The 44291-nt window shown below is 41.1% G+C and carries 39 protein-coding genes (1 of these 39 only partly in view); 34 read left to right on the top strand and 5 right to left on the bottom strand.

The genetic code is table 11. The features are described from left to right. The first annotated feature begins 292 nt into the window (after positions 1-292). The 6 genes from ERX29_RS05930 to ERX29_RS05905 all read left to right on the top strand — a co-directional run bounded on the left by ERX29_RS05930 (position 293) and on the right by ERX29_RS05905 (position 5485). Positions 293-685 (top strand): HIT family protein, encoded by a 393-nt coding sequence (locus tag ERX29_RS05930; protein ID WP_133443777.1) that lies wholly within the window; start codon positions 293-295, stop codon positions 683-685. Then, positions 678-1595: a phosphotransferase family protein gene (locus tag ERX29_RS05925; protein ID WP_133443776.1), complete on the top strand. Its 918-nt coding sequence runs from the start codon at positions 678-680 to the stop codon at positions 1593-1595. Before ERX29_RS05930 ends, ERX29_RS05925 begins: the two co-directional genes overlap by 8 nt. A gap of 100 nt (positions 1596-1695) precedes the next feature. Then, the gene (locus ERX29_RS05920; RefSeq protein WP_133443775.1) at positions 1696-2745 is read left to right on the top strand and encodes an LLM class flavin-dependent oxidoreductase; all 1050 of its coding nucleotides are present in this window, start codon (positions 1696-1698) and stop codon (positions 2743-2745) included. 234 nt (positions 2746-2979) lie between these two features. After that, a complete protein-coding gene (abc-f, locus tag ERX29_RS05915) occupies positions 2980-4563 on the top strand; it encodes a ribosomal protection-like ABC-F family protein (protein ID WP_133443774.1) in 1584 nt (527 codons plus the stop codon). A 50-nt stretch (positions 4564-4613) separates the two neighbouring features. Then, the gene (locus tag ERX29_RS05910) at positions 4614-4982 is read left to right on the top strand and encodes a YbaN family protein (RefSeq protein WP_133443773.1); all 369 of its coding nucleotides are present in this window, start codon (positions 4614-4616) and stop codon (positions 4980-4982) included. Positions 4983-5062: 80 nt separating this feature from the next. Continuing rightward, positions 5063-5485, top strand: coding sequence for a cupin domain-containing protein (locus ERX29_RS05905; protein ID WP_133443772.1), 423 nt, complete (start codon positions 5063-5065; stop codon positions 5483-5485). 116 nt (positions 5486-5601) lie between these two features. Here the strand turns inward: ERX29_RS05905 and ERX29_RS05900 are convergent, their stop codons facing one another. Next, a complete protein-coding gene (locus ERX29_RS05900) occupies positions 5602-6486 on the bottom strand; it encodes an alpha/beta hydrolase (protein WP_133443771.1) in 885 nt (294 codons plus the stop codon). A 289-nt stretch (positions 6487-6775) separates the two neighbouring features. On the opposite strand from ERX29_RS05900, the gene rpsP reads away from it, so the two are divergent. The 7 genes from rpsP to ERX29_RS05865 all read left to right on the top strand — a co-directional run bounded on the left by rpsP (position 6776) and on the right by ERX29_RS05865 (position 13181). Next, positions 6776-7051 carry a 30S ribosomal protein S16 gene (gene rpsP / locus ERX29_RS05895; RefSeq protein WP_133443770.1) on the top strand — a complete coding sequence of 92 codons (276 nt, stop codon included), beginning with the start codon at positions 6776-6778 and terminating at the stop codon, positions 7049-7051. A gap of 2 nt (positions 7052-7053) precedes the next feature. Then, positions 7054-7281 carry a KH domain-containing protein gene (locus ERX29_RS05890; RefSeq protein WP_133443769.1) on the top strand — a complete coding sequence of 76 codons (228 nt, stop codon included), beginning with the start codon at positions 7054-7056 and terminating at the stop codon, positions 7279-7281. A gap of 42 nt (positions 7282-7323) precedes the next feature. Then, positions 7324-7824: a ribosome maturation factor RimM gene (gene rimM / locus ERX29_RS05885; RefSeq protein WP_133443768.1), complete on the top strand. Its 501-nt coding sequence runs from the start codon at positions 7324-7326 to the stop codon at positions 7822-7824. Next, positions 7821-8546, top strand: coding sequence for a tRNA (guanosine(37)-N1)-methyltransferase TrmD (trmD, locus tag ERX29_RS05880; RefSeq protein WP_133443767.1), 726 nt, complete (start codon positions 7821-7823; stop codon positions 8544-8546). The genes rimM and trmD overlap by 4 nt, the downstream gene beginning before the upstream one ends. A gap of 132 nt (positions 8547-8678) precedes the next feature. Then, positions 8679-9026, top strand: a complete 348-nt coding sequence (gene rplS, locus ERX29_RS05875) for a 50S ribosomal protein L19 (RefSeq protein WP_133443766.1) — start codon at positions 8679-8681, stop codon at positions 9024-9026. Between the two features lie 163 nt (positions 9027-9189). Continuing rightward, complete coding sequence (locus tag ERX29_RS05870) at positions 9190-11367, top strand: ABC transporter ATP-binding protein (protein ID WP_207999169.1); 2178 nt, start codon at positions 9190-9192, stop codon at positions 11365-11367. Then, positions 11364-13181, top strand: a complete 1818-nt coding sequence (locus tag ERX29_RS05865) for an ABC transporter ATP-binding protein (protein WP_133443764.1) — start codon at positions 11364-11366, stop codon at positions 13179-13181. Before ERX29_RS05870 ends, ERX29_RS05865 begins: the two co-directional genes overlap by 4 nt. A gap of 82 nt (positions 13182-13263) precedes the next feature. Here the strand turns inward: ERX29_RS05865 and ERX29_RS05860 are convergent, their stop codons facing one another. From ERX29_RS05860 to ERX29_RS05845, 4 genes are read right to left on the bottom strand one after another with little or no spacing between them, the layout of a single operon-like run. Continuing rightward, on the bottom strand, positions 13264-15870 hold the full coding sequence (locus ERX29_RS05860; protein ID WP_133443763.1) for a YfhO family protein: 2607 nt from the start codon (positions 15868-15870) through the stop codon (positions 13264-13266). Beyond that, positions 15867-18467, bottom strand: coding sequence for a YfhO family protein (locus tag ERX29_RS05855; protein WP_243719993.1), 2601 nt, complete (start codon positions 18465-18467; stop codon positions 15867-15869). Before ERX29_RS05855 ends, ERX29_RS05860 begins: the two co-directional genes overlap by 4 nt. Continuing rightward, positions 18464-18847: a GtrA family protein gene (locus ERX29_RS05850; RefSeq protein WP_133443762.1), complete on the bottom strand. Its 384-nt coding sequence runs from the start codon at positions 18845-18847 to the stop codon at positions 18464-18466. Before ERX29_RS05850 ends, ERX29_RS05855 begins: the two co-directional genes overlap by 4 nt. Then, positions 18844-19782: a glycosyltransferase family 2 protein gene (locus ERX29_RS05845; protein ID WP_133443761.1), complete on the bottom strand. Its 939-nt coding sequence runs from the start codon at positions 19780-19782 to the stop codon at positions 18844-18846. The genes ERX29_RS05850 and ERX29_RS05845 overlap by 4 nt, the downstream gene beginning before the upstream one ends. 106 nt (positions 19783-19888) lie before the next feature. Here ERX29_RS05845 and ylqF point away from each other — a divergent pair, with 106 nt between their 5' ends. From ylqF to ERX29_RS05740, 21 genes are all read left to right on the top strand, one after another. Continuing rightward, positions 19889-20776, top strand: a complete 888-nt coding sequence (gene ylqF / locus ERX29_RS05840) for a ribosome biogenesis GTPase YlqF (protein ID WP_133443760.1) — start codon at positions 19889-19891, stop codon at positions 20774-20776. After that, positions 20763-21518: a ribonuclease HII gene (locus ERX29_RS05835; protein ID WP_133443759.1), complete on the top strand. Its 756-nt coding sequence runs from the start codon at positions 20763-20765 to the stop codon at positions 21516-21518. The genes ylqF and ERX29_RS05835 overlap by 14 nt, the downstream gene beginning before the upstream one ends. 97 nt (positions 21519-21615) lie before the next feature. After that, positions 21616-22785, top strand: coding sequence for an ADP-forming succinate--CoA ligase subunit beta (gene sucC / locus ERX29_RS05830; RefSeq protein ID WP_133443758.1), 1170 nt, complete (start codon positions 21616-21618; stop codon positions 22783-22785). Positions 22786-22802: 17 nt separating this feature from the next. Continuing rightward, complete coding sequence (sucD, locus tag ERX29_RS05825; RefSeq protein ID WP_133443757.1) at positions 22803-23711, top strand: succinate--CoA ligase subunit alpha; 909 nt, start codon at positions 22803-22805, stop codon at positions 23709-23711. Between the two features lie 158 nt (positions 23712-23869). Beyond that, a complete protein-coding gene (gene dprA, locus ERX29_RS05820) occupies positions 23870-24724 on the top strand; it encodes a DNA-processing protein DprA (protein ID WP_133443756.1) in 855 nt (284 codons plus the stop codon). A gap of 91 nt (positions 24725-24815) precedes the next feature. Beyond that, positions 24816-26891, top strand: a complete 2076-nt coding sequence (topA, locus tag ERX29_RS05815; RefSeq protein ID WP_207999171.1) for a type I DNA topoisomerase — start codon at positions 24816-24818, stop codon at positions 26889-26891. A gap of 180 nt (positions 26892-27071) precedes the next feature. Beyond that, positions 27072-28373 carry an FADH(2)-oxidizing methylenetetrahydrofolate--tRNA-(uracil(54)-C(5))-methyltransferase TrmFO gene (trmFO, locus tag ERX29_RS05810; protein ID WP_133443754.1) on the top strand — a complete coding sequence of 434 codons (1302 nt, stop codon included), beginning with the start codon at positions 27072-27074 and terminating at the stop codon, positions 28371-28373. 58 nt (positions 28374-28431) lie between these two features. Next, a complete protein-coding gene (xerA, locus tag ERX29_RS05805; protein WP_243719991.1) occupies positions 28432-29304 on the top strand; it encodes a site-specific tyrosine recombinase/integron integrase in 873 nt (290 codons plus the stop codon). Positions 29305-29324: 20 nt separating this feature from the next. After that, positions 29325-29855, top strand: coding sequence for an ATP-dependent protease subunit HslV (gene hslV / locus ERX29_RS05800; protein WP_133443784.1), 531 nt, complete (start codon positions 29325-29327; stop codon positions 29853-29855). Positions 29856-29879: 24 nt separating this feature from the next. Then, positions 29880-31253 (top strand): ATP-dependent protease ATPase subunit HslU, encoded by a 1374-nt coding sequence (hslU, locus tag ERX29_RS05795; protein ID WP_133443783.1) that lies wholly within the window; start codon positions 29880-29882, stop codon positions 31251-31253. Between the two features lie 14 nt (positions 31254-31267). Then, on the top strand, positions 31268-32041 hold the full coding sequence (gene codY / locus ERX29_RS05790) for a GTP-sensing pleiotropic transcriptional regulator CodY (RefSeq protein WP_133443752.1): 774 nt from the start codon (positions 31268-31270) through the stop codon (positions 32039-32041). 151 nt (positions 32042-32192) lie between these two features. After that, positions 32193-32981 carry a 30S ribosomal protein S2 gene (gene rpsB, locus ERX29_RS05785; RefSeq protein WP_133443751.1) on the top strand — a complete coding sequence of 263 codons (789 nt, stop codon included), beginning with the start codon at positions 32193-32195 and terminating at the stop codon, positions 32979-32981. A 133-nt stretch (positions 32982-33114) separates the two neighbouring features. Continuing rightward, positions 33115-33999 (top strand): translation elongation factor Ts, encoded by an 885-nt coding sequence (gene tsf, locus ERX29_RS05780; RefSeq protein ID WP_133443750.1) that lies wholly within the window; start codon positions 33115-33117, stop codon positions 33997-33999. A gap of 167 nt (positions 34000-34166) precedes the next feature. Beyond that, positions 34167-34889 carry a UMP kinase gene (gene pyrH, locus ERX29_RS05775; RefSeq protein WP_133443749.1) on the top strand — a complete coding sequence of 241 codons (723 nt, stop codon included), beginning with the start codon at positions 34167-34169 and terminating at the stop codon, positions 34887-34889. A gap of 16 nt (positions 34890-34905) precedes the next feature. Further along, positions 34906-35463, top strand: coding sequence for a ribosome recycling factor (frr, locus tag ERX29_RS05770; RefSeq protein ID WP_133443748.1), 558 nt, complete (start codon positions 34906-34908; stop codon positions 35461-35463). Between the two features lie 164 nt (positions 35464-35627). Beyond that, the gene (locus tag ERX29_RS05765; RefSeq protein ID WP_133443747.1) at positions 35628-36374 is read left to right on the top strand and encodes an isoprenyl transferase; all 747 of its coding nucleotides are present in this window, start codon (positions 35628-35630) and stop codon (positions 36372-36374) included. Positions 36375-36376: 2 nt separating this feature from the next. Continuing rightward, positions 36377-37168, top strand: coding sequence for a phosphatidate cytidylyltransferase (locus tag ERX29_RS05760; protein ID WP_133443746.1), 792 nt, complete (start codon positions 36377-36379; stop codon positions 37166-37168). 8 nt (positions 37169-37176) lie between these two features. Then, on the top strand, positions 37177-38307 hold the full coding sequence (gene dxr / locus ERX29_RS05755) for a 1-deoxy-D-xylulose-5-phosphate reductoisomerase (protein ID WP_133443745.1): 1131 nt from the start codon (positions 37177-37179) through the stop codon (positions 38305-38307). Positions 38308-38310: 3 nt separating this feature from the next. Then, the gene (gene rseP, locus ERX29_RS05750; protein WP_133443744.1) at positions 38311-39594 is read left to right on the top strand and encodes an RIP metalloprotease RseP; all 1284 of its coding nucleotides are present in this window, start codon (positions 38311-38313) and stop codon (positions 39592-39594) included. 18 nt (positions 39595-39612) lie between these two features. Next, on the top strand, positions 39613-41316 hold the full coding sequence (locus ERX29_RS05745) for a proline--tRNA ligase (protein ID WP_133443743.1): 1704 nt from the start codon (positions 39613-39615) through the stop codon (positions 41314-41316). 78 nt (positions 41317-41394) lie between these two features. Then, a protein-coding gene (locus ERX29_RS05740; protein WP_279433911.1) for a PolC-type DNA polymerase III crosses the window boundary here: on the top strand, positions 41395-44291 show its 5' portion. It continues 1408 nt past the right edge of the window; 2897 of the gene's 4305 nt are visible here — the first part of the coding sequence; the start codon lies at positions 41395-41397; its stop codon lies beyond the right edge, outside the window.

The raw sequence follows: 44291 nt of genomic DNA, 5'->3' as shown, positions 1-44291 counted from the left end.
TTGGATCACGTCTTTTCTTAGCCATCTATAGACCTCCTTAAAAAGTTAATTCGATTTTATCACTAAAAAAATAAACTGCGTAGCAGAGTCGTACGCCCTCTACTTACACAGTTTATTTTACAATCCCGTTTCAGTAGTGAAAGTTATAATGATACCAAGTATCATTAATAACGGCGCGTATATTTTATAGGTTGATTTATTCATAGTGATCTCCTTATAATGATTAATACTATTATATAATGATTTACAAAAATGTCATAATTGTCTACTAATTGATTATGTGGGGTGTAGGATGAATCATTGTATTTTCTGTCAGGATATCACAGACCAGCAAGTGCTGACACAAACAGAGTTTTTTAAAGTTGTTTATGATATAGATCCGATTCAAATGGGTCATCTTCTGATCATTTCGAACCATCACTATATGAATATCAGTGAACTGCCTAAAAATGCATTGGTTGACCTTGTTATGCTGGAACAGCAGCTCACAGCTCTCTTAGAAAGTCATTGTGCTTATGGTGTGACGATAGTGAGCAACAATGGACGGGTCATGGATGATGGCACTCACTTTCATGTGCATCTCATTCCAAGGTATCAGAATGACGGTTTCTGGGACCATGTAGTAGTTGAAGAATGGCCAATGGATTTGAACCATCTAACGGAGGAACTTAAATTATATGGATAATGATGATATTCAGTTAATTAACAATTTCATTAAATCAATTGATATAAAATCAATAGAAGCGTTTAATAAAGGGTGGTCTGTTGACCAGAAATATATCATTAAAGACCAGCAGCATGATACATATTTATTAAGAGTATCCACTATAGATAGAATCAATCAGATGCAGAAACAAATTAATCTTGTTGAACAGTGTACTGCTCTAGGTTTACCGGTTCAAAGGCTGATTGAACATGGAGTATTCAATGATACTTGTTTTATATTATATGAGTGGATTGACGGCCAGGAAGCGGCAGACTATATAGGTGACACTGAGCCTGAAGAACAGTATCGACTTGGACATGATGCAGGTCGTATATTAAAAGAGATTCACTCCATACCCTATCATTCTGATTCAAGCTGGGCAGACTATTATAACGACAAGATTGATTGTAAGATAAAAATGTATAATGAATGTCCACTTAAGTATGACGATGAAGGATTAGCACTTCGTACTATTGAAGAAAATAGAAGGTACGTAACAAATTCAAAGTTTGTATATCATCATGGTGATTACCATATCGGTAATATGGTAGTTGATAATGAGAAACGACTTTTTATTATAGACTTTGATCGTGCAGATTTTGGAGAAGGTTATGAAGAATTTAACAGGATTACATGGTGTGTCAGTGTCAGCCCCTTATTTGCAAGCGGGATGATTAACGGGTACTTCAATAATGAAGTGCCTGATATATTCTGGAGGCTGCTAAAACTTTATATAGTGACTAATGCGCTTTCGTCCTTACCATGGGCAATGCCTTATGGTGAACAGCAGATCGATGTGATGAGAAACGAGTATGCGGTTCAACGAAAATATTATAAAGATTTTCAGTTGACTATACCAACTTGGTACACTTTGAATAAAGTGTCGTAAGTTTAGAATCAAACTCAAACAACCAACTATACACTTTCCTTCGTTTGTAGTATAATAAATATATCAAATATAAATAATATACTAGAAAGAGTGATAATTAATGAAAGTTGAATTAGGGATTACATCATTCGGCGACAATAATGCGATTCATACACCTGATGGCATACAGGATAAAATTTCTGCTGATGAGCGAATCAGAAATATTGTTGAGGAGATCAAGCTTGCTGATAAGCTGGGTTTAGATATTTACGGGCTTGGCGAGCATCATCGGGAAGATTATGCAGTGTCTGATCCGGTGACGGTACTTGCCGCTGCGGCAACTCAGACGAGTCATATTCGTCTGTCGTCTGCTGTGACTGTGCTGTCGTCTGATGATCCGATACGCGTCTATCAGCGCTTTGCAACGCTCGATGCATTATCTAACGGGCGTGCTGAAATTATGGCAGGGCGTGGGTCATTCATCGAATCGTTCCCCCTGTTTGGTTTTGACTTAAATGACTATGAGGTCCTGTATGAGGAGAAACTAGATTTACTGATGCAGGTGAATAAAAACGAGAAGGTTTCGTGGTCAGGGTCAACGCGTCGTCCGGTTGACAATAAAGGTGTCTATCCGAGAGCTGTGCAAAGTGAAATTCCGATTTTTCTTGCGACTGGTGGCACCCCTCAGTCGTCCTACAGAGCAGGGGCACTCGGTCTGCCAATCACGTATGCAATAATTGGAGGCAGTCCGCTGCGATTCCGTCAGAATATCGCAGTGTATCATGCAGCCGCTGAAAGTGCGGGAATTGATAAAAACAAGCTGAAGATTGCAACACATTCATGGGGATATATTGCTGAGACTGACGAAGAGGCGTTCCGAGACTACTATCCACCGACAGCAGCGAGTCATAATGTACTCGCAAAAGAGCGCGGCTGGCCACGTTATTCAGAGCAGTCTTATATGCATGAGATTGAACACGGCGCGTTATATGTCGGCAGCCCGGAACGCGTCGCACAGAAGATCATCGAGACGGTCGAAGGGCTGGGTATTGACCGCTTCATGATTCACTTGCCGATGGGTTCTATGCCGCACGAGAAAACGATGCAGGCCATTCAGTTATATGGCGAAAAGGTTAAGCCGATTGTCGATGACTATTTTAAAGATAAATAGATTGATGTAAATTTGCTTTTTAATCTGAATTTTGTTACTTTAGAAGTAACTTACAAAAGGAGGCATCACTTAAGGGATGATTATTCGATAACATGGTAATGATGCGAACAGCATATTATGTGAAATGTTATCGGGATAACTCTGTCTATTGATGTCTTTACGTTCAGTAAAGCTTATTTAGTCTCGATTTCTCTCACATGATATGTGGGAGATTTTTTATTGGGAGGAATCAGCATGAAGACAATCAATCAGAAATTAATGGTAGACGACAAAATGTTAATCGATCATGTGCACTTTACGATTGATGACGGCGAGCATATTGCAATCATCGGCGATAATGGAATCGGCAAGTCCGTGCTAATGCGTCAGCTTGCAGAGCAGTTTAATACCGGTATTCTCGAACAATCCATTGAAGAAGACAGCTCAGTGCTGGATTTTATCATTGCGGTAAATCCACAGCTATATCAGCTCAAGCAGCAAAAGAATCTGGATATTAATTTAATCAGTGATTATATTGAACAAGGCGGTTATGAGCTTGAGAATGAAATCATCCAGATGATGAAACGCTTTAATTTAAATGAAGAAATGGCAGAACAGAATGTGTCTTTGTTATCCGGTGGTGAGCAGACAAAAGTCGGACTGATTAAGTTATTAAGCAGTCAACCGGATATATTTTTATTTGATGAACCAACGAACCATATTGATGGTGAAACGAAAGAGTGGCTGAAAAACTGGATGAAACAATCGAAGGAAACGATCATCTTTGTTTCTCATGACCGAGATTTCATCAATGACACTGCTTCAAAAATAGTGGAGCTTAACGTAGATGGGTCAAAAACTTATCATTTGAATTATGACTGCTACTTGCAAGAAAAAGAACGGATGAGAAAAGAAAACGCGGCGCTGATTGATAAAGAAAGAAAAGAAAAACAGAAGATGAAACGAATGATTCAGGAAATGAAGGAATGGCATCATGAAGCGGCGGGAAAAGCGGGTGTCAGAGATCCTGGTGAACAGAAGAAAGTCGCTAAAATTGCGAAGCGTTATAAATCTAAAGAACATCAACTGCAGCAGAAAATCGATCATTTTGAAGGAAAGAGTAAAAAAGAGTTTCGGACAGATTTATCTATACATTCCACCACATTTAATGCCAGGCAGTTTGCGCGATTTGAGCATGTAGGCATATCTTTTGATAATAGAAAGATAATATCCGATGTGACGTTCACGATAGAAAAAGGTGACAAAATTGCAGTTGAAGGGCGTAACGGGAGCGGGAAATCCACTCTGCTCAAATTACTGATCGGTGAACTGTCGCCTAACGAAGGGAAGATTGCAGTCAATCCTGAGACACATATCGGCTATTTCTCACAGCAATTGCAGCAGTTGAATTTGAATAATACGGTATTAGAAGAAATACTTGAAAATGAAATCGACGTCAGCTTTGCTCGAACGATCCTTGCATCATTTCGTTTTACAGCAGAACGCATGGATGACATCGTTGAACATCTGTCAATGGGTGAGAAGTGCAGGCTCGCGTTCGTTAAGCTTTATTTTTCAGAAGCGAATCTACTCGTTCTAGATGAACCGACCAATTACTTTGATATCACGATGCAGCAGATCGTTGAGAATATGCTCGTCAATTATCAAGGTGCGATTATTTTTGTCAGTCACGACCGCTATTTCAACCAGGCAGTCGCCAATCGACATTTTGTTATTGAACAGGGAAAGCTGGTAGATAAAGAAACAGTGATAGAAGATGAAATAGATGCGAGACATTTAAAAGGGCTGCTCAATGACCTTTCTGAATTCGATCAATGAGCACCGATAGCAGAGTAGTGTTAAAATAAGAAAAACAAGGAGGGAAGCAGATGAGGATTTTATTAATGATAATCGGCACGATTTGTACGATTCTTGGCTTCATTGGTGTTGTGCTGCCTCTTCTGCCGACGACTCCTTTTCTGCTGCTCGCTGCACTTTGCTTTGCAAGAAGCTCTGATAGATTTCATCAATGGTTGATACAGACTAAGCCCTACCAGTCATATGTTGAGGATTTCCGGCAGCACCGTGGCTATACGCTGAAGAAAAAGATACAGCTGCTAATCAGCGTTTATATCGTTGTCGGATTTTCTATTTATATGATTGATCACTTATATATTAGAATAGCTTTAAGTATGATGCTCCTGGTGCAAACCATCGTGCTAGTATTTTTTGTCAGAACACTGCCTGAAAAGTCATGATAATCTTAAGCTCTTTGAGATTGAAGGGTGATAGAACAGGGTATAACTCTATGCAATTAAAATTTTCAGGAGGTATTATAATGGCTTATAACTTTGAAGATCAAGGTAAGAAACCGTTTGTAGACAACATTGAAGGAATGACACTTGAAAATGAGAATTTCCGTACGACGATTTGGACTGGGAAAAAGCTGCAAGTGACATTGATGACAATCCAGCCGGGCGATGATATCGGTCTTGAAAAACATGAAGGAATTGACCAGTTTTTAAGAGTTGAACAGGGCGAAGGCTTATGTCAGATGGGATCCACTAAGAAAAACTTGGATTTTGAGAAAAAAGTTAAGGCTGATGATGCGATTATTGTTCCTGCGGATACATGGCACAACGTTACTAATAATGGAAAAAAACCGCTGAAGATTTATTCAATCTACGCAGGACCAGATCATAAAAAAGGTACTGTTCACGAAACGCATGAAGATGCAGAAAATGATCCGAACGAAGAATAACTAAAATTAAAACAAGCTCGGGATAATAGTCCAGTGATTTGAATCATCAATTTAGATGCTATGAATGTAGCAGACTGATATGATTCGAACGACAACTATTAGCATCCCGAGCTTGTTTATTTCAGGTAATCTCTGATGGCTTTTACGTAACGTTCCTTCTCATCATAGTAAAGCATGGCATGCGAGACATTGTGGAACTTTACTATTCGGCTGTCTTCATTGCTTGATGCTTCAAAGAGTGCTTCAGCCATGAAAGGTGGCGTTACTTTATCACTATTCGACGACAAGATGAGAACAGGTTTTTCAGTATTTTTCAGCCACTTATCTGCTTGCATGGAATCGATAGAAAAACCGTAGCGGATAGTCGTATAAAGTTCACTTGAATATTTAATAAGTTTTGGCGGTACATTTTCTGAGTGTTTGATAAAGTTTAGTCCTTGGACGATCATAACCTCTGGATCACTTAAAGGGGAATCGAGAATAATATTATCTATTTTTGAATCATCTCTCCCCGCAGCTATTGCGGCAGCACCGGCGCCATATGACATACCCCATAAAATCATCGGCTTATCGTTATTGTCTTTAGCGATATAATTGATAGCATCCAGTACATCATAACTTTCGCGTATACCAAATGTATTAAGTGTGCTCGTACTTGATCCTGCATTCGGAAGATCAATCGCAAAAACAGAATAACCTAAACTGAGGAATATATCTGCTACTGGGTAGATGGACTGTCTTGATCCGCCGAGTCCATGAGCCATAATAACTGTTCCTTTAGATGCTACTTGCGGAGAAATCAACTGTCCTTCAAATGTATGATTATACTTTGAAGAGTTTAATTTAATGGTTTTGTTGTGATATTGATTGAGAAACTGTTCTTTATTAAAGTTAATGCTGTTTAAATAAGTACGGTCAGCCCGCAAAGTATTGTCTGGAGTTGTCAAATGTGTATAGATATTACTGACGCGATAGCCGACAACAAATATGATAGAAATCATAAGAATAATAATTAAGGAAAAGAAGGAGATCAACCACCATTTCCATTTTAGTTGTTTGTTCAAACCTTTTACACTTCCTGTCTTGTTTTCATCATGTTCATGGATGAATGTAGTTAAAAGATATCAGGAATTTCATTTGATTTCTAATGTAATGCCCTGTTTTTAATCATAAAAGTTAATATGAATGACCTAAGTTTTAAATATGTAAAGAAAAAACACTTTACAGGAATATGATTTACTGTTATAGTATGTACTTGAGATTAAGAAATGAAATGGAGAGAATTATATTATGGCAGTTAAAATTCGTTTAACACGTATGGGTTCAAAAAGAAACCCGTTCTACCGTATCGTTGTAGCTGACGCTCGTGCGCCACGTGACGGTCGTATCATCGAAGCAATCGGAACTTACAATCCAGTTGCGAAACCAGCAGCAGAAATCAAAGTTGATGAAGAATTAGCTTTAAAATGGTTAGCTGATGGTGCTAAACCAACAGATACAGTACGTAACATTTTATCTACGCAAGGAATTATGGAGAAATTCCATAACTCTAAACTTGCTAAGTAATAATGGAACAATTATTACAAACCATCATTGAACCGCTCGTCGATCATCCGGAAGAAATTAAATTTTCCATGGAAGAACATACGAATAGTGTGACGTATCATTTGAGTGTACACCCTGATGATACGGGCAAAGTGATTGGAAAGCAGGGACGGATTGCGAAAGCCATCCGTACGCTGGTTTCCAGCAGTCGTCACGAGTCCGGCAAAAAAGTGTTTGTAGAAATTGATTAAGGGTGCCCGTGTGGTGCTCTTTTTTTATTAGGAGGCGATAATATGAAAGTAAACGTCGGTAAAATTGTCAATATGCATGGTATTAAAGGAGAAGTAAGAGTGTTATCAGCATCTGATTTCACTACAGAACGGTTTAAGCCAGGTAATGAACTGATCATTCAGTCAGGCAAGGAAGAAAAAATCGTAAAAATTAAAAGTTACCGGACTCATAAAAACTTTCATCTGCTGACGTTCGACGGATTGGACAACATCAATTTCGTAGAAAAATATAAAGGAGCTGATTTGTTTCAGGATGTGGAAGAAGCCGAAATTGAACTGGATGAACATGAATTCTACTATCATGATATTATCGGCTGCACAGTATTTAATGAAGGAATGCCAATCGGCCGTGTAACCGATATCTTTGAAACCGGTGCAAATGATGTCTGGGTTGTTAAAGGCGAGAAGGAACATCTCATCCCTTATATTGAAGACGTCGTGAAGAAAGTTGATATCGATAATAAGACGATTGAAATTGAGGCAATGGACGGGCTGTTATCTTGAGAATCGATTATTTGACATTGTTTCCAGAAATGTTTGAAACACTGAATCATTCAATTATGAAACGGTCGCAGGCTAAAGGAATTGTCGCGTTGAATACCGTGAACTTCCGGGATTACGCGAATAACAAGCACTCGCAAGTGGATGATTATCCATATGGTGGGGGTCAAGGCATGGTACTTAAGCCGGAACCTATATTCAATGCGATGTCGGCGCTTCATACAACCGAAGAGACACGTGTCATACTCATGTGTCCGCAAGGATCGCCCTTTAACCAGCAGAAGGCAGAAGAACTCGCGCATGCTGCACATCTAGTGTTTATATGCGGCCATTACGAAGGGTACGATGAACGCATCCGGACGGAACTTGTCACTGATGAAATTTCTCTTGGTGACTTCGTGCTGACGGGCGGCGAACTGGCAGCCATGACGATGACAGACGCCATTGTGAGACTTATTCCAGATGTGCTCGGCAATCAAGTGTCGCATGAAGACGATTCGTTTTCATCAGGATTACTTGAACATCCGCAGTATACGAGACCAGCAGATTATAACGGCATAACAGTCCCTGACGTGCTGATGAGCGGTAATCACAAACTGATTGACCAGTGGCGGCACGAGCAGTCGCTGAAGCGTACCTACGAACGCCGTCCGGATCTACTTGACACTTACCCGCTGACTAAATCAGATATCAAATATTTGAAGACACTAGGATTTGAAGAATAAATAAATGCTGTCAAGATTTTTTCTTGTCAGAGTGAGAGCAATGTGATATGATTTTAAGAGTGTGAAAACACAACAATCACTATGGTCCGCTGAAATTAAGTTTTAAGAACATAGGCAGAAGGAGAAGAAAACATGAATAATATTTTAATCGATGCAATTACTAAAGACCAATTGCGTACAGACTTACCATCATTTCGTCCTGGTGACACAGTAAGAGTACATGTGCGTATCGTAGAGGGAACTCGCGAACGTGTTCAGTTGTATGAAGGTGTTGTTATCAAACGTCGTGGCGGCGGTATCTCTGAAACTTTCACGGTTCGTAAGATCTCTTACGGTGTGGGTGTAGAACGTACTTTCCCAGTACACACTCCGAAAATCGAGAAGTTAGAAGTATTACGTCGTGGTAAAGTACGTCGTGCGAAACTTTACTACCTACGCAGCCTTCGTGGTAAAGCGGCTCGTATTAAAGAAATTCGCTAATAGAAGCGAGAAGCATCCTGAGCAGTCAGGGTGCTTTTTTTGTTATACGACACTACCATAAGTTTTGTTTATTGACGGAAAACATACTAACACTTATGATTTATCAGATGACGAAAAATATTGTGTAAGAAGGAGTGAGAATGTGTTATACATATTTAAATATTTGAAAGCTTTTATTGTGCCTTTAATCCTAGCGATTGTCTTCTTATTTGTTCAGGCTTTCAGCGACTTAAGTCTGCCGAACTATATGTCAGATATCGTCGATGTCGGTATTCAGCAGAATGGCGTCACGGATGCTGCGCCTGAAGCAATCAGTGTGGATGGTATGAAATTGATGCAGACGTTTATGACGACTGATCAGATGAAACAGGTCAATCAGTACTACAAGTTAGTAGATGCTTCTAACTACAAAGAGACGTACAAAAAAGCGAAAGGTCAGTTTTATAAGAGAGAAGCCGTTTCTGGTGAAGAACAGAAATCGTTGAATCAGACGTTTAACAAGTCCAGTCTTGGTCTGTTCAATGCTCTGAATGATTTCTCAAAATCACAAAAGAAATCGGACACTAAACAGCCGACCGAGCAGAAGATGGATGTGACAAAGCTTTATGCATTACAGCCGATGCTCGATCAGCTGCCAGCTGCTAAAAAAGTGGAATATCGTAATCAAAAAGCTGATAATGATATTTTGACGAAACAGATTGGAGTCAGTCTGACGAAATCATTCTATGGCGAGTTAGGACTTAATATTACGAAGACTCAGACGAAATACATCACCAAGATAGGATTACTCATGCTTGGTATTGCTTTGATCGGGGGTATCGCGACGATTCTCGTGAGTTTACTGTCATCACGTATCGCTGCGGGGTTGACGCGTAACTTGCGTCGTGATGTCTTCAGGAAGATCGAGAGCTTCTCATTTAAAGAGATTGATGGTTTTTCTACTGCTTCTCTTATTACTCGTTCAACAAATGATATGACACAGATTCAGCAGTTCTTTATGGTGGGTATTCGCATGATCTGCTATGCACCGATCATGGGCGCCGGCGGTATCATTATGGCGATGAATAAATCGAACTCCATGAGCTGGATTATTGCTGCTGCAGTTATCATTCTTCTTGTCTTTATCGCAATCATCATGGCGCTCGCGATTCCTAAGTTCAAAAGAATCCAGAAGTTAGTCGACCGTGTCAATCTCGTGTCACGCGAATTTTTAAGCGGTCTCATGGTCGTCCGAGCTTTTGGGACTTCTGATCACGAGAAAGTCCGTTTTAACGTCGCGAATAAAGATCTGACAGATACAAATCTATTTATTGGTCGTGTAATGTCACTGATGATGCCGGTCATGACGTTGATTATGAACGGCGTGTCACTGGTCATTGTCTGGGTTGGCGCACACCGCATTGCGGATGCATCGATGCAGGTCGGTGATATGATGGCATTCATTCAATATACGATGCAGATTATTATGGCATTCCTCATGTTGTCATTCACGTTTATTCTGATTCCACGGGCTGCCGTGTCAGCCGGACGAATTAAAGAAGTGCTGCTGACAGATCTATCTATCGAGAACAAGAAAGATCCGGTTTTATTCAGTGATCATTTCGGACTCGTTGAGTTTAAAAATGTCAGCTACAAACATGAAGGTGCGACGGAATATGCCTTAAAAAACATCCATTTAACCGCACGTCCAGGAGAAATGACAGCAATCATCGGCTCGACTGGAGCGGGGAAATCTACTCTTATTAATCTGCTGCTTCGATTCTATGACGCGACAGCTGGTAATGTACTGTTAGATGGTATTAATGTAAAGGATGTCCGACTGGAAGATTTAAGAGACCGAGTAGCACTTGTGCCGCAGAAAGCGTCTTTACTTAAAGGGACCATTCGTTCTAATATGCAGCTTGGCAAAGAAGACGCGACAGATGAAGAAATGCTGCGTGCGCTGGACATTGCTCAGGCAACAGAATTTATAACACAACTTGATGGGCTAGATACTGAAATTTCACAGAACGGTAGTAACTTGTCAGGCGGACAGAAACAGCGTCTCGCCATTGCACGAGCGATTTTACGAGATGCTGAAGTGCTGATTTTTGATGACAGCTTCAGTGCACTTGATGCTAGAACTGAAAAGAATCTACGTCTCGCTTTATTCAACCAGATGGGGCAGAAAACGATTATCGTTATCGGGCAGCGTGTCACATCTATTATGGGCGCTGAACAAATCATTGTCCTTGATAAAGGGGAAATTGTCGGACGAGGGACACACGAGGAATTACTTAAAACGAGCCAGGAATACTACGAGATTGCGTCATCTCAATTATCAGAGGAGGAGCTATCATGAAACAGGATAAACCATCTAATATGAAACAAGCGCTCAAACGACTCTTCCGGTACATCGCTGAATATAAGATGATGATATTCCTCGTAGTCATTCTGGCAATTGTATCTACTGTATTTATGATAGTAGGTCCAAAAATACTTGGAGATGCGATTGATGTTCTCTTTAAAGGTGTGCTTGCTCAAGTGAACGGCACAGGAAGCATCGACTTCAAGGAAATTAAACGCATCTTGCTGATACTTGTCGGTCTCTATATAATCAGTGCACTGTTCAACTATTTGCAAGGTTATGTGATGAGTGGTGTTACAGCGAAAGTCACTTATTCACTACGAGAAGATGTTAATAAGAAGCTGCACAAATTACCGCTTAAGTATTATGATAAGACATCTCAAGGAGATGTACTGAGTCGTATTACGAATGATATCGATACCATCAGCCAGACGCTGAATCAAAGCCTCGCTCAGATCATTACATCTATTACGATGCTTATAGGTATTATCGTCATGATGTTTTCTATCAGCTGGCAGCTGACGATTGTTGCGATTCTGACATTACCGGTCTCAATGATTGCAGTAGTGCTGATTATGAAGAACTCTCAGATTCATTTCAAAAAACAGCAGGAATCGCTGGGTCTCGTCAATGGTCACGTCGAAGAGATGCTCGGTAATCATACAATTATTAAAGCATTTAATAGAGAAGCATCATCTTTGGAGACATTTGAAGAATATAATGACACATTATATAAGTCAGCATGGAAAGCGAATTTCTTATCGAGTTTAATTATGCCGATCACGATGTTCATCGGCAATATCACGTATGTCGTCATCTGTATACTCGGTGGTTATTTTGCGGTCAAAGGTACGATGACCGTCGGTGGGATTCAGGCATTTATTCAATATGTACGACAATTCAATCAGCCGATTGCACAAATTGCAAGCATCAGTAATACATTGCAGTTGACAGCTGCAGCGACAGAACGAGTATTCGCGATCATCGATGAGGAAGAAGAAATCAAAGATGATGGCAATGCACTTTCTGTAGCGGAAACAACTTATGAAGTGAACGGTCAACATGTCTATGTCGAAGGCGCAGTGGACTTTGAAGCGGTGAACTTCGGCTATAATCCAGATAAAACAATTATCAATAACTTCACGACACATGTAAATCCGGGTCAGAAAGTTGCGATCGTCGGACCAACAGGTGCTGGAAAGTCAACAGTCATTAAACTGCTTATGCGTTTCTATGACGTCAACAGTGGTGCTATTAAAATAGATGACATTAATATTCAGGATTTCAAACGAGAAGAACTGAGAAAGCTATTCGGTATCGTCCTTCAGGATACATGGCTCTTTAACGGGACAATCCGCGAGAATATCCGTTACGGCAATCTTGAAGCGAGTGATGCTGAAGTTGAGCAGGCAGCGCGAGACGCTCAAGTTGACCACTTCATCAAAACGTGGCCGAATGGCTATGACATGGTCTTGAATGAAGAGACAAGTAACGTCTCTCAAGGACAGAAACAGCTTCTGACCATTGCAAGAGCCATTCTTTCTGATCCTAAGATTTTGATCCTGGATGAGGCGACAAGTAATGTCGATACACGGACTGAAATATTGATTCAAAAGGCAATGGATACATTGATGGAAGGACGTACAAGTTTCGTCATTGCACACAGACTATCAACGATCCGTAACGCTGACCTTATTCTTGTGATGAAAGACGGGGATATCATTGAGCAAGGCAGTCACGATGAACTGATTGCCGAGCAAGGGTTCTATAAAGGGTTATATGAAAGTCAGTTTGATGATGTGGAATAAAAATATTAAAGACCATTTCATAAATTAAAACGAAGTAAAAAAAGAAGTGAAAATCACGTGATATGATTTTCACTTCTTTTTCTTATTCACCAGGAGGTGAGAGTGTTTCTATCTCCTCTTTGTTACTGATGGCAGAGCGCGTCTTCTGTGTTCTCATTCTACGTGAGAACCAGATAGCAAGGATAATGCCGAGTATGCTCACTAGCTGCAGCAGATGTAAGTAAGGCGGTGTATAGGTCAGCATAACGTGCTTGGCGTCTTTATTTACTTTGACCGCCGTCATTAAATAATTGCCTTCCTGCACGTCTGCTTTCTGTCCATCGACTTTTGCTTTCATACCGTTTAAGTAAGGAACAGATATGACCGCATATCCTGCAGCGTGCGGTTTCAAGTCAGCAATTAGTTTGTTCCGTTTTTCAGTCAGAGTATGTTTTGGCTGATGAACAGCATCTTTGAGTGTCTTGTAGTTTTCTCCGTAAATACCGTTGATGTGATAAGAGTATGTGCCTGATAATAATTTCAGTTGTATTTTATCCGACGCTTTTATTCTCATTGTAATGGTCGGGTTAAAGCGTCGGTAATCATCATCCAGAGGTTTTCTCGACTGATAGATTTCGTTGATCCAGACATAGTGATAACGGCTTGGAGTTTTCAGCTCTATACTTAAGTCGACATACAGATCTTTGTAACGACTTGAAATAGTCTTAGGCAGTGTGTAGGTCATGCCGCCCTGATCCTGATTGACTATCAGAGTTTTACCATCATAAGTAGAATGGGTGAGCGTCATCGCAGCGTCTGACATTAAGTTTTTTGCCGGTTGAATCTTTTTATTGGATGGTTGTGCCAAGACAACACCTTGTAACATCGCATGTTCACGATCAATCGGTGTCGTCAGCTCAGCAGGGTTATAAATATTATCAGTGACGCGCACAGGTGGCAGTGCATTTGTATTCTCATAGACAGTGTAACGCTTTTCCTTGTCTTTAGCTGTATCCAATTCTTTAAAACCATAAGGCAAGGTCGCTATATTGTTTGTTCGGATAGAATGGTTCACGTTGAACAGACTGTATAAATTAGCGCGCTCGCCAAGCCGGTAGTAAATACTGTTGCTGTCAGTATCCATCGTCACAAACAATTCTTTGTCGTAAAACTGATAAATATCTTTGTCGAATATACTTGAGTAGAGCTTAATACCGTTAAAGTGTTGATACATGGGCGTATTGTGAGTCGCAGATGTCTGCCAGTCAATTCGTGCTGATGGTTCTTTTTTTGTGATTTTATTGACGAGTGAGCGCTGGACTTTACTGTTATAGTTACCGGACTGTACAAACTTCAGATCATGCTCGTTAAAAGGGTGAAGAGTATCTATCTGTTCACGTATATAATCATAAACGAAGAACAGATTCATGATGATAATAACTGCTGTAAGAAACTGATAAGTCGCACGAGCTGGTCTTATCACATATAATATTATGATGATTATTATGACTGGTATGAAAAACAGCCAGACGAGAGTTTTACCGGTACCGATGACAGATAAACTGTAAATTATCGTCACTGGAATGAGTGAAATGATCAATTCCTTCATTGTTAGTGATTTCAAATGATGAAGATAGACAGCAACAACACCTGCTGCTGAAAAGACAAGCATGTATACCCAGCGTCTCTGGTCAATAGAAAATCCGTTGAAAAAACTATCGAATAACGGTGATAACGATCCTGCCAGAAAGATCCACGTCAGCACAGCAAATAATCGGAACGTATAGTTTTTATAAAGACGTATCGTTGATAATGCCATCACGGTAAGAAATGGAATAATGACATAGTAACCGTTATAGAATAAATTGTAATGCACCATAAAATCGATAAACGGCTTTAGTTTTATTGGCGGCAGTGCCCGGTCGTTCATCAAATAGCTCGTCACGCCTGTAGAAAATCCGACAGCGCTCGCCATCGCAGCAATGAGTGCTGCTATCACGATAGTCAGAAGTTTTGTCTGTCTTGAAACAACGTCACTCGCCTTTGGATAAACCGTTCGGTAAATAAAATAAAAGAGTACAAATATAAACTGATAATAACTGAAATAAAAATTGGAATGCAGCGTCAGCGCAATTCCTAAAATAAATATCCCGATTTTTCGTTCAGCGAAAAATCGCTCCATCCCTACAATACTAAGTGGCAGATAAAACATAACATCACTGAAAAAACTCCAGGTGAATGTGAAAAAGAAGTAGACGGTTGAATAGGCGTATAAAAAAGCACTTGCCATACTGGCGTATTTGTTGACACCTAAGTATGTGAACAGTCGATAAGTCACATACAAAATGGCACTAAGTTTAAAGATTGACACGATAATCTGATTGACGAACCAGAAGTCTGGACTTCCTGTGTTGAGTGGCAGGAACAGGTCCAGAATATAGACGATGCCAAAGTTAACATAGGCAATCGGCGACGTGGAGTAGTAGTAGGCGAGACTTCTAAAAAAATCACCGCCGATGCCGAACCCCATATCATAGAAAAAATTAAATTTAGAGAATTGTTCAAATAAATAGAGCTGAAAAGGGACCATTTGAGCAATGCTGTCCCCTTTTCCTGAAAACAAAATCCCTTGAGTGAGAAATCTGTAGATAACGACACTATGAGCAGCGAGCGACAGAAATAAAGTAATAGCCCATGTTTTATATTTCATTTTCTGATTTTCCTTTTCAGAGGATAAAGATAGAGAATTGCTAGTATAAGTGACACGATTGATATGACGAGCATCAAGTAGAAGTATGGCGGTACATAACTAAATTTCACTTCTTTTGCACCGGCTGGTACTTTAACGACAGCTTTGAGATAGTTGCCGCGTTCAACTTCCGCTTTTTTGCCGTCGACTTTAGCCGTGAGACCGTCACGAAAAATAATCGGTGTGACAAGATAGCCGGCTTGTTGATTATCCATACTGACTGTCATATGATTGCCATCTTCAGTAAATTTAATATTGTTTTTTCTCGGCGCATTTTTTAATGTTTTGTAATCTTCTCCGTATATTCCTTTAATCTCGAATTTGTAGGTCCCTTTCGTCAGACCAATCAGAATTTTTCCGTTTTTAGGTGTGACCCGGTAGAGCAGATGATCCTGATGTGTACGGTATTTACTTGATTTAAATAGCCTATTGTTCGCATAGCCGTTGACATTGATCTGGATGTTGCTCTCCTGTGATGTGAGTTCCGCGTAAAGCTCAATATAGAAATCCTTATATTTTTTAAGCGCTTCTTTCGGCAGATCGACGACAACACCGCCGCTTGGTGGATTGACGACTAATGTGTGGTTATACTGTTTCCACTGTGCGCCTGAAGCGGTAATCTTACTGGCTGACAACAGGTTGTCAGTCTCGGGTATTTGAGAATTTGTTGCTAAATTATTTCCAACAACTCCGTCTATCATCGCCTGTTCACGCTGCAAGGGATGATTCAGATCGCTTTTTTTGTACTCAGTGTTAGTGACTTTTACGACTGGCAGTGGAAGCATATTTTCATAAATCTGATATTTTCCCTGCGTGTCAATCAGTTTAAAGTTTGCTGGAATGTCTTTTTGATAGTCTTTTCGGACAAGATAACGAACGTTGAATAAAGATTCCAGATTGCTTCGTGACTGAAAGGTCGAGTAGCGGCTGATGGATTCTTCCTTCAAGTTAATCTTCAGTTCATTATAATAGAAATCAATGAGCGCGCCGTCAAAAATACTTGAATACAGGCTGACACCCGGGAAGTTCTGATAAAGTGGTGTATTATCCTGCTCAAGCACACGCCAGTCTATTCGCTCGCCTGGGTTCAGTTTCTTTTTTAAGTCATCGATAATATGCTGCTGGAGTTCTGAATTATAGACGCTTGACTCGATATAAGACATCTTCGCACGATTATTGATTCCAGGATTGTAGTTATCGTAAATGTTATGTTCTTTGACGACATGCCAGTTAAAGAGCATGATGACAGCAATCTGTGCGTAATAGAAGTAGTATTGAAGCGGCTTGTTTTTAGTCAGTAAAACGATCAGTCCGATAATGGCGATGCCCGGCAAATACCAGATCCATTCAACCTTTTTGTCAATATAAATATAGCTGACAATGATAATGATAAAGCCGGGAAACAGTGAATACAGATAATTCTGTACAGAAATCTTTCTGAACTGTGAAATATACATCGCAATCAGTCCGCTCGAGAAGAATGTGAGCAAATAATGCCAGCGTTTTTGAGGTGCTGAAAATCCATTGAACACTGAATCGATGAACGGCATAAAACTTAAATATATTAAAACAATCGTCATAATAGCGAAGAACCTGTAGAAATACTGACGATAGAATTTGAAGGTGAAAAGCGCCTGTAACGTAATATAAAGTACAATGACCAAATAATTATCATAGAAGATATTGGCATGCTGATCGAACTCATTGAATAATTTCATCGGGTCTGTGTATGGAGCACGGTCGTTCTGGAAAAAGCCTTTGACTCCGTAGAAGAAACTGAACATCGACATACCTAGTGAGAGAACTGCCATCGTCACAAATGCTTTCCATTGTTCCAGTCTCGATGCCCGGTCATTATCTGACTTAAAGGTCAGCCTTAAAATGAAGTAGATGACACCGAACAGCATCTGATAATATGCGAAGTAAAAATTATTGATGAGTGATAATGAAACTGCCGCAATGAACCATAACTTCTTTTTGTCCTGGATATATTTCTCTATACCGAGAAGCAGCAGCGGCAAAAAGATGAAAACATCAGAAAAAAAAGACCAGTATAGCGTAAAACGGAAATAAATAGCAGACGTCAGGAACAAAAATGCACCGAGCAGGCTTGCTGGACGATTGACCTTTAAATAGTTCAGATAAAGATAGGTAAAGTACATTGCAACCGCTGATTTGACGATTGATATATAGAACACATTGACCGCCCAGAACTGAATGGTATTTGTCTTAAAGTTAAAGATCAGATTCAGCCACCAGACGGCTGTCATATTTAAATAAAAGACGACAGAGGTCGAATAATAATAAGCAAGATCAGTATAGTAGTCACCGCCGAGACCGAAGCTCATATCATAGAAAAACTGACCATGCGACCACTTCTCATAAAGAAAAAGTTGAAACGGCAGCATCTGTTCCAGACCGTCATTCGGACCAGTGAAAATAGTTCCATCCTGAAGAAAACGATAAATATAAAAGCTATGCCCTAAAACAGCTAAAGCCAGAAAAATCATCATATACATAATCATAGTTGTCAGGCGGGTGTGTTTAAATGATTTCATGATGGCTCCTTTGTCAGAATTTTTTTGGACAGCACATAAGTTACTGGCACTGTGATCAACAAGGCTGGAAACGGTGCAAGGGTTGCGCTAATATGCAGCACTTTAACAAATAAATAGAGCAGGATACTTTGTAGTCCCATATTGACGACCTGAGTCAATGGAAACTGCAGCAATGTTTTTAACGTTAGTTTGACTTGATAGACATAGTAACAGTTCAGCAAATACGAAATGATGAATGCCCATAAGAACCCTGAAATGTGACTCACCATAAAGGGCAATCCTGTCTTTAACAGCAGCAAGTAGACGATATAGTAGTTAACCGTATTGAACAGACCGACAAAGATGAATTTGACGAAAGGGTGGTTAATAAATTTACTCATGCATCATCCGACTTTTCTTCAATATTGGTATGCTGTACTAAGTAATGCGGCCTCTTCTTCGTCTCATAGTATATCTTTCCAATATATTCACCGATGACACCGAGACTAAAAAGCTGAACACCGCCGAGAAATAAGATGGCTGAAATAATGGTGAAGTAGCCAGGTTCATCGATTCCTGATCTGATAATCTGTATTAACGTAACGAGTATATAAGTGAGACTGACAGCGAGCGTGAAGGCACCGAAATAAAAACAGACCCGGAGCGGTTTGTTGTTATAGCTGAGTATGCCGTCTATTGCGTAATCCATCAGTTTGAACATTGAGAAGGAAGACTTGCCATCATAACGCGTAACATTATCAAATTCGATTGTCTTTTTATTGAATCCCACCCAGTCAAATATCCCTTTTGAAAACCGATTGTACTCATCAAGCGATAGAATCGCATCGATCACTGCTCTTGAAAGCAGACGGAAATCCCCTTCACCGTCAGTCAGTTTGACATCGACTGCTCGATTGATAAGCGAGTAATATAACGACGTCGGCAACCGTCTGAGCATTGATTCCCCGCGTCGGTTTCGCCGGGCGACGACCTGGTCGAATCCTGCTTTGTATTCTGCGACAAGTTTCGGTATCAGTTCCGGTGGATGCTGTAGGTCTGCGTCCAGGATAATTGCAGCATCGCCTCCAGCTGCTTCCAGTCCGGCAAGCATAGCTGCTTCTTTACCGAAATTTCGGGAGAACGAAAGATATTTGACTCGATCGTCCTTGAAACTTAAATTCTCTATAATAGCAAGCGAGTGATCACGTGATCCATCGTTAATAAGAAGCAATTCGTAATGATACTGATTCTGTTCTGCTATTTTTGTGATAGTATGATATAGGCGTTCAATGCTTCTTTCTTCATTATAAATCGGAACAACGAGTGACAGCTTCATAACGGCTCCTTCGAAACATATGATATTTTAATGAAATGAATAACTTATTATATTATATTTTTAGTATAAATGATAATCAGAATATTTTTAGAAAAGAGGTCATTATATGACAATACAATGGTTCCCGGGACATATGGCAAAAGCCCGCAGAGAAGTGACAGAACAATTAAAAATGGTCGACTGTGTGTTCGAGCTGCTCGACGCCCGTATTCCTTTTTCGTCACGTAATCCTATGATTGATGAAGTCATTAAAGACAAACCGAGAGTTGTACTGCTGAATAAGATGGATATGGCTGATCCGCGTGAAACACAGAAATGGATAAGTTATTTTGAAAAACAAGGGATCTATCCCGTAATGCTTGATGCAAAGAATGGTAAAAACCTTGATAAAGTTGTTAAAGCAGCAGAGCATGTGACAAAAGAGAAATTTGACCGGCTGGCTGCTAAAGGATTGAGACCGCGCGCCATACGAGCAATGATTGTCGGTATTCCAAATGTGGGCAAATCAACGCTGATCAACCGGCTGGCAAAGAAATCAATCGCAAAGACCGGCAATACACCTGGGGTCACAAAGAAACAGCAGTGGATTAAAGTTGGTAAAGTACTCGAGCTGCTTGATACACCAGGAATACTGTGGCCGAAGTTTGAAGATCAGCTCGTCGGTAAGAAGCTAAGTCTGACGGGTGCCATTAAGGACAGTATCGTGCACTTGGATGAAGTAGCTATCTATGGACTTGAGTTTATTCAGAAATTTGACCTTGCAACGTTGAATAAACATTATTATATCGATGTGACAGAAGAGGCACCTTATATCGAGCTGTTTGATGCAATCGGTAAGAGCCGTGGGATGAAGAATAAAGGTGGCGAAGTCGATTATGAGTCTGTCGTTGAACTCGTCATCCGTGAAATACGAAACGCAAAGTTCGGGCGCTATACATTTGATAGAGTAGATGAACTGGAACAGGACAATGTGAACATAGATGAAGTTGAGTGATTTAAAATTAAAGCTCACTTTACTGACTGATGACCATGAACTTGATGCACTGTATGCAGCTGAAACCCGAGTAGGTGCAAGAAAGCTGATTGACAGTAGACGACGCGCGATTGCCCGGGAACGTGAGCAGCGTATCAATTATAACCTGGCTAGTCAGTTCGAAAATCAGTATAAGGATGAAATCATCTGTGGCATCGATGAAGTCGGCCGTGGACCTCTAGCTGGACCAGTAGTCGCCTGTGCAGTCATTTTGGAGGACAATCATTATTATCCGGGACTTACGGATTCCAAAAAACTATCACGCAGCAAACGTCAGTCACTGGAAACGCTGCTGCTGGAATCGGTCAGCGATTATGCGATCGGCATCGCCAGTATTGAAGAAATTGACGCAATCAATATTTATGAGGCAAGTAAACTCGCGATGCAACGTGCAGTTGAAGCGCTGAAAGTGAAGCCATCTGTGCTCCTCATCGACGCCATGCAGCTTAATACCGGTCTGATAGAAGAAGCGATTATTAAAGGAGACGAAAGGAGTGTCTCAATTAGTGCGGCAAGTGTTCTTGCTAAAGAATATCGCGATAGAATGATGGCTGACTATGATCAGCAGTATCCGGGCTACGGGTTTGCCGACAATGCAGGTTATGGGACTAAGAAACACCTGGAAGCGATTGAGCGTTTAGGGATTACTCCGATTCATCGAGTGACATTTGAGCCGGTTAAGAGTAAAATGCTACACGAATAGAAATCAATTTATAGCCGAATACGGTTTACAATAACGCTTTCATTTTCTATAATTGTTCTGTAAGCAAAATTTAACCCGTATTTTAGGAGGATGGAAAATGAATATCCATGAGTATCAAGGAAAAGAAATTTTTCGCTCAATGGGTGTAGCTGTACCTGATGGTTCAGTGGCTTATACACCTGAAGAAGCTGTTAAAGTAGCAAAAGAATTGAAACCTGGCGTCTATGTAGTTAAAGCACAGATTCATGCTGGGGGACGAGGTAAGGCCGGCGGTGTTAAAATTGCTAAAAATCTTGATGAAGTGAAAGCTTACGCAAAAGAACTTCTTGGTAAAGTTCTGGTGACTCATCAGACAGGTCCAGAAGGAAAAGAAGTAAAACGCTTATTAGTGGAAGAAGGCTGCGACATTCAAAAAGAGTACTACCTTGGGTTCGTACTTGACCGTGCAACTGACTCAGTTGTGTTGATGGGATCAGAAGAAGGCGGAACTGAAATCGAAGAAGTCGCTGAATCAAATCCTGAAAAAATCTTCAAGGAAGTCGTTGATCCTGTGACTGGTTTAATGCCATATCAGGCAAGAAGACTTGCTTTCAATATTAATATTCCAAAAGAATCTGTCAATAAAGCAGTAAAAATTATGATGGGTCTATATGATGTATTCATTAAAAAAGATGCATCTATCATTGAAATCAATCCACTCGTAACGACTGGTTCAGGTGACGTATTGGCTCTAGATGCTAAAATCAATTTTGATTCAAATGCATTGTACCGCCATAAAGATATCGTAGAACTTCGCGATCTTGAAGAAGAAGATCCGAAAGAAATCGAAGCATCAAAATATGATCTTGCTTACATCGCACTGGATGGCAACATTGGCTGCATGGTCAATGGGGCAGGTCTTGCGATGGCGACGATGGATACGATTAACCACTTCGGCGGAAATCCCGCTAACTTCCTGGATGTAGGGGGCGGCGCAACGAAAGAGAAAGTAACAGAAGCTTTTAAAATCATTTTACGTGATGACAAAGTCGAAGGTATTTTCGTCAATATTTTCGGAGGAATCATGAAATGTGATGTCATTGCTGAAGGTGTCGTTGCAGCAGCTAAAGAATTAGAACTCAAAATTCCACTCGTTGTGCGTCTTGAAGGAACAAACGTTGATCAAGGTAAAGAAATTCTAAGCAATTCCGGCTTAGCAATTACACCTGCCGGCACAATGGCAGAAGGCGCAGAGAAAATCGTTGAATTAGTTAAAGAAGCTAAATAGGAAGCGGGGAGAAATTCGTGGGAGTTTTTATTGATAAAAATACGAAAGTATTAGTACAGGGTATCACTGGCGCAACAGCGCTGTTCCATACAAAGCAGATGCTGGAATACGGCACACAGATCGTCGCTGGAGTAACACCTGGTAAAGGCGGCATGGAAGTAGAGGGCGTACCAGTCTTCAATACAGTAGAAGAAGCAGTTGAAGCAACAGGTGCAACAGTTTCAGTTATTTATGTACCAGCTCCATTTGCAGCAGATGCGATCGTAGAATGTGTCGATGCTGAACTAGATCTTGCCATCTGTATCACTGAACATATTCCAGTTCTTGACATGGTTAAAGTAAAGCGATACATGAAAGGCAAGAAAACACGTCTCGTTGGACCAAACTGCCCAGGCGTCATTACAGCTGACGAATGTAAGATCGGTATCATGCCTGGCTACATCCACAAAAAAGGACATGTCGGCGTTGTATCACGCTCTGGTACATTGACTTATGAAGCGGTACATCAATTAACACAGCTAGGTATCGGTCAGACTACAGCTGTCGGTATCGGTGGAGACCCGGTCAATGGTACAGACTTCATCGACTGTTTAGAAGCATTCAATAATGACCCTGAGACACTCGCGGTCGTTATGATCGGTGAAATCGGCGGTACAGCTGAAGAAGAAGCAGCTGAATGGGTGAAAGCGAACATGACAAAACCTGTTGTCGGCTTCATCGGCGGACAAACTGCACCTCCAGGAAAACGTATGGGCCATGCTGGTGCCATCATTTCAGGCGGTAAAGGGACAGCAGCAGAAAAAATCAAAGCAATGAACGCTGCAGGCATCAAAACAGCAGCAACGCCATCTGACATCGGTTCTACATTAGTAGAGCGCATTAAAGAAGAAGATGGACTTTATAAAAAATGTCTGACTGTTAAATAATATTATGAAAGGTAGACTGCGGTCTGCCTTTTTTTATGTGATCAGTAATGAGTAGCATTATCGATATCGCAATAAATTTTACATTCAACTCTCACATCTTTACTGGCTGTTAATACTGGCTAAACATCTCCTCATTAACATAAAGTTGAGGTGAGAAGATGGATCAAGATATGATTTTAAAGATGATATATGCAGGATTTTCTACAGCGCAGCTACATCGCTTTAAGGAGCGGTTCGGCTGTTTCAATTATATCAACTTAAAATATGAGTCTTTATTGCTCGAATTTAATGATTCCAGGATGCACGACAAACTGAGACGGTTGCAGACGATGGATATCAAGTCGCTAAAAAGCGAGTTAAATGACAAAGGGATAACACCTGTCTATTATAATGAAGAGAAATATCCGAGACTACTGTTTGAAATATGTGATTATCCATTTGTGTTATTCTGTAAAGGCAATCTGTCTTACTTAAATGAGGAAAACTTTCTTTCTGTAGTAGGTGGGAGAGAACGGACGGATTATACGACAACGGTTCTAGAACAGTTTATACCCGAGCTGGTTCAAAGTAATATGGTTATCGTCAGCGGTCTGGCTAAAGGAACGGACTCTGATGCTCATGTGATAACGATCAAGAACCGCGGTAAGACAATCGGTGTACTTGGATTTGGTCATCATTTACACTATCCTGAGGAGACTGCATTGCTCAGGAAGTATTTAGAACAGCAGCATTTAGTGATCAGTGAATATCCACCGCACATAAGCCCGCGTCCATGGCAGTTTCCGGAACGAAACAGAATTATTAGCGGATTATGTCAGGGAACATTAATAACTGAAGCGAAAAAACGGAGCGGCAGCTTAATCACATGTGACCAGGCTCTTGACCAGAACCGTAACGTCTACTGCCTGCCAGGACCGATTACCAGTATTTATTCTGAAGGCTGTAACTTAAGAATTTCAGAAGGAGCAAAGGTATGTCTATCGGTCAGTGATATTCTCGAAGATTACACATAACGACAAGTTTTAACATTTATTAATTGACAACTATTCCAAGCTACCGTTATCATTTACACTTGAATACGAAAAAGTTTGATCTAAAGGGGAGATACAATTGGCAGAAAATCTTGTCATTGTTGAATCGCCTGCAAAAGCAAAAACCATTGAAAAATATTTGGGAAAAAAATATAAGGTCATTGCTTCTATGGGACACGTGAGAGACTTACCACGAAGTCAGATGGGCATTGATGTTGAAAATGATTTTGAACCGAGATATATTACAATTCGTGGTAAAGGACCCGTTGTACAGGAACTGAAAAAACATGCGAAGAAAGCTAAACATGTTTACCTGGCAAGTGACCCAGACCGCGAAGGTGAAGCGATTGCCTGGCATTTAGCACATTTACTGGATATAGACGAAAACGCACAGTCACGTGTGGTCTTCAATGAAATAACGAAAGATGCAGTGAAAGAGAGTTTTAAAACGCCCCGTGCGATTCAGCACGAGCTGGTAGATGCTCAACAGGCAAGACGTGCGCTTGACCGTCTTGTTGGTTACAACATCTCACCTGTACTATGGAAGAAAGTTAAAAAAGGTCTGTCAGCGGGCCGTGTTCAATCTGTGGCACTTAAGCTGATTATTGACCGCGAAGAAGAAATCAATGCTTTTAAACCTGAGGAATACTGGACGATCGATGGATTGTTTGAACATAAAGGTGTGACGTTTAAAGCGAAATTCATTCATGAAAACAATAAACCGACAAAGTTGAAAGCAGCGGATGATGTCAAAGCAATTGTTAAGCAGCTGACATCAGACAAATTTGATGTGACAGATGTCACGAAAAAGGAAAAGCTGAGAAATCCTGCTAATCCTTTTACAACATCAAGTCTGCAACAGGAAGCAGCGCGTAAACTGAACTTTAAAGCCCGTAAAACAATGATGCTTGCTCAGCAGTTATACGAAGGGATCGACCTGAAGAAACAGGGGACAGTGGGTTTGATTACTTATATGAGAACTGACTCCACGCGGATATCAGATACTGCGAAAGCAGAAGCAGCAGGCTATATTAAGGATCAGTTCGGTGAACAGTATCTATCTAAACGTAAAGCAGCCGGGCAGAAATCAGGTGCTCAAGATGCCCATGAGGCAGTACGTCCGACGTCCGCTCTAAGAACGCCTAATGAGATGAAAGCTTACTTGTCGAGAGATCAGCTAAGATTATACAAACTTATCTGGGAACGTTTTATGGCAAGCCAGATGGCAGCAGCAGTCATCGATACAGTTGCTGTTGATTTAGTACAGGGACCTATTAAGTTCCGTGCAAATGGTCAGACAGTAAAATTCAAAGGATTTATGAGTGTCTATGTAGAAGGGCAAGACGATACTGAAGAAGAAGGCGAAAACAGGCTTCCTGAACTCGTTGTCGGCGATCAAGTCAAAGCGAAAAATATTGATGAAAATCAACATTTCACGCAACCGCCACCACGTTATACAGAGGCGCGTCTTGTTAAAACACTTGAAGAAAAAGGAATTGGCCGGCCGTCAACTTATGCTCCGACGATTGACACCATTACTAAACGTAACTATGTGAAAATCGACCAGAAAAAGTTCTATCCGACGGAGCTTGGCTTGATTGTCAATGAATCTGTAAAAGAATACTTCCCGGAAATCGTTGAAGTAGATTTTACAGCGAACATGGAGGCATTGCTTGATCGAGTAGCAAATGGTGAGATCACATGGAAGAAAGTCATTGAGACATTTTACGGTGATTTTAAACTGCACGTCGACCGTGCAGAGGCTGAGATGGAGAAGATAGAAATCAAGGATGAACCCGCAGGTGAAGACTGCGAGAAATGTGGTTCGCCGATGGTTATTAAGATGGGCCGCTATGGTAAGTTCATGGCCTGCTCCAACTTCCCTGACTGCCGTAATACGAAAGCCATTGTCAAATCAATTGGTGTCCCTTGTCCGAAATGTAATGACGGAGAAGTAGTTGAACGTAAATCGAAGAAAAACCGAATTTTCTATGGCTGTACGAACTTCCCGGAATGCGACTATATATCATGGGATAAACCCGTTGCACGTCAATGTCCGAAGTGCGAAACTAAGCTCGTTGAACGAAAGAAAGGCAAGACGATGCAAGTGGCATGCCCGAAATGCGAGTATGAAGAGAAAGCACAATAAAATATCTGATAATAATCCGTCTGAGTGAGAATTCTATTCTCTTCAGACGGGTTTTTTGAGTGATTATAATATTATCAGCTGAATTATTCGTAATACGAACGATATATCTACTCAGTATTTAATGGTTTATTTAATAGTCAGAATATATTACAATCAGTGAGGATACAAGGAGGAATTACAATGACTACGATTAACGTAATTGGTGCAGGTCTTGCCGGCTCAGAAGCGGCTTATCAGCTGGCGAAACGCGGCATCAAAGTGAACTTATATGAAATGCGTCCTGTTAAGCAGACGCCTGCCCACCATACAGACAAATTTGCAGAGCTGGTCTGCTCTAACTCATTACGTGGAAATGCACTGACCAATGGTGTCGGCGTACTGAAAGAGGAAATGCGCCGTCTGGACTCATTGATCATTAAAGCTGCTGACAGCGCAAGTGTACCTGCAGGCGGTGCTCTGGCCGTCGACCGTCATGAATTCAGCGGCTATATTACTGACACGCTGAAAAATCATGAGAACATCACGGTAATCAATAAAGAAATCAATGAAGTCCCTGATGGCCCGACTATTATAGCAACAGGTCCACTGACGACTGAGCATTTATCTAAGAGCATTCAGGAAATGACCGGTCAAAATCATCTCTACTTCTATGATGCTGCAGCGCCTATCGTTGAGAAAGAATCGATCGATATGGACAAAGTGTATTTAAAATCACGTTATGACAAAGGTGAAGCGGCTTATTTGAACTGTCCAATGACAGAAGAGGAGTTTGACCGTTTTTATGAAGCGCTGACTGCTGCTGAAGTCGTGCCATTAAAAGACTTTGAAAAAGAAATTTACTTCGAAGGCTGTATGCCGTTTGAAGAGATGGCTCGCCGTGGTAAGAAGACGTTATTGTTCGGTCCGATGAAGCCGGTTGGACTGGAAGATCCTAAGACTGGCGAGCGTCCGTATGCTGTCGTACAGTTGCGTCAGGACGATGCAGCCGGCACTTTGTATAATATCGTTGGTTTCCAGACACATTTGAAATGGGGCGCACAAAAAGAAGTGCTGAACCTTATTCCTGGTCTTGAAAATGTCGATATCGTCAGATATGGTGTGATGCATCGTAATACATTTATCAACTCACCGACTAATCTTGAGCAGACATATCAGTTCAAAGGGAAGAATGATCTTTTCCTCGCCGGACAAATGACTGGCGTTGAAGGTTATGTCGAAAGTGCAGCAAGCGGACTCATTGCAGGGATTAACGCTGCTAAATTATTATCAGGCGTCCAGCCGATTACATTCCCTGAAAAAACAATGATCGGTGCAATGGCATATTATATCACTCATACAAACAGCAAGAACTTTCAGCCGATGAATGCGAACTTCGGTCTGCTGCCACCACTCGAGAAACGTATTAAAGACAAGAAAGAGCGTTACGAGGCTCTTGCTGAACGAGCGCTTGACAGCTTGGAGCAATTTAAGGTCACGCTATAATATTGATTGTCAAAGAAATTTGAATTGTGATACAATTCAGATAACTGGAGGTGAGAAAGTGGAAGAGCAGATTAGTGCATTCAATGCATACTTGAAGAATGAAAAGAATTTCTCTATCCACACCCTCACCGCTTATGACAATGATGTCCGTTCTTTTATAGACTATTTAAACCGTGAAGGTCTGACACTGGAAACGTTCAGTTATCAGCAGGCACGAGGTTATTTAGTCTATTTATATGAAAAAAAACTAACGCGTACATCTGTCTCGCGTAAAATATCCAGTCTGAAAACGTTCTACCGGTTTGTCCAGCTTGATAAAGATGAAGTTAATCCGTTTGATGCGTTGATTCATCCAAAAAAGGACCAGTATTTACCGGCATTTTTTTATGAAGAAGAAATGTCTCAGTTGTTTGCAGAGATTGACCAAGGGAAGCCGTTTCATAAGCGAGATCAACTCATACTTGAACTGCTCTATGCAACAGGAATCCGCGTTTCTGAACTTGTGAATTTGAAGCTTGAAGATATAGATGAAGAAATGATGGTCATTAAAGTGCTCGGTAAAGGTAATAAGGAACGAATCGTACCTTTTGGAAGTTTTGCGCTGAAAAGTCTCCGCAATTATTTTCCTTTAAGACAGCAGTATGTCCGTGACCATCATTATCTCCTGGTTAACAACCGAGGGGGTCCATTGACAGCACGAGGTGTGAGATACGTGCTGGATCAGATTATCAAGCGGGCAGGAAGTGTTTCGGACATTCATCCCCACAAACTGCGTCATACATTTGCGACCCATCTGCTAAATGAAGGAGCCGATCTCAGAACGGTTCAGGATCTGCTCGGACATGTTAACTTATCGACGACAGGAAGATATACTCACGTTACAAAAGAACATCTGAGACAAACGTATTTGAATGCACATCCTCGTGCATAAAGGAGAGGAAACAATTGGCAATGCATGCAACAACAATATTTGCAATTAGACATAATGGTTGCTCTGCAATGAGTGGCGATGGTCAGGTGACGCTCGGTGAACAGGTGATTATGAAAGCGACTGCGAAGAAAGTCAGACGATTGTTCGATAATCAGGTTGTCGCAGGTTTCGCTGGTAGTGTGGCCGATGCGTTTACCTTGTTTGAGAAATTTGAGGCAAAGCTTTTTGAATATGATGGAAATCTATCACGTGCAGCCGTTGAACTTGCTAAAGAATGGCGGGGAGATAAAATGCTGCGTCAGCTTGAAGCGATGTTAATTGTGATGAATGACCATGAGTTACTGCTGGTCAGCGGTACGGGCGAAGTGATTCAGCCTGATGATGATATTATAGCTATCGGGTCTGGCGGTAACTATGCACTGAGTGCGGGACGTGCACTCAAAAAGCATGCATCGCACCTCACAGCAAAAGAAATTGCTCAGGCTAGTCTTGAGACAGCTGCTGATATTTGTGTCTTTACGAATCACAACATCATCGTTGAAGAATTATAAGGAGGCATCACATTGAACGTTAAGATGAAGATGACGCCAAAAGAAATTGTGAATGAACTGAATCAATATATTGTGGGTCAGGAAGAAGCGAAGAAGAAAGTGGCGATCAGTCTCCGCAACCGTTATAGACGTTCGCTGCTGGACGAACATCTGCAGCAGGAAATTATTCCGAAGAATATTCTGATGATTGGTCCGACCGGAGTCGGAAAGACAGAAATCGCAAGACGTATTGCAAAATTTGTCGGTGCACCATTCGTCAAAGTTGAAGCAACTAAATATACAGAAGTCGGTTATGTCGGACGCGATGTTGAAAGTATGATCCGTGATCTTGTCCTAAACGGTGTTCGGCTTGTCAAAGAAGAGAAGAAGAAAGAAGTCATCATTGAAGCTGAACAGCAGGCAGAAGAACGGCTCGTTAAGCTACTTGTGCCTGCGATGAAAAAGAAGCAGCAGTTTCAGAGTAATCCTTTAGAATCACTGTTCGGCGGCCAGTTTCCGAGTTTTAATGATCAGACCGACGATGAGGAAGTAACAGAGGAAATCAGTTCTAAACGTCGGGATATCCGTTCAAAGCTCGCGGCAGGACTGCTCGAGAATGAAGAGATTGTCATCAAAGTGGAACAGGACGCCCCGATGTTCAATATGCCCGGCATGGAAAATAATATGCAGGATATGCTGAGTCAGATGATGCTGAAGAAGAAAGTAGAGCGTCGTCTTTCTGTCGCAAAGGCTCGTCCTATTCTAGTGGATGAAGAAGCTTCAAAACTGATTGACGAGGAATCGGTCAATCAGGAAGCGATACAGCTGACTGAACAGATGGGTATTGTATTTATTGATGAGATAGATAAAATTGCCGGTTCCTCCAACAGTGGACCGGATGTATCGCGTCAAGGTGTGCAGCGGGACATTCTGCCGATTGTTGAAGGTAGTGTGATTCAGACGAAATATGGTGCAGTGAACACTGAACATATACTGTTCATCGGTGCAGGTGCCTTTCATGTTTCTAAACCAAGCGATTTAATTCCTGAACTTCAAGGGCGCTTTCCGATAAGAGTTGAACTGGATAAGTTATCGGTTCAGGATTTTGAAAAAATTCTGCGTGAACCGCGGCAGTCTTTACTGAAGCAGTATGAAAGTCTGCTGGCAACAGAAGATGTAACGATTAATTTTACAGATGAAGCTATTACACGTCTCGCTGAAATTGCTTACGAAGTGAATCAGGAAACAGATAACATCGGTGCCAGACGCCTTCATACGATTCTTGAAAAAATGCTTGAAGACTTATCTTTTGAAGCGTCAGAAATGCCGAATGCGCATGTAGAAATAACTAAGCAGTATGTTGAATCAAAACTTGGTTCAATTTCAAAAAACAAGAGCTTAAGTGAATTTATCTTATAAAGAGGAGAATCAAGATGGACTTATTAACTAGAACTCGTGAAATCAACAAATTATTACAGGAACACAAAGGTCTGGCCGTTGACTTTAAAGATATGGCTGACCATCTCGGTAGAACGATGCAGTCCAATGTCTTTATCGTTTCGAGAAAAGGGAAGATTTTAGGATTCGGCGTCAATGAACTTTTAAAGAATGAACGTATTATTAAAATGCTTGAGGAGCGTCAAATTCCTAAAGAATATACTGACTGGCTGTCAGAAGTGGATAGAACAGAATCAAACATTCCATTATCAAACCGGCTGACTGTATTTCCACCAGAAAGTGAAGATTTATTTAAAGAGAGTCAGACGACTATTATCCCGATCAAAGGTGGCGGTGATCGCCTCGGAACACTAGTACTTGGTCGTGTAGACAAAGACTTTGACGATACCGACTTAGTTCTCGGTGAATATGCGGCGACAGTCGTTGGAATGGAAATTTTGAGAGAGAAGCACACTGAGATTGAGCAGGTCGCACGTGATAAAGCAGCGATTACGATGGCGATCAATTCACTATCGTACTCTGAAAAAGAAGCGATTGAGCACATCTTTGAAGAATTAAATGCCTCAGAAGGGCTGCTCGTTGCTTCGAAAGTTGCAGACCGTGTCGGTATTACGCGCTCAGTCATCGTCAATGCCCTGCGCAAACTGGAAAGTGCCGGTGTCATTGAATCCCGTTCATTAGGAATGAAAGGGACTTTCATCAAAATTAAAAAGGAACAGTTCCTTGAAGAACTTGAAAACAGCCATTAAAATGGTTGTTTTTTTTCTTCTATTATGATATATTAATAAACGGCTCAAATGAGCTAATTCACACATTACAGTTAAGTATTTTGATTGGTGCAGCCCATGCTGTTGTCAAAATTGCCTGTAATGGCGGATAAACCACTAGGAGGAAATTAAAATGGCAGTTATCTCAATGAAACAATTGTTAGAAGCTGGTGTTCACTTCGGTCATCAGACACGTCGCTGGAACCCAAAAATGAAGAAATACATCTTCACTGAAAGAAATGGTATTTACATCATCGATCTTCAAAAAACAGTGAAGAAAGTTGAAGAAGCTTATAACTTCATGAAATCTGTTGCTGAAGAAGGCGGTACTGTTCTTTTCGTCGGTACTAAAAAACAAGCGCAGGAATCAGTTAAAGAAGAAGCTGAACGTTCAGGTCAGTTCTACATCAACCAACGTTGGTTAGGTGGAACACTTACTAACTACAAAACTATCAACAAACGTGTTAAACGTATTGCTGAAATCGAAAAAATGGAAGAAAACGGTACTTTTGACGTTCTTCCTAAAAAAGAAGTTGTAGAACTTAAAAAAGAATACGATCGTCTGATCAAATTCTTAGGCGGTATCCGCGACATGAAATCTATGCCGTCAGCAATCTTCGTTGTTGACCCTCGTAAAGAGCGTAACGCGATCGCTGAAGCAAAAAAATTACACATTCCAATCGTTGGTATCGTTGATACAAACTGTGATCCTGACGAAATCGACTATGTTATCCCAGCTAACGACGATGCAATCCGTGCCGTTAAATTATTAACAGGTAAAATGGCTGACGCAATCCTGGAAGCTAAACAAGGCGTTTCTAACGAAGAAGTTGCTGCAGAGCAGAACATCGATTTAACAGAAGCTCCTGCTGCAGAAACTACAGAAACAACAGAAGCACCAGCAGAAACTACTGAAGCTTAATTATAAAAAAGGTGATAAGTTGAATGTCTTATCACCTTTTTTAAAAGTAATCAATTAAATTTTTCGCCTTTCGTCATGCAATTTAGTATGATGAAATTGTGAACATATAACTTTTATCTGGAGGAATTTATTCATGGCTATCTCAGCACAACTCGTTAAACAATTACGTGAAAGAACTGGCGCAGGTATGATGGACTGCAAAAAAGCATTGACTGAAACTAATGGTGACATCGACGCAGCAGTAGACTACCTGCGCGAAAAAGGTATCGCGAAAGCAGCAAAAAAAGCAGACCGTATCGCAGCAGAAGGAACAACTTTTGTTGCTTCTAACGGTAACGATGCTGTTCTTTTAGAGTTAAACTCTGAAACAGATTTCGTTGCTCGTAACGAAGGATTCCAAGCGTTAGTTAAAGATATGGCAGATCACATTTTAACAACTAAACCAGCGGACGTTGATGCATTGATGGCTTCAACGATGACTGATGGTAACACAGTTGAACATAAAATGAGCGAAGCGATTTCAACAATCGGTGAAAAATTAACATTACGTCGTTTCGTTTTAGCGACTAAAACAGATGCAGATGCTTTCGGCGAATACTTACACATGGGCGGACGTATCGGTGTTCTTGCAGTCGTTGAAAACTCTACTGATGCAGCTGCTGCTAAAGACGTCGCGATGCATATCGCAGCACTTAATCCTAAATTTGTCTCTCGTGAACAAGTTTCTGCTGAAGAATTAGAGCACGAAAAAGACATTCTTAAACAGCAGGCTTTAAATGAAGGAAAACCTGAAAATATCGTTGAGAAAATGGTAGAAGGTCGTCTTCGTAAGTATCTTGAAGAAATCTGTGCAGTAGATCAGCCGTTCGTTAAGAATCCGGATCAGACTGTTGCTGAATTCTTAAAATCAAAAGGCGGCACATTGAAATCGTTCGTCCGTTATGAAGTCGGAGAAGGTATTGAAAAACGTTCTGATAACTTCGCTGATGAAGTAATGGGTCAGATTAAAGGAAACTAAGTTATAGTGGACACGAGAAGTCGTGTCCCTTTTTTTACATAAAACTAGAGAATGACCATGAAAACAGTTTAACTTTTTAAGTGATTACTGATATAATACATATAGTTTTGGGCGCTTCTTTCACCAGTAAAGAAGTAAAAAATTAAATTCTGAAAGGGCGATCACAATTGATTGAAACATCTAAATATAAACGTGTCGTATTAAAGTTAAGTGGAGAAGCTCTAGCAGGAGAAGCAGGATTTGGTATCAATCCTGTGATTATTAAAAATATTGCGAAACAAGTCGCAGAAGTCGCTCAAATGGATTGTGAGATAGCAGTTATCGTTGGCGGTGGAAATATCTGGCGCGGCAAGACAGGCAGTGACCTTGGAATGGACCGTGGTACAGCCGACTATATGGGGATGCTTGCTACTGTCATGAATTCACTGGCACTGCAGGATAGTCTGGAGCAGCTGGACTGCGACACTCGTGTACTGACATCAATTGCAATGCAACAGGTCGCTGAACCTTATATTAGAAGACGTGCAATCAGACACCTTGAAAAAGGACGTGTTGTGATCTTTGCAGCTGGTATCGGTAACCCTTACTTCTCAACTGATACAACTGCAGCGCTGCGTGCAGCTGAAATGGAAGCGGACGTTATTCTGATGGGCAAAAACAATGTTGACGGTGTTTATTCAGCTGATCCTAAACTTGACCCGACAGCTAAAAAGTATGAGTCACTGACTTATATCCAGATGCTGCAGGAAGGTCTGCAGGTAATGGACTCCACAGCAAGTTCGTTCTGTATGGACAATGATATACCGCTCGTGGTATTCTCAATTATGGAGGAAGGTAACATCAAACGCGCTGTAAAAGGCGATGTTATCGGCACAACGATCACTAAGTAATGATAGGAGAATAATAATGACGACAGCAATTATTAATGAAACAAAAGACAAAATGTCTAAAAGTATCGATAGTTTAACACGTGACTTCGCCGGCATTCGTGCAGGTAATGCAAGTGCTAATTTGCTTGATCGTGTTTCAGTTAATTACTACGGAGCAGATACACCGGTGCAGCAGCTGGCTGGTATTTCAGTGCCGGAAGCTAGAATGTTAGTTGTATCACCTTATGACAAATCATCCATTGATGATATATTAAAAGCGATTAATCAGGCCAACCTTGGAGTGAATCCGACATCTGATGGAAATGTCATTCGTATTACTGTACCGGCATTAACAGAAGAACGCCGCAAAGAACTGGTGAAAGAAGCGAAGAAAGAAGCGGAAAACGCTAAAGTAGCTATTCGTAATATCCGTCGTGATGCCAATGACGCACTGAAAAAAGCTGAAAAATCGGGTGAACTGACAGAAGACGATCTTAAAGGTTTCACTGAAGACGTTCAGAACTTAACTAATGACTACATCAAAAAAATTGATTCACTGACAGACAATAAAGAAAGTGATATCATGGCAGTCTAAATCAAAATGAATGAAGTTGAGCTACATTGATCTTTGAATGCAATTCAAAGAAAGACGTATCTCAGCTTCTTTTTTTGCTTATAGTGATATTAATAAAAATAACGACTTCAATTATGGGTTATGATAGAATAAAGAAATAGTAATATGAATAGCTGGAGGAACGTATGTTTAATTTATTCAAGAAAAGTTCTTCATTAGAGAAACACGTTCATCCATCTGTACCTAAGCATATCGCAATCATTATGGATGGTAACGGCCGCTGGGCTAAACAGCGTAGAATGCCACGTGTAAAAGGTCATTACGAAGGGATGCAGACGGTGAAACGAATTACCCGTCATGCAAGTGATATCGGGGTTAAGTATTTGACATTATATGCATTTTCTACTGAAAACTGGTCGCGTCCAGAAGATGAAGTGAATTATTTAATGAAGCTGCCTGGTGATTTTTTATCATCATTTTTACCTGAATTAATTGACAACAATGTCAAAGTGGAGTCAATTGGATTTATCGATCAATTGCCGGATCATACGAAACATGCATTGCTTGAAGCGAAGGAACAGACAAAGTATAATTCTGGGTTAAAACTTATATTTGCTATGAATTATGGAGGCCGCAAGGAAATTGTGTCAGCTGTGAAAATGATTGCTGCAGACTATAAAGACGATCAACTTGTGCTCAGTGACATTGATGAGAAACTATTCAGCAAATATTTATTTACGAAGCATTTTCCTGATCCAGAATTGCTGATCAGAACGTCTGGTGAAGAAAGACTCAGTAACTTTCTCATTTGGCAGACGTCATACAGTGAATTTGTGTTCGAAAATAAATTCTGGCCTGACTTCGCTGCAGCGGATCTTGATCATGCGATAGAAGTTTATAATAACCGTCAACGCCGATTTGGGGGACTGTAAGAATGAAAACAAGAACAATCACAGCCATTATTGCTATGGCTATTTTTCTGCCAATTGTTATTTACGGCAGCTGGCCTGTGCTGATTTTAGCTTATTTACTGGCCATCGTCGCACTGAAAGAAGTATTGAACATGAAACACATCAAGTTGTATTCGCTGCCAGGAATCATCAGTTTGATTGCCTTATGTCTGATTATGTCGCCACAGCGCAGCGAACTTGTCCAGATGCAGTATCAGGTACCGTTTCTTATCGTCATGAGTTTAATACTGCTGAGCTTTACAGTTGTCTCAAAGAACAGGTTTACCTTTGTAGATGCAGCATTCTGTATGCTTGCTGTTGCTTATGTAGGAATCGGTTTTATGTATTTCTATGAAACGCGGAATAACGCAGGACTGCATTTTCTGCTGTTCGCGCTACTTATTGTCTGGCTGACGGATACAGGAGCGTATATTTTCGGTCGTCTGTTCGGAAAGCATAAATTATGGCCGGAAATCAGTCCTAACAAGACGATAGAAGGATTTGTCGGCGGTATTTTAAGCAGTACACTTGTTGCCATTATATTCAGTATTTATTATGATATGCCGCTCAGCCTTGTGCCACTGCTAATAGTGACATGGCTGCTCAGCATGTTCGGACAACTTGGAGATCTTGTCGAATCCGCCTTGAAACGCCATTTTGATGTAAAGGACTCAGGTACGCTGCTGCCAGGTCATGGTGGTATTTTAGATCGCTTCGACAGCTTCATCTTCGTACTGCCACTGATGAACATTTTATTAATTAACTTTCAAGGTTAGGTGAAAATATGAAACATATCGGAATATTAGGTGCAAGTGGCTCTGTCGGGATGCAAGGTTTGGATGTCATTAGAGAACATCCACATCAATACCGGCTTGTGAGCTTTTCAGTCGGCAGAAATATCGATATTGCAAAAGCAGTAATCGAAGAATTCAAACCGGATGTAGTGTGTGTCCAGGACGAAGAAGATGCAGCACAGTTATCAGGCTTCGATGTCAAAGTTGTGACAGGTGAAGAAGGCCTGTTAACAGTTGCCGGCTACCACAAAAATGATATTCTGTTAAACTCAATTCTGGGAAGTATCGGGTTAAAACCGACGCTCCATGCGATAGAACACGGAATAGATATCGCTCTTGCTAATAAGGAAACACTTGTTGTAGCTGGAGAAATTGTTATGAACGCTGCGCGACAAAAAGGGGTCAGCATTTTACCCGTTGATTCTGAACACTCAGCGATCTATCAGTGCCTGAACGGTGAGGACCAAAAATCCGTTGAAAGGCTAATCATAACAGCAAGCGGAGGGTCGTTCAGAGATTTGTCGAGAGCGGATCTTGAATCGGTGACGCTTGAAGATGCATTGAATCATCCAAACTGGTCAATGGGCAAAAAAATTACAATTGATTCAGCGACGATGATGAATAAAGGACTTGAAGTGATAGAAGCGAAGTGGCTGTTTGATCTCCCAGTCGAACGCATAGAGACAGTGCTTCATAAAGAAAGTATTATTCATTCTATGGTAGAATTCAATGATACTAGTGTAATGGCTCAACTCGGAACACCGGATATGCGTCTGCCCATTCAATATGCATTCAGTTACCCTGATAGATTACCAAGACAGGCAGAACGACTGGATCTTGCCGCGGTCGGACAACTGAACTTCAAGCCGATGGATGTTGAGCGTTTCAGATGTCTGAAATTTGCATACGATGCGATTAGGATCGGCGGCACTATGCCCGTTGTCATGAATGCAGTCAATGAAGTAGCTGTCGCAATGTTTCTAGACGGAAAAATCAGCTTCCTCGACATCGAGACACTGATTGAACGGGAAATGCAGGCACATGACGTCATATTGAATCCTGACCTTGAGACGATACTAGAAATCGACGCTGACTACAAATCACGTCATTACGAGGTGTAAACTATGCTTGGAATCATTTCATTTATTATTGTCTTTGGTCTTCTTGTCACGGTCCATGAATTCGGTCATCTTTACTTTGCTAAGCGTGCAGGCATTATGTGTCCGGAATTTGCGATCGGGATGGGACCGAAGATTTTCTCCTATAAAAAGAATGAAACGTTATACACAATCAGACTTCTGCCGGTCGGCGGTTATGTCATGATGGCCGGAAGCGGCATGGAGCAGAATCCGGTAACTGCCGGTATGACAGTGAGCATCAAGAAAAATGAACACAATGAAGTGACTCACGTTATTCTTGACGACCAGCATCAGTTCAGACAGATTGAGCAGCTGGAAGTAAGCGACAGTGATTTTGAAGACCAGCTGTTCATCGAAGGTATTGACCAGTATACGAATGAAAAGGTCACTTACCCGATCGCTGAAAAAGCTTACTTCGTCCGTGAAGGTGACCTGATTCAGATAGCACCGCGAGACCTTCAATTCAAGAATAAGAAACCATGGCCGAAATTTTTAACATTATTTGCCGGCCCGCTGTTTAACTTTATACTGGCGCTGCTGCTTTTTATCGGATATTTCTATGCAACAGGAACACCGACCGATAAAGCTATCGTTGGTGGTACCATGCAGGATAGTCCGGCAGATAAAGCAGGCCTTGTCACGAAAGATAGAATTGTCAGTATTGACGGAGAATCCATATCGAAATGGGAAGATATGACCTCATATTTTAATAGTCATGATATTAAACAACATGAGATCATCATTGACCGTGATGGCAAAGAACTGTCAAAACAGATTACTCCTAAGATTCAGAATGTATCAACAACATCAAAAGAAGACAAAAGGGCAGTAATAGGCATCAATCCGCTGCTAGTACACGATAGTTTGATTGACCCTTTGATTTATGGTATAAAAACGACATTCAGTACTGGACTAATGATTTTTAATCTCGTCGGTGCATTATTTGCCAGCATCTTCACGGGAACCTTTTCATTCGATATGCTGAATGGACCGGTTGGAATTTATAAGAATACTGAAAAGATTGCGTCACTTGGAATACTACCACTTATTGGTTTTACTGCGACATTATCAGTTAACCTAGGCATCATGAACTTACTGCCGATTCCAGCACTTGACGGGGGTCGTATTCTGTTCGTCATCTATGAGGCGATTTTCAAGCGTCCGGTGAACAAAAAAGCTGAGATAGTCATTATATCAATAGGAGCCGTATTTTTATTCTTCGTTATGATTATGGTGACGTGGAATGATATACAACGTTATTTCTTTTAAATTAAGGAGGATTACTTAATGAAGCAGTCAAAAATGTTTATTCCGACATTACGGGAAGTTCCTAATGATGCGGATTCTAAAAGTCATCAGCTGCTGCTTAAAGCTGGTATGATCAAGCAGATTGCAAGTGGTATTTACAGTTATCTGCCGATTTCAAAGCGTGTGCTGAATAAAATAGAAGCCATTGTCCGTGAAGAGATGGAAGCGATTGACGGTATAGAAATTCTGATGCCTGCCCTGCAGCCAGCAGAACTTTGGCAGGAAAGTGGTCGCTGGCCAAGTTATGGCGCTGAGCTGATGCGCATGACCGACCGTCACGGTCGTGAATTTGCGCTCGGACCGACTCATGAGGAAATCATTACGTCTCTTGTACGTGATGAACTAAAATCTTATAAGAAATTGCCAGTAACACTATTCCAGATTCAGAATAAGTTCCGCGATGAGAAGCGTCCGAGATTTGGTCTGCTCCGCGGTCGTGAATTTATTATGAAAGACGCTTATAGCTTCCATGCATCTGAAGAATCACTGGATGCAACTTATCAGGATATGTACCGTGCTTATTCCAATATTTTCACGCGTGTCAACTTGAAGTTCCGCCCAGTCATTGCAGACAGCGGAGCGATCGGCGGCAGTCATACGCACGAATTTATGGCGCTTGCTGAGATCGGTGAAGATACAATCGCCTACACAGACGGAAGTGACTATGCAGCAAATATCGAGAAAGCCGAAGTCATTTATAAGCCGAATCCTGAGCATACAGCAGTACAATCACTTGAAAAAATCCATACGCCTGGAGTCAAGACTGCGCAGCAGCTTGCTGATTTACTTGGCAGACGTCTCGATGAGATCGTCAAGTCAATGATTGTCAAAGTGGACGATCGCTATGTCATGTTTCTTATTCGTGGACATCATGAATTGAACGATATTAAAGTAAAGTCCTATTTCGGCACTGAATTTGTCGAGATGGCGACAGAAGCTGAAATTGAAGGTATTATGGGTGCCAAACCAGGTTCACTTGGTCCAGTCGGTGTCGACAAAATTGAAATTTACGCAGACAATTCAGTACAGGATCTGAACAACCTGGCAGTAGGAGCAAATGAAACAGAATATCACTATATTAATGCAAATATTGGTCGTGACTTCAACGTCAAGGAATTTGATGACTTCCGTTTTATTCTGGAAGGAGAACAATCAGCTGACGGCAGTGGTCCAGTGAAATTTGCTGAAGGTATAGAAGTCGGGCAAGTGTTTAAGCTTGGAACCAAATATTCTGAATCGATGAAAGCGACATTCCTCGATGAACAAGGCAAAGCACGCCCAATGATTATGGGCTGCTACGGTATCGGTGTATCCCGTACATTGTCGGCAGTCATCGAGCAGCATCATGATGACAGAGGCATCATCTGGCCGAAATCCATCACACCTTACGATATTCATGTCATCTCAGTCAATCCAAAGCAAGATGTTCAGCGAGAGCTTGCCGATGAGCTTTATGAAACATTTAAACAAGATTATGACGTATTGTATGATGACCGTTCTGAACGAGCGGGCGTCAAATTCAATGATGCAGATTTAATCGGTGTACCACTGCGCATTGTTGTCGGTAAAAATGCGGCAGAAGGAATGGTTGAAGTGAAGCTGAGAAAATCGGGAGAATCATTTGACGTCAAAGTTGATGAACTCAAAGCAACAATTGATTCTTTATACGGTACGCTCGACTAGTTTTTTGATATAATAGATGAAGCTAAAAGTAATACGCTTTCCGCGTGTTACTTTTTATTTTGAGAAGGTGGTTCTGGCGTGGCAGATAAATATGAAAAATTTAAAATACTTTTGACACAGCTGAAAATGACTAATGTCTTTCCGGAAGAAATCATTAGAGGCAGCTCAATTGAACGTCTAGATATTTCGCAGAAAGATAGAAAATGGCATTTTTATATCACGAGCCCAGTCATCCTGCCAAGTGATTTATACTTTCAGTTCTGCAATGAACTTAAAACAGCATTCAGTCATATTGCAGATGTCAGTGTGTCCTTTAAAGCTCTTGACCAGTCAGATATAACAGATAAATTGACCGGCTATGTCGATCATTGTATCGAGCAGACGGCTATCAGTCCGAGCTTGAAAGTGCAGCTTAAAGGTAAGAAGTATTACTTCTCAGGAACTGTGCTGAAATTTCAGGTACATAATGAAGTAGAAGAGAAGCACCTTGAGAAAGCATGTAACGGGTCGCTCTTAAAGGCATTTAATCATGCAGGGCTTGCAGTAGATAAAATTATCTTTGAAATTTCTGAAGAAGCGCATGAGAAAGAACTTGAATCACTGGAAGCGCATATACAGGAAGAGGATACGACAAGTGCAATAGTGGCCCGCGAACGAGTGGCTGAAATGCAGCGTCAGCGCGCTGAAGAAGATAGTGATGAAGTGAATGTCTGCTCCATCGGTAAAGAAATTAATGTCGAATTGATTCGTCCGATTTCTTCTATTATTGAAGAAGAGTTTAAAGCGGCTATTGAAGGCGTCATTTTTGATGTTGAGATAAAAGAGCTGAAAAGTGGTCGGCATATCGCTCAAATAAAAATTACAGATTATACCGATTCGCTGACCTTAAAAATGTTTACGCGAAAAGGTAAGAACGATCTGGAGCATTTCAAAGCGTTGAAACCAGGCAAGTGGGTGCGTGCGCAAGGTCGAATTGAAGAAGATACATTTATCAGAGATTTAGTGATGATGTTGAATGATATTCACGAAATCAAGAAATCTCCTAAGAAAGATAAATCAGAGGAAAAACGAGTGGAGTTCCATCTTCATTCCAGCATGAGCCAGATGGACGGTATTTCGCATATCGGTAAATATGTCGAGCAGGCAGCTGAATGGGGACATCAGGCCATTGCGGTCACCGATCATAACGTTGTTCAAGCATTTCCTGACGCTCATGCCGCAGCTGAAAAGAACGGCATCAAGATGATTTACGGTATTGAAGGAATGCTGGTAGATGACGGTGTGCCGATTACTTACAATCCGACTGACAGAACGTTGAATGACAGTACTTACGTTGTCTTTGACGTAGAAACCACAGGCTTAAGTTCTCAGTATGATAAAATTATCGAACTTGCGGCCGTTAAAGTGAAGAACGGAGAAATAATTGACAAGTTCGAGCGGTTCAGCAATCCTGGTGAACGATTGAATGAAACTATCAAACGTTTGACAGGGATTACGGATGATATGCTGGTTGGTGCGCCGCCGATCAAGGAAGTACTGACTGAGTTCAAGGAATGGGTCGGCGATGCGATTTATGTTGCTCATAACGCAAGCTTTGACATGGGGTTTATTGACACAGGATTTGAGCGTTTGCATTTAGGAGCGAGCACTAATGGAATCATTGATACATTGGAGCTGTCCCGTACCATTAACACCGAGATGGGTAAACATGGTCTGAATTTCCTTGCGAAGAGGTACGGAGTCGAGCTTACGCAGCATCACCGGGCGATATATGATGCAGAAACAACGGCTCATATTTTTGTCAAAATGCTGAAGCAGATGGAAGCGCTCGGCGTCATTAACCATATGGACATCGATAAGAAATTATCGAATCAGGATGCATACAAACGTGCTCGTCCTGTTCATGTGACATTAATTGTTCAGAATCAGACCGGACTGAAAAATCTTTTCAAAATTGTCAGTGAATCACTCGTCAGTTATTTTTACCGTACACCTCGAATCCCTCGGTCACTGCTGAATGCCAATAGAGAAGGGCTGCTGGTCGGCAGTGCCTGTGATAACGGTGAAGTATTTACGGCCGTCATGAATAAAGACCAGGCTGAAGTAGAGAAAATCGCGGAATTCTATGACTTTATTGAAGTTCAGCCGAAAGCACTGTATCAACATTTATTAGCGCGTGATTTAATTCGCGATAACAAGACACTTGAAGAAATTTATCAGCGCATCATTGCAGTCGGTGAGAAACTGGATAAACCGGTGCTTGCGACTGGAAATGTTCACTATCTATATGAACATGACAAGATTGCCCGTGAGATTTTGATTGCATCAATGCCGGGTAACCCGTTGAATAAGAGTGGTTTTCCAGATGCACATTTCAGAACGACGGACGAGATGATGGACGACTTCATGTTTCTTGGAGAAGAGAAGGCTTACGAAATTGTCATTAAAAACACGAACGCTCTCGCCGACCGTATTGAGCGCGTAGTACCTATACGTGACGAACTGTATACACCTTCCATTGAAGGAGCAAACGAAGAAATCAGAGAGATGTCCTATGACAATGCCCGTAAACTTTATGGTGATGAGCTGCCGGATATTGTCACCGCGCGCCTCGAGAAAGAACTTGCAAGTATTATTGGCAATGGTTTCGCAGTTATTTATTTGATTTCACAGAAACTCGTGAAGAAGTCACTGGATGATGGTTATTTAGTAGGATCACGTGGTTCAGTCGGTTCCAGTTTTGTCGCAACCATGACTGAGATCACAGAAGTTAATCCACTGCCCCCGCATTATATATGTCCGAAGTGTAAAGCAAGCCATTTCTTTGATGATGGATCTGTCTCAAGCGGCTTTGACCTGCCAGACAAAAAGTGTGAGACATGTGATGTCCCTTTCATTAAGGAAGGACAGGACATTCCATTTGAGACGTTCCTTGGATTTAAAGGAGATAAAGTACCGGATATTGATTTGAATTT

The sequence above is a fragment of the Macrococcus lamae genome (assembly GCF_004359545.1).
Classification (GTDB): Bacteria; Bacillota; Bacilli; order Staphylococcales; family Staphylococcaceae; genus Macrococcus; species Macrococcus lamae.
The sequence above is the reverse complement of the archived record's forward strand: the minus strand, read 5'-3'. Positions and strand labels throughout refer to the sequence as shown.

What these genes read in the sequence shown, in the direction of transcription:
- hslU (WP_133443783.1), top strand. Translation starts at nt 29,880, where the DNA reads ATGAAGATGACGCCAAAAGAAATTGTGAATGAACTGAATCAATATATT.
- ERX29_RS05910 (WP_133443773.1), top strand. Translation starts at nt 4,614, where the DNA reads ATGAGGATTTTATTAATGATAATCGGCACGATTTGTACGATTCTTGGC.
- ERX29_RS05855 (WP_243719993.1), bottom strand. Translation starts at nt 18,467, where the DNA reads ATGAAATCATTTAAACACACCCGCCTGACAACTATGATTATGTATATG.
- rimM (WP_133443768.1), top strand. Translation starts at nt 7,324, where the DNA reads ATGAAAGTAAACGTCGGTAAAATTGTCAATATGCATGGTATTAAAGGA.
- ERX29_RS05930 (WP_133443777.1), top strand. Translation starts at nt 293, where the DNA reads ATGAATCATTGTATTTTCTGTCAGGATATCACAGACCAGCAAGTGCTG.
- ERX29_RS05865 (WP_133443764.1), top strand. Translation starts at nt 11,364, where the DNA reads ATGAAACAGGATAAACCATCTAATATGAAACAAGCGCTCAAACGACTC.
- rseP (WP_133443744.1), top strand. Translation starts at nt 38,311, where the DNA reads ATGCTTGGAATCATTTCATTTATTATTGTCTTTGGTCTTCTTGTCACG.
- rplS (WP_133443766.1), top strand. Translation starts at nt 8,679, where the DNA reads ATGAATAATATTTTAATCGATGCAATTACTAAAGACCAATTGCGTACA.
- hslV (WP_133443784.1), top strand. Translation starts at nt 29,325, where the DNA reads ATGCATGCAACAACAATATTTGCAATTAGACATAATGGTTGCTCTGCA.
- trmFO (WP_133443754.1), top strand. Translation starts at nt 27,072, where the DNA reads ATGACTACGATTAACGTAATTGGTGCAGGTCTTGCCGGCTCAGAAGCG.
- ERX29_RS05900 (WP_133443771.1), bottom strand. Translation starts at nt 6,486, where the DNA reads ATGATTTCTATCATATTTGTTGTCGGCTATCGCGTCAGTAATATCTAT.
- ERX29_RS05765 (WP_133443747.1), top strand. Translation starts at nt 35,628, where the DNA reads ATGTTTAATTTATTCAAGAAAAGTTCTTCATTAGAGAAACACGTTCAT.
- abc-f (WP_133443774.1), top strand. Translation starts at nt 2,980, where the DNA reads ATGAAGACAATCAATCAGAAATTAATGGTAGACGACAAAATGTTAATC.
- ERX29_RS05845 (WP_133443761.1), bottom strand. Translation starts at nt 19,782, where the DNA reads ATGAAGCTGTCACTCGTTGTTCCGATTTATAATGAAGAAAGAAGCATT.
- rpsB (WP_133443751.1), top strand. Translation starts at nt 32,193, where the DNA reads ATGGCAGTTATCTCAATGAAACAATTGTTAGAAGCTGGTGTTCACTTC.
- dprA (WP_133443756.1), top strand. Translation starts at nt 23,870, where the DNA reads ATGGATCAAGATATGATTTTAAAGATGATATATGCAGGATTTTCTACA.
- ERX29_RS05850 (WP_133443762.1), bottom strand. Translation starts at nt 18,847, where the DNA reads ATGAGTAAATTTATTAACCACCCTTTCGTCAAATTCATCTTTGTCGGT.
- ylqF (WP_133443760.1), top strand. Translation starts at nt 19,889, where the DNA reads ATGACAATACAATGGTTCCCGGGACATATGGCAAAAGCCCGCAGAGAA.
- sucC (WP_133443758.1), top strand. Translation starts at nt 21,616, where the DNA reads ATGAATATCCATGAGTATCAAGGAAAAGAAATTTTTCGCTCAATGGGT.
- ERX29_RS05835 (WP_133443759.1), top strand. Translation starts at nt 20,763, where the DNA reads ATGAAGTTGAGTGATTTAAAATTAAAGCTCACTTTACTGACTGATGAC.
- ERX29_RS05920 (WP_133443775.1), top strand. Translation starts at nt 1,696, where the DNA reads ATGAAAGTTGAATTAGGGATTACATCATTCGGCGACAATAATGCGATT.
- ERX29_RS05925 (WP_133443776.1), top strand. Translation starts at nt 678, where the DNA reads ATGGATAATGATGATATTCAGTTAATTAACAATTTCATTAAATCAATT.
- rpsP (WP_133443770.1), top strand. Translation starts at nt 6,776, where the DNA reads ATGGCAGTTAAAATTCGTTTAACACGTATGGGTTCAAAAAGAAACCCG.
- dxr (WP_133443745.1), top strand. Translation starts at nt 37,177, where the DNA reads ATGAAACATATCGGAATATTAGGTGCAAGTGGCTCTGTCGGGATGCAA.
- ERX29_RS05860 (WP_133443763.1), bottom strand. Translation starts at nt 15,870, where the DNA reads ATGAAATATAAAACATGGGCTATTACTTTATTTCTGTCGCTCGCTGCT.
- frr (WP_133443748.1), top strand. Translation starts at nt 34,906, where the DNA reads ATGACGACAGCAATTATTAATGAAACAAAAGACAAAATGTCTAAAAGT.
- ERX29_RS05905 (WP_133443772.1), top strand. Translation starts at nt 5,063, where the DNA reads ATGGCTTATAACTTTGAAGATCAAGGTAAGAAACCGTTTGTAGACAAC.
- ERX29_RS05890 (WP_133443769.1), top strand. Translation starts at nt 7,054, where the DNA reads ATGGAACAATTATTACAAACCATCATTGAACCGCTCGTCGATCATCCG.
- tsf (WP_133443750.1), top strand. Translation starts at nt 33,115, where the DNA reads ATGGCTATCTCAGCACAACTCGTTAAACAATTACGTGAAAGAACTGGC.
- codY (WP_133443752.1), top strand. Translation starts at nt 31,268, where the DNA reads ATGGACTTATTAACTAGAACTCGTGAAATCAACAAATTATTACAGGAA.
- ERX29_RS05760 (WP_133443746.1), top strand. Translation starts at nt 36,377, where the DNA reads ATGAAAACAAGAACAATCACAGCCATTATTGCTATGGCTATTTTTCTG.
- ERX29_RS05745 (WP_133443743.1), top strand. Translation starts at nt 39,613, where the DNA reads ATGAAGCAGTCAAAAATGTTTATTCCGACATTACGGGAAGTTCCTAAT.